Consider the following 57,447-nt stretch of genomic DNA (forward strand, 5'->3'; position numbering starts at 1 on the left):
GGCCATGCTCAGCTCGTATCCCTGCAGCGGATAGGGAATCCCCGGTTCGGTCACCTCATAGCCGAACCGGACGTTGGACCGTGCGGTAGTTGATGAAACCGTCAGCGTCAGGGCGGGCGAATGGACGTAGAGGTAGCGACCGATCGCCTCCAGCCCGCCGAACAAGGTGGCAGCGTTGCGTGCGATCACCGCTACCGGGCCGAGAATGCCCAGGCCCTGCCAGCGTGCAAGGCGTAGTCCGAAGTCCGGACAATCGAGCTCGGCGGCGCTGGCCTCCAGCATGCGCACGAACCCGGCCAGCGACATGAACGCGTCCTCTTGGTGTTCGATGCCCGGCGGGATATCGAAGCGCCGCAGAAACGGCAGCGGGTCCGCGCCGAGCTCGCGCATCAGGTCGGTGTACCCCCACAGGTTGGTGGCACGGATGAGGCTGCCCAGCTCCATCACCTCCTGTCGGAAAATGATAAAAGTCTGTCGCAAAGTGTCAATACTTGGCGGGGGTCCTCCACCATCCTGGAGCCATGAACCAGCATTTCGACGTCCTGATCATCGGCGCCGGCCTATCCGGCATCGGGACGGCCTGTCACGTGACGGCCGAGTTCCCCAACAAGACAATCGCCCTCCTGGAGCGACGGGAGCGCCTGGGCGGCACCTGGGACTTGTTCCGCTACCCGGGAGTTCGTTCGGACTCCGACATGTTCACCTTCGGCTACAAGTTCCGCCCGTGGCGCGACGTGAAGGTGCTCGCCGACGGCGCGTCGATCCGGCAGTACATCGCCGACACCGCCACGGAGTTCGGCGTCGACGAGAAGATTCACTACGGCCTGAAGGTCAACACCGCCGAGTGGTCGAGCCGGCAGTGCCGTTGGACCGTCGCGGGCGTGCACGAGGCGACCGGCGAAACCCGGACCTACACCTGCGACTACCTCATCAGCTGCACCGGCTACTACAACTACGACGCGGGTTATCTGCCGGACTTCCCCGGCGTGGACCGGTTCGGCGGCCGGTGCGTGCACCCGCAGCACTGGCCCGAAGACCTCGATTACGCCGGCAAGAAGGTCGTCGTCATCGGCAGCGGCGCAACGGCGGTCACTTTGGTTCCGGCGATGGCCGGCTCCAACCCCGGCAGTGCCGCGCACGTGACGATGCTGCAGCGATCCCCGTCGTACATCTTCTCGCTGCCGGCGGTCGACAAGATCTCCGAAGTCCTGGGCCGCTTCCTGCCGGATCGCTGGGTCTACGAGTTTGGCCGCAAGCGCAACATCGCCATCCAGCGAAAGCTCTACCAGGCCTGCCGGCGCTGGCCCAAGCTGATGCGGCGACTGCTGCTGTGGGAGGTACGACGCCGCCTCGGCCGCTCCGTGGACATGAGCAACTTCACCCCGAACTACCTGCCGTGGGACGAGCGGTTGTGCGCGGTGCCCAACGGCGATCTGTTCAAGACGCTGGCCTCGGGCGCGGCGTCGGTGGTGACCGATCAGATCGAGACCTTCACCGAGAAGGGCATCCTGTGCAAGTCCGGCCGGGAGATCGAGGCCGACATCATCGTCACCGCGACCGGTCTGAACATCCAGATGCTGGGCGGGATGCGACTCATCGTGGACGGCGCCGAATACCAGCTGCCGGAGAAGATGACCTACAAGGGTGTGCTGCTGGAAAACGCCCCCAACCTGGCCTGGATCATCGGCTACACCAACGCGTCATGGACCCTGAAGTCCGACATCGCCGGCGCCTACCTGTGCCGGCTGCTGCGGCACATGGCCGACAACGGCTACACGGTGGCAGTCCCGCGCGACGCGCAGGACTGCGCGCTGGACGTCGGCATGTTCGACCAGCTCAACTCCGGCTACGTCAAGCGCGGCCAGGACATCATGCCGCGCCAGGGATCCAAGCACCCGTGGAAGGTGCTCATGCACTACGAGAAGGACGCCAAGATCCTGCTCGAAGACCCCATCGACGACGGCGTGCTGCACTTCGCCGCAGCGGCCCAAGACCACGCGGCGGCCTGAGCATCATGAACCTGCGCAAGAACGTCATCCGGTCCGTATTACGTGGTGCCCGGCCACTGTTCGCCTCCCGCCGGCTGGGCATCGGCGGCCGTCGCGTCCTGCTGGCGACGCTGACGGCCGGCGCGCGCGCCCCCAAGGGCACCCGCTTTCAGCGCGTCAACATCGCCGGTGTCCCGGTCCAGCGGGTGCAACCCCCCCATGCGGCAACCAGCGGGACGCTGATCTACCTGCACGGCGGTGCCTACGCCCTGGGCAGCGCCCGGGGCTACCGCGGCCTGGCCGCCCAGCTCGCGGCGGCGGCCGGAATGACGGCGCTGGTCCCCGACTACACCCGCGCACCGCACGCCCACTATCCAGTGGCCCTCGAAGAGATGACTGCGGTGTACACCCGCCTGCTCGACGACGGGCTCGACCCGAAAACGACCGTCATCGCCGGTGATTCGGCTGGCGGAGGGTTGACCCTGGCGCTGGCCATGGCGCTGCGCGATCGCGGCATCCAGGCCCCGGCCGCACTCGGCCTGATCTGCCCGTGGGCCGATCTCGCCGTCGACATCGAAGCGACGCGACCGGCGCTGCGCGATCCGCTCATTCTTCCGTCGATGTGCACCGAATGGGCGCCGCGCTACGTAGGGTCCTTCGATCCGCGGCTGCCCGGTATCTCCCCGGTCTACGGCGACTTCAGCGGCCTGCCGCCCATCGTCATGCAGACCGCGGGCGACGATCCGATCTGCGTCGACGCGGACAAGATCGAAACCGCCTGCGCCGCTTCGAAAACAAGCATCGAGCATCGCCGGTTCGCGGGCATGTGGCACGACTTCCATCTGCAGGTCAGTCTGCTCCCCGAAGCCCGCGACGCGATCGCCGACCTCGGGGCAAGGCTGCGCGGCCACCTCCACCAATCGCAGGGACAACCACGGGGAGTAGTCAAATGAGCTCATTCGAAGGCAAGGTCGCCGTCATCACCGGAGCCGGCTCGGGCATCGGCAGAGCGTTGGCACTCAACCTCTCCGAGAAACGCGCAAAGCTTGCCCTTTCCGATGTCGACACCGACGGGCTGGCCAAAACCGCGCGCCTGGCTCAAGCGCTCGGCGCGCAGGTGAAGTCGGACCGGCTCGACGTCGCCGAACGCGAGGCGGTGCTGGCCCACGCCGACACCGTCGTCGCACATTTCGGCACCGTGCACCAGGTCTACAACAACGCCGGCATCGCGTATAACGGCAACGTCGACAAGTCGGAGTTCAAGGACATCGAGCGCATCATCGACGTCGACTTCTGGGGCGTCGTCAACGGCACCAAAGCCTTTCTGCCGCACGTGATTGCCTCCGGCGACGGACACATCGTCAACATCTCCAGCCTGTTCGGGCTGATCGCGGTGCCCGGTCAGTCCGCCTACAACGCGGCCAAGTTCGCGGTGCGCGGCTTCACCGAGGCGCTGCGCCAGGAGATGCTGGTCGCCAGGCACCCGGTCAAGGTGACGTGCGTGCATCCCGGCGGCATCAAAACCGCCGTCGCGCGCAACGCCACCGTGGCCGACGGCGAGGACCAGCAGACGTTCGCGGAGTTCTTCGACCGCCGGCTGGCGCTGCATTCGCCGGAGATGGCCGCCAAAACCATCGTCAACGGAGTCGCCAAGGGCCAGGCCCGCGTCGTGGTCGGCCTGGAGGCCAAAGCCGTCGATGTGCTCGCGCGCATCATGGGCTCGTCGTATCAGCGGCTGGTTGCCGCCGGCGTCGCCAAGTTCTTCCCCTGGGCCAAGTAGGCCCATAGAGTTCTAGAAAGGGACACCACGATGAAAACCACCGCGGCGGTACTGTTCGAGGCGGGCAAACCGTTCGAGCTGATGGAGCTCGATCTCGACGGGCCGGGTCCGGGCGAGGTGTTGGTCAAATACACCGCCGCCGGGCTGTGCCATTCCGACCTGCACCTCACCGATGGTGATCTGCCACCGCGGTTCCCGATCGTGGGCGGCCACGAAGGGTCCGGGGTCATCGAGGAGGTGGGTGCCGGCGTCACCAGGGTCAAGCCCGGAGACCACGTGGTGTGCAGCTTCATCCCGAACTGCGGGACTTGCCGCTACTGCTGCACCGGCCGGCAGAACCTGTGCGACATGGGGGCCACCATCCTGGAGGGCTGCATGCCGGACGGCAGTTTCCGATTCCATTCCCAGGGAACAGATTTCGGCGCCATGTGCATGCTGGGCACGTTCGCCGAGCGGGCCACCGTCTCGCAGCATTCGGTGGTGAAGGTGGACGACTGGCTGCCACTGGAAACCGCGGTGCTGGTGGGCTGCGGCGTGCCGTCCGGTTGGGGCACCGCGGTCAATGCCGGAAACCTGCGGGCCGGCGACACCGCCGTCATCTACGGCGTCGGCGGCCTGGGCATCAACGCGGTCCAGGGCGCGACCGCCGCCGGCTGTAAGTACGTCGTGGTGGTGGACCCGGTGGCTTTCAAGCGCGAGACCGCGCTCAAGTTCGGCGCCACCCATGCCTTCGCCGACGCCGCCAGCGCGGCGGCCAAGGTCGACGAACTCACCTGGGGGCAGGGCGCCGACGCGGCGCTGATCCTGGTGGGCACCGTCGACGACGAGGTGGTCTCGGCCGCGACCGCGGTGATCGGCAAGGGCGGCACCGTCGTCATCACCGGGCTGGCGGACCCGGCCAAACTCACCGTGCACGTCTCCGGAACCGATTTGACGCTGCACGAGAAAACGATCAAGGGCTCGCTGTTCGGTTCCTGCAATCCGCAATACGACATCGTGCGGCTGCTGCGCCTCTACGACGCCGGCCAGCTGATGCTGGACGAACTCGTGACCACCACCTACACCCTCGAACAGGTGAACCAGGGCTACCAGGATCTGCGGGACGGCAAGAACATTCGGGGCGTCATCGTGCACTGACCAGCTTCCACCAACCACGAATCGAGAGAGGACGATGATGCGCAGGCTCAACGGCGTTGACGCGCTGATGCTGTATCTCGACGGCGGCAGCGCCTACAACCACACCCTCAAGATCAGCGTGCTCGACCCGTCGACCGACCCGGACGGCTGGTCGTGGCCAAAGGCGCGGCAGATGTTCGAGGAGCGCGCCCACCTGCTTCCGGTCTTCCGGCTGCGGTACCTGCCCACACCGCTGGGCCTGCATCACCCGATCTGGGTCGAGGATCCCGAATTCGACCTCGACGCGCACGTGCGCCGGGTCGTCTGTCCCGCCCCGGGCGGGATGGCGGAGTTCTGCGCGCTCGTCGAGCAGATCTACGCCCACCCGCTGGATCGCGACCGCCCGCTGTGGCAGACCTGGGTGGTCGAGGGCCTCGACGGCGGCCGCGTCGCCCTGGTCACGCTGCTGCACCACGCCTACTCCGACGGCGTCGGGGTGCTGGACATGCTCGCCGCGTTCTACAACGACACGCCTGACGAGGCCCCCGTGGTTGCGCCCCCATGGCAGCCGCCGCCGCTGCCGTCCACCCGGCAACGCCTCGGTTGGGCCCTGCGGGACCTGCCCTCCAGGCTCGGCAAGATCGCGCCGACCGTGCGGGCCGTTCGTGATCGGGTGCGCATAGAACGGGAGTTCGCCAAAGACGGCGACCGGCGCGTCCCGCCCACGTTCGACCGCTCCGCACCGCCGGGCCCGTTTCAGCGCGGGCTGTCGCGCAGCCGGCGGTTCTCCTGCGAATCGTTCCCGCTCGCCGAGGTTCGCGAGGTGAGCAAGACGCTGGGCGTCACCATCAACGACGTCTTTTTGGCGTGTGTGGCCGGTGCCGTTCGCCGCTATCTGGAGCGTTGCGGCTCCCCTCCCACCGACGCGATGGTGGCCACGATGCCGCTCGCGGTCACCCCGGCGGCCGAGCGCGCCCACCCCGGCAACTACTCGTCGGTCGACTACGTCTGGCTACGCGCCGACATCGCCGACCCGCTCGAGCGGCTACACGCGACCCACCTCGCCGCCGAGGCCACCAAGCAGCACTTCGCCCAGACCAAGGACGCCGACGTCGGCGCGGTGGTCGAGCTGCTGCCGGAACGCCTCATCTCGGGCCTGGCGCGTGCCAACGCGCGCACCAAGGGCCGCTTCGACACCTTCAAGAACGTGGTCGTGTCCAACGTGCCGGGCCCGCGTGAGCCACGCTATCTCGGCCGCTGGCGCGTCGACCAGTGGTTTTCCACCGGGCAGATCTCCCACGGCGCCACGCTCAACATGACCGTCTGGAGCTATTACGACCAGTTCAACCTGTGCGTGCTGGCCGACGCCGTCGCGGTTCGGAACACCTGGGAATTGGTCGGCGGCTTCCGCGCCTCGCACGAGGAGCTGCTCGCGGCGGCCCGTGCCCAAGCCACGCCCAAGGAGATGGCCACATGACCCGCATCAGTCCGATCGATCTGTCCTTCCTGCTGCTGGAGCGGGCCAACCGGCCCAACCACATGGCCGCCTACACGATCTTCGAAAAGCCGAAAGGACAGAAATCGTCGTTCGGGCCGCGCCTGTTCGATGCCTACCGGCACAGCCAGGCGGCCAAGCCCTTCAATCACAAGCTGAAATGGCTGGGCACAGATGTCGCGGCGTGGGAAACCGTCGAGCCCGACATGGGCTATCACATTCGACACCTCGCCCTGCCCGCACCGGGTTCCATGCAGCAGTTCCACGAAACGGTCTCGTTCCTCAACACCGGCCTGCTCGATAGGGGCCACCCGCTGTGGGAGTGCTACATCATCGACGGCATCGAGAACGGCCGAATCGCGATCCTGCTCAAGGTGCACCACGCGCTCATCGACGGTGAAGGCGGCCTGCGCGCGATGCGCAACTTCCTCTCCGATTCACCGGACGACACGACGCTGGCCGGTCCCTGGATGTCGGCGCAGGGCGCCGACCGGCCACGCCGCACCCCCGCCACGGTGTCGCGCAGGGCGCAACTGCAAGGACAACTGCAAGGAATGGTCAAGGGGCTGACCAAGCTGCCGAGCGGCCTGTTCGGCGTCAGCGCGGACGCGGCAGACCTGGGTGCGCAAGCACTGAGCCTCAAGGCGCGCAAGACGTCCCTGCCCTTCACCGCGCGACGCACTCTGTTCAACAACACGGCGAAATCGGCGGCGCGCGCGTACGGGAACGTCGAGTTGCCGCTCGCCGACGTCAAGGCCCTCGCCAAGGCGACCGGCACCTCCGTCAACGACGTGGTGATGACGGTCATCGACGACGCGCTGCACCACTACCTCGCCGAACACCAGGCGCCCACCGACCGGCCGCTGGTGGCGTTCATGCCGATGTCGCTGCGTGAGAAGTCGGGCGAGGGCGGTGGCAACCGGGTGAGCGCCGAACTGATCCCGATGGGTGCACCCAAGGCGAGTCCCGTTGAGCGCCTTAAGGAAATCAACGCGGCGACCACGAGCGCGAAGGACAAAGGGCGCGGCATGCAAACAACGTCGCGCCAGGCCTACGCGCTGCTGCTGCTCGGCAGCCTGACGGTGGCGGACGCCCTGCCCCTGCTCGGCAAGTTGCCGAGCGCGAATGTGGTGATATCAAACATGAAGGGGCCCACCGAGCAGCTCTACCTTGCCGGTGCGCCGCTGGTGGCGTTCAGTGGCCTGCCCATCGTGCCGCCGGGCGCCGGGCTTAACGTCACCTTCGCCAGCATCAACACCGCGCTGTGCATCGCCATCGGCGCGGCACCGGAAGCCGTGCACGAACCCTCCCGGCTGGCCGAACTCATGCAACGGGCATTCACCGAGCTCCAAACCGAAGCCGGCACAACGAGTCCCACAACATCGAAGTCGAGAACCCCATGAAGAACATTGGCTGGATGCTCAGACAACGCGCGACCGTCTCGCCGCGGCTGCAAGCCTACGTCGAGCCGTCCACCGACGTCCGGATGACCTACGCGCAGATGAACGCGCTGGCGAACCGGTGCGCCGACGTGCTCACCGCGCTGGGGATCGCCAAGGGCGACCGCGTGGCATTGCTGATGCCCAACAGTGTCGAGTTCTGTTGCCTGTTCTATGGCGCGGCCAAGCTCGGCGCGGTGGCGGTACCGGTCAACACCCGCCTCGCGGCGCCCGAGGTGAGTTTCATCCTGTCCGACAGCGGCAGCAAGGTGGTGATCTACGGTGCGCCGTCGGCGCCGGTGATCGACGCCATCAGGACGCAGGCCGACCCTCCGGGCACGGTCACCGACTGGATAGGCGCCGACTCGTTGGCCGAACGCCTGAGGCCGGCGGCCGCAGACGAGCCGGCGGTCGAATGCGGCGGCGATGACAACTTGTTCATCATGTACACCTCGGGCACCACCGGACATCCCAAGGGAGTGGTGCATACCCACGACTCGGTGCATTCGGCCGCCAGTTCCTGGGCCTCGACGATCGACGTGCGCTACCGCGACCGCCTGCTGCTGCCGCTGCCGATGTTCCACGTGGCGGCGTTGACGACGGTCATCTTCAGCGCCATGCGCGGCGTCACCCTGATCTCGATGCCGCAGTTCGACGCGACGAAGGTGTGGTCACTGATCGTCGAGGAACGGGTCTGCATCGGTGGCGCCGTGCCGGCGATCCTCAACTTCATGCGCCAGGTGCCCGAGTTCGCCGAACTCGACGCGCCCGACTTCCGCTACTTCATCACCGGTGGCGCGCCCATGCCGGAGGCCCTGATCAAGATCTATGCCGCCAAGAACATCGAGGTCGTGCAGGGTTACGCGCTCACCGAATCCTGTGGCGGCGGCACCCTGCTGCTCAGCGAAGACGCGCTGCGCAAAGCCGGCTCGGCCGGACGCGCCACCATGTTCACCGACGTGGCTGTGCGCGGTGACGACGGCGTGATCCGCGAGCACGGCGAAGGCGAAGTCGTGATCAAGTCCGACATCCTGCTCAAGGAATACTGGAATCGTCCGGAGGCCACCCGCGACGCCTTCGACAACGGATGGTTCCGGACCGGCGACATCGGCGAAATCGACGACGAGGGCTATCTTTACATCAAGGACCGGCTGAAGGACATGATCATTTCCGGCGGCGAGAACGTCTACCCGGCCGAGATCGAAAGTGTGATCATCGGCGTTCCCGGGGTCAGCGAGGTGGCGGTCATCGGCTTGCCCGACGAGAAGTGGGGCGAGATCGCCGCCGCCATCGTCGTTGCCGACCAGAACGAGGTCAGCGAGCAGCAGATCGTCGAGTACTGCGGAACCAGGCTCGCACGCTACAAGCTGCCCAAGAAGGTGATCTTCGCCGAGGCCATCCCCCGCAACCCGACCGGCAAGATCCTCAAAACGGTGCTGCGCGAACAGTATTCGGCGACGGTGCCGAAGTGATGCACGGCCCGAGCCGCTAGGACGGCGCGAGCCGCACGATGCCGGGAACGAGGTAGCGCGCAACGTACGCACGCAGCCCCTCGTCGTCATCGAGCGGGATCGGGCCCTCCGGCGCAGCGACCGGTAATCCGTTGCCGTTGAGTGTGTTTGAGTTGCCCGTTCATGCGGCGGCGCTCGTCGATCTCCTCTTGCACCAGGGCCTCGACCGCCAGCCGCGAGCCGGTGATCCGGTCGTAGCTTCCGGTCCAGCGGCCGCCGCGGCTTGTCGCCCCATGCGGTTTGGATCACCCGCCGCGTGCTGCGGCTGGTGTCCAGCCAGGCGATTGCCCGCGCTCGCACCCGCTCGGCGCGCGGGTTGTCGGCGACCCCGAAGATGACCTCGGCGACGATGTCGAGCGCGATCGGGCCGGCGCGGTCTCGGAAACGGACCTCCTCGCCCATTGGCCAGGTGGCGAGCGCCTTTCGGTCACGCGTTCCATGGCCCGCTCGTAGGACCTCAGCGCCTTTCCGCGGAAGGGCTGGCTGGCGTAGCGCCGGTCGGCGCGGTGCCTTCCATGCTGACCAGCGTGTGCTCGCCGAAGATCGCGTGGTGAGCCGGTCCATCGCCGGGGTCAGCTGAAGGACCGAGTTGCTCGCCGTGAAGACCCTCTTCACGTCTTCGGGATTGGGTCACGCACAGCGCGTCGACGGCTCCAGGCACGTTGAACAGGAAGCGATCAACCGAGTTTTGTGGTGCGCGCGTAAAACCGCTGGGGGCCAGCCAGTATTCGGCTCCAAATGCGATCGAGGATAGGCGCACCCGGGGCCTCCATCGGGACTCTTCGAACTACCACCGCTCACCTTGCAGTGCGACTACCAAGCCCGCCGACGTGTCTGCGGCGCAGTATTCTTCACGCACCTGGCCCGCGTACTCCCCGACCCAGCAAAGGAGTCCAGGAATGACATGGCAGATCGTGTTCGTCGTGATATGCGTGATCGTCGCCGGCGTCGCGGCATTGTTCTGGCGACTCCCCTCCGATGACACGACGCGCAGCCGGGCCAAAACAGTGACAATAGCCGCCGTGGCAGCGGCGGCCGTGTTCTTCTTCTTGGGCTGTTTCACCATCGTTGGCACCCGCCAGTTCGCGATTATGACCACCTTCGGCCGTCCCACCGGCGTAAGCCTGAACAACGGCTTCCACGGCAAGTGGCCCTGGCAGATGACCCATCCCATGGATGGTGCGGTGCAGATCGACAAGTACGTCAAGGAAGGCAACACCGATCAGCGCATCACGGTGCGGCTGGGCAATCAATCCACCGCGCTGGCAGACGTCAGCATCCGCTGGCAACTCAAGCAGGCCGCTGCCCCGGAACTGTTCCAGCAGTACAAGACCTTCGACAACGTGCGCGTCAACCTGATCGAGCGCAACCTCTCGGTGGCGCTCAACGAGGTGTTCGCCGGCTTCAACCCGCTGGACCCGCGAAACCTCGACGTGTCCCCGCTGCCTTCGCTGGCCAAGCGCGCCGCCGACATCCTGCGCCAGGACGTGGGCGGGCAGGTCGACATTTTCGATGTCAATGTGCCCACCATCCAGTACGACCAGAGCACCGAGGACAAGATCAACCAGCTCAACCAGCAGCGCGCGCAGACCTCGATCGCCCTGGAAGCACAGCGAACTGCCGAGGCCCAGGCCAAGGCCAACGAGATCCTGTCCCGCTCGATCAGCGACGACCCCAACGTGGTGGTGCAGAACTGCATTACGGCCGCGATCAACAAGGGAATCAGCCCGCTGGGTTGCTGGCCGGGAAGCTCAGCGCTACCCACCATCGCAGTGCCGGGACGGTAACCGCGAAGATTGACCCCATGCCGATCCCCTTTGCCGATGGGATGCTCAGCCGGCTGGGTCGCCGCGGGGCAGCGCTCGACCTGATCGAGGAGTTCGAGGACGAGTCCGGGGAGCCCCCCGCATCCCTGAGCCCCGCCGACCTGCTGGCCGCCGAACCGGCCCTGCTGCTGCAGAAGATGGAGAACCGCCTCGTCCGGCACCACCTAGCCAATCCGGACGTGTTGAGCGGCGAACAGCTGCGCAAGCTGCGCTACATCCTCAATTTCGCCAGGCTGGCCGACTTCGAACCGGGGGCCGCGGGGCCGGGCGGAAGCCGCGGTCGCGGGGACATCTCGGTGGGCGGCCAAGTCGCGCCTTGGCGGTCCCGGGTCGTCGACGCGTTGTACGCACCGCTGCGCGAGGAGCCCGATCCGGTCACGGCGCTGGAGGGCGCGAAAGACGTGCTGGCGACGCTGGTCGACGACCAGGACGATCAGCGTCGAGTGCTCATCGAGCGCCACGGCAGCGACTTCTCCGCGACGGAACTCGACGCCGAGGTCGGCTACAAGAAGCTGGTGACCGTCCTCGGCGGCGGCGGGGGCGCGGGCTTCGTCTACATCGGCGGCATGCAACGGCTGCTGGCGGCCGGCCAGGTGCCCGACTACATGATCGGCTCGTCGTTCGGGTCGATCATCGGCAGCCTGGTGGCCCGTGAACTGCCGGTGCCGATCGACGAGTACGCCGAGTGGGCCAAAACGGTGTCCTACCGCGCCATCCTGGGCCCGGAGCGGCGGCGCAGCCGCCACGGGTTGGCCGGAATGTTCACCCTGCGCTTCGACCAGTTCGCCCATACCCTGCTCAGCCGTGCGGACGGCGAACGGATGCGCATGTCGGATCTGGCAATCCCGTTCGATGTCGTCGTCGCCGGTGTGCGCAGGCAGCCTTATGCGGCGCTGCCGTCCAGGTTCCGCCATCGCGAGCGGTCTACACTGACGTTGCGGTCGCTGCCGTTTCTGCCGATCGGTATCGGCCCGTGGGTGGCGGCGCGCATGTGGCAAGTCGCGGCCTTCATCGACTTGCGGGTGGTCAAGCCGATCGTCATCAGCGCCGACGGCGCGACACGCGACGTCAACGTCGTTGACGCGGCGTCTTTCTCGTCGGCCATCCCCGGTGTGCTGCACCACGAAACCAGCGACCCGCGGATGCTGCCAATCCTCGACGAGTTGTGCGCCGACCAGGACGTCGCGGCGATGGTCGACGGCGGCGCGGCCAGCAACGTCCCGGTCGAATTGGCGTGGGAGCGGGTCCGCGACGGGCGGCTCGGCACCCGCAACGCGTGTTATCTGGCGTTCGACTGCTTCCATCCGCACTGGGACCCCCGACATCTGTGGCTGGTGCCGATCACCCAGGCGGTCCAGCTGCAGATGGTGCGCAACCTGCCCTACGCCGACCACCTCGTCCGATTCGAGCCGACGCTGTCGCCGGTGAACCTGGCGCCGTCCGCGGCGGCCATCGACCGGGCTTGCCGGTGGGGGCGCGACAGCGTCGAACCGGCGATTGCGGTGACATCGGCGCTGCTGGAGCCGACGTGGTGGGAAGGCGACAGGCCCCCCGCCGCCGAACCCAAGGAACGCACAAAGTCGGCGGCCTCGTCGATGAGCGCCGTGATGGCCGCGATTCAGGCGCCGACGGGCCGGTTTCGGCGATGGCGAAGCCGCCACCTGACGTAGCGACGGCTACAGGGAACGCGACCTCGGCGGTCGAAAGCAAACCAGGTGCACAAGTGCAACAACAACGATTCCGATCACCAACCCAGTCGCCGCGCACGCCGCGGTGCTGACCAACCAGGTCAGCGCGCCACCAGCAGACCCCACCAGGTGGTCATCTAGGTGGTGAACCAGGCGGTACGGGGCGTGCCAGCCGAGGTGGTCGCTGCCCACAAGCACTATGTGGCCGCCCACCCAGAGCATGGCTCCCATCCCGACCGCTGACAGCGCCGATAGCAGTTTGGGCATCCCCGCGACCAGGCCCCCGCCGATCCGCTGCCCGAATCGGGACGCGGTCTGGGTGAGGCGCAGGCCGACGTCGTCCATTTGGACGATGACGGCGACGACACCGTACACCGCGGCGGTGATGACGAGGGCGACGATGACGAGGACGATGAGGCGCGGCACGAATGGCTGGTCGGCCACCTCGTTGAGGGCGATCACCATGATCTCGGCGGATAGGATGAAGTCGGTCCGGATCGCCCCGGCCACCAGCTCGCGTTCGGCGACCTGCGGCGCGGCGTCGTGGCCACGGCCGCCGATGACGCCGCACACCTTTTCGGCGCCCTCGTAGCACAGATACGTGGCGCCCAACATCAGCAGCGGGGTCAACAGCCACGGCACGAGCTGGCTGAGCAGCAATGCACCGGGAAGGATGAGCAGCAGCTTGTTGCGCACCGACCCGATCGCGATGCGTTTGATGATCGGCAGCTCACGCTCAGCGGTGATCCGGTGGACGTATTGCGGCGTCACCGCCGTGTCGTCAATGACCACTCCCGCAGCCTTTGCCGTCGCACGACCGGCGGCGGCGCCGATGTCGTCAATCGAGGCGGCGGCCAGCCGTGCAAGAACCGCGACATGGTCCAGCAGTCCGAACAGACCGCCGCTCATCGCGACTCCGCCATCACGATCGAGGTTACCGTCTGCCGTCGTTGTCGCCAGCGGTGCCGTAGAGCCCGCCGGGTCGCAGCGCTCGCAGAGCCACCCGGCCCCCCGGGTCTTCAGCGGTGGCGGGCACGACCGCGACGCAATCGGCACCGGCATCCGCGTAGGCGCGGAGCCGGGCCGCCACTCGATCGGGGCTACCCAACGCACACACCCGGTCGAGCAGTTCGCCGGGGACAGCGACCGCCAGTTCGCGGCGAGTAGCCCGGGACCGCGCGCTACGGACCAGGCCGTCGAAACCCAGCGCGCTGAACATTTCGCCATAGCCGGGCGGGGCGAGGTACACCGCCAGCTGAGCTGCCAGCTGGGAGTGCGCGGCCGCACCGGGGTTGACGGCGACCGGCACCCACACCGTGAGGCGCGGCGCGGCACGGCCGGCCGCGGCGGCTGCGCTGTCGATCGCCGCACGAACCCGCCCGACACGGAACGGCGATGCCAGGTTGAGCACGACCTCATCGGCGTGCTGCGCGGCCAGGCGAATCATGCCAGGTCCAAACGCCCCCAACGCAATTCGCGTATCGGGCGCCGCACCGCGCAGCCGGAATCCGCGGCTGTTGACGTGACGGCCGCTGTATTCGACCCGCGCACCGGTAAATATCGACCGCAGGCATTCGATGGTTTCGCGCATGACCGGCACGTGGTGCGCCCAAGGTCGGCCATGCCAGCCGGCCACGATCGCCGGACTGGAAGCTCCCAGCGCGAGGTCAACCCGACAGCCGGTGAGAGAAGCGACCGAACTGACCCCTAGCGCCAGCCCCACCGGACCGCGAACGCCGACGGCTAGCGGTCCGACCTTCAGCGTCATGTTTGGCGTGCGGAGCCCGATCGAGGTCGCGAGCGCGAACGCATCGTAGGTCGCCATTTCGCCGATCCACAGCGCAGCGAAACCCGTGTCAGCGGCCGCGAGCGCGACATCGGTTGCCTCGTGGTCGGGGCGGTCAAGCCAGAACGGTAGGGCGACTTCGATATCGGTCATAGCATCGACACGTCGGCCGGCTGGTCGAGCAGGACACGCCCGGGCAGTTCGCGTGATGCCTCGTTGACCTGGAAATGGGCGGTAGCGGTGAATGCGTCGCGGAACCGGCGCTGCAGCGGTGCGTTGTCGTAGATGGCGGTGCCGCCCGCCAGATCATACATGCTGCGCACCACGTCGGCCGAGGTCCGTACCGCGTGCGTGGCCGCCAACCGCAGCCGGTTGCGCATCGTCACCGGTACCGCCTCGGCATCGTGGCTGACCTGCCAGGCCGCCTCGATTACCTCGTAGAACAGGGCGCGGGCGGCGCCCAGCGCCGACTCGGCGGTTGCCGCCGCGGCTTGGGTCGCCGAACGTTCCGCCAAGGTCCGAGTGGACCCAAGCCCTTTCTTGCCGCCGGCCAGCTCGACCAGATCGTCAATCGCGGCGCGCGCATTGCCCAACGCAGCCGCGCCAATCGACAACGCGAAAAATCCAAACACCGGAAAGCGATACAGCGGCCGGTCCACGATTGGTCCGTCAAACACCGAGAACACGCGATCAGCGGGCACGAAGACGTCGTCGGCAACGCAGTCGTGGCTGCCGGTGCCACGCAAACCCAATGTGTGCCAAGTGTCGAGGACCTGCAGCTCGTCCTTGTTCAGCGCGACGACCGACGGCACTTGCCGGTCGTCGACGAAGCAGCCGGCGAACATGATGTCCGCGTGGTTGATCCCGCTGCAAAACGGCCAGCGTCCGGACACCACGACACCGCCGTCGACGGACCGGGCCGTGCCACGTGGCGCCCACACCCCCGCCGCGACACCCCGCCCCCCGCCGAACATTTCCTCGCGGCTGCGCGCCGGCAGGTAGGCGACCAGCAGGGCACTGGTAATCGCGATCGACACACACCATCCCGCTGACGCGTCACCACGCGCCACCGCCTCGGCGCACCGCAGCGCCCGCCCGGGTGCCAGCTCCGGCGCCGCAACCTCACGCGGCATGGTGGCGCGCAGCAAGCCGGCCTCGCGCAGCCGGGTCACCAGCTCGTCTGGCAGCCGACGATCGCGCTCGATTTCCGCGGATCGCGCTCGGGCCCACCGCGCGATCTTCTCGGCGAGGATCTCGATCTCGGTTTCGCTTTGGTTCACGGGCGGCTCCTGATGACGGTGGCGGTTCAATGAAGTTACCACCTTTGGTTCAGTCATTGAACCAGGTACAGTTGGTGGACCATGGCCGTTTCCGATCTATCCCACCGCTTCGAAGGGGAGTCGGTCGGCCGGGCGCTCGAGCTAGTCGGTGAACGCTGGACGCTGCTTATCCTGCGTGAGGCGTTCTTCGGGGTGCGGCGGTTCGGTCAGCTCGCGCGGAACCTTGGCATTCCGCGGCCCACGCTGTCCTCGCGGCTGCGGATGCTCGTCGAGGTGGGTCTTTTTGACCGGGTGCCATATTCCTCCGACCCCGAGCGACACGAGTACCGGCTCACCGAAGCGGGCCGCGATCTGTTCGCCGCGATCGTCGTCCTCATGCAGTGGGGGGATGAGTACTTGCCACGCCCAGAAGGACCACCGATCAAGCTGCGCCACCACACCTGCGGCGAGCACGCCGACCCACGCCTGATCTGTACCCACTGCGGCGAGGAGATCACCGCGCGCAATGTGACACCTGAACCGGGGCCGGGCTTTAAAGCCAAGCTGGCGTCCTCATAACGATTCCCAACCTCAAATTGTTGCGAATCGATAATGCAAGCCGAACCACGTCGCCGAACAAGGCCGTACACCTTGGCCGGGAAACTATCGTCATTTTGTGCACCGTCGAACGGCCCTGAAGCTCCCGCTGCTGCTGGCGGCAGGCACGGTGCTGGGCCAAGCGCCGCGGGCCGCCGCCGGAGAACCAGGCCGGTGGTCGGCCGACCGCGCACATCGCTGGTATCAAGCGCACGGCTGGCTCGTCGGTGCAAACTACATCACCTCGAACGCCATCAACCAGCTCGAGATGTTCCAGCCAGGCACATACGATCCCCGGCGCATCGACAACGAGCTGGGCCTTGCCCGGTTTCACGGGTTCAACACCGTGCGAGTCTTCCTCCACGACCTGCTGTGGGCCCAAGACGCGCCCGGTTTCCAAACCCGGCTCGCGCAGTTCGTCGCCATCGCGGCGCGATACCACATCAAACCGCTCTTTGTCCTGTTCGACTCCTGCTGGGACCCGCTCCCCAGACCGGGTCGGCAGCGGGCGCCAAGGGCTGGGGTGCACAACTCCGGGTGGGTGCAAAGTCCGGGTGCTGAACGCCTCGATGACCGCCGCTATGCCAGCACGCTGTACAACTACGTCACGGGTGTGTTGGGCCAATTCCGCAACGACGATCGCGTGTTGGGTTGGGACCTGTGGAATGAACCCGACAATCCCGCGCGCGTGTATCGCAAGGTGGAAAGGAAAGACAAGCTCGAGCGCGTCGCGGAGCTCCTCCCCCAAGTGTTCCGATGGGCCCGCACGGTCGATCCGGTTCAACCGCTGACCAGTGGTGTCTGGCAAGGGAATTGGGGAGATCCCGGACGCCGCAGCACCATCAGCGCCATTCAACTCGACAACGCCGACGTGATCACCTTCCACAGTTACGCCGCGCCGGCCGAATTCGAGGGCCGCATCGCTGAGCTCGCTCCGTTGCAGCGGCCAATCCTGTGCACCGAGTACCTGGCGCGGTCCCAAGGCAGCACTGTCGAGGGAATCCTGCCGATTGCTAAGCGGCACAACGTTGGTGCGTTCAATTGGGGTTTGGTGGCGGGAAAGACTCAGACCTATTTGCCGTGGGATTCGTGGGATCACCCCTACCGCGCGCCCCCGAAGGTGTGGTTTCACGACCTGCTACACCCCAACGGCCGGCCGTATCGGGACGGCGAAGTTCAAACGATTCGGAAGCTGAACGGGATGCCGAGCCAGGACTAGGCTTTCCCCAGCCCGCATTGGGCGCGGCTCGCCGAATGCGAGCCCGACACCTACTGAAAACCATGTGCGCGGTCGGCCTGGCGGAACCGGATCAGGCGGCGATACCGAGTTGCTGGTTAATCTGCGGCCAGGACAGCAAACCCCAGGGGGTGAGCAGTATCCAGTCGTGGATTTGCCAGGGGGCCAGTACGAAGCTGAACGGCGCTCCTTGGACTACGGCTGTGTGCTCGAGGACAACCGCTTGTTGTGCGAGCGGATCAAGCGAGCCCGAATAGACATACGTCGGCGGAAGACCGTTCAGCGACCCATACAGCGGACTGACCAGCGGGTCGTTGACCGCAAGATTGCCTGCCCACGCCTGGCTGATCTGCCAGGTCCCCACATCGAGCCACGGGGACAGCAACACCATGGACGACGGTACTGGGTTGCCCTGGCTCACCATGTATTGGGCGGCCGCCAGTGCGAGGTTGCCGCCCGCGGAGTCCCCGATCACGCTGACGTTGGAGACCCCGTGTTGCGCGATTTGCGTGGAGATGAGCCCGGCCATCGCCGGTACTACCGTCCCGGCAGTGCCTCCTTCCTGCACCAACGGGTAAATCGGCACTTGCACGGTCGCGCCGGTCTGGTAAGCCGTCACCGAGTAGTTGAGCCAGTGGAAGATTGACGGCGGCAGGATAAACGCGCCGCCGTGAATGGCAACCACGTATTCGCCGGTTGGATGAGCCGGCGTGATCTGCACGACGCTCATCCCGTCATAGGTGGTGTACTGGACCGTCTGTCCCAGCAGCGAGTTCAGCAACGGCGGTGGGGAGTTGCCAAGAAACCACGACAGCGGCGGTATGTCGCTGGCAATGAGCGCTAAAAGTGGATTGTTTGGGATTGCAAAGTGAGTTTCGAGCGCAGACAAACTCAGCAGGGGTTTCACCGGCCACAGCGAAGCGATGTCGAATCCGGCAGCCCCTGACGGCGTGCCGGTGAAGATCCCTGCCTGCGCCGCCGCGAAAGGCGGAACCTGCGTGAATCCGGCGGCCAGCGCCGTGGGGGCCCGCTGAATTTCCTGGTGAATCGTGGCAAAACCGTTCCCGATACCGCTGTCGAATTCACTCTGCAACAGCGAAGCGTTGGCCAGCTCGGCGGCGGCATACCCCTTGGCCGCGCCTGTCAATGCCTGCACAAACCGCTCATGAAACACCGCAAGCTGTGCGCTAAGAGCTTGATAGTCCTGACCATGGGCGGAAAACAAAGCCGCGATCGCGGCTGACACCTCGTCCTCGGCAGCGGCTAATACCGTCGTGGTGGCACCCGCGACACCCTGGCTCGCCGTCGCGACCACCGAACCAATCGAAGCCACGTCTGTGGCCGCGGCGGACATCACCTCCGGCAACGCAACAACATAAGACACCACGCCGCTCCCGCCACCTCACGGCAACTTCCCCAGTTGCCCAGCCACTACCGATCGCCGAGTAGCCGGAGCTTATGCCCACGCCGAGTAGTCACGTGCCAGTTTGCGCGAATTCCCAAAGTTAGACCGGCAAACGTGACGGCACCGATCCGTGTGGTGCAGCCGCCGGGAATCGAACACTCTCCGACGCAAAACGACCTGCGATTACGCGCGGGGCGTTGATGGCGTCAAGAAGGAATGAGGCGGCGAACGCGGGCGTTGGGGTGCCGCTATGCGTTGAACAATTGCTAGACGATTGTGCAACATCAGCTATCGTCGTACTCATGACCGCGACCATCGGCTTCCGACCTACTGAAAAAGACGAGCAGATCTGGGCTTCCCCTCTTATCGTGGAGACATCGCCATGAGGAGGTTAGGCGATGGAGGCACGGCGGAAGTTCGATGCCCAGTTCAAGGAAGGCGCCGTCCGGATCGTTCGGGAGACCGGCAAACCGATCGCGCAGGTTGCTCGTGAGCTCGGGATCAGTGACGGCACCCTGGGTAGCTGGGTCAGGCAGGATGAGCGCGCCCGAGACGGTGGTGACGGGCGGCTTTGCGAGAGCGAACGCGAGGAACTCAAGCGGTTGCGTGCGGAGAATGCGGAGCTGGCGATGGAGCGCGATGTTCTCAAACGCTCGGTCGCCCTCTGGGTCAAGGAAGCGATGCATCGGTAGGCCTGGCCGCTGTAATCGCCACTCAGAGGGTAGAACACGGTATCCCGCACGCGGTGTCGTGCCGCGCGCTGGGCGTGTCGCAGGCATGGTTTTACAAGTGGTGCCATAGCGATGGTTCACCACGGCGTGCACGGCGAAAAGCGTTGGCGGCCACCATCGGGTATCTGTTCGCCAAGCACAAGCGGACCTACGGATCACCGCGGATTACCGCTGACCTACGGGATATGGGGTGGCGGGTGTCGGTGAACACCGTCGCGGCGCTGATGCGCGAGCAGGGTCTGGTAGCGCGGCGCAAACGCCGCCGGCACGGCACCACGAAACCGGACAAATCCGCGCGTAAGGCCCCCGATCTGCTGGGCCGAGACTTTTCCCCGCGCGACCACCCCAACCTCGCCTGGGTGGGCGATCTGACCGAAATCCCCACCGATGAGGGCAAACTGCACCTCGCCTCAGTAATTGACCTGCATTCGCGGCGGGTGCCCGGGTTCGCCATGGGGGTGCACCATGACGCCGCGCTGGCGCGGGCGGCGCTGTGTATGGCCATTGCGGTGCGCGGCGGGTCGGTGGCCGGGGTCATTTTCCACACCGACCAGGGCGGTGAATACACCGGCGAACTGTTCGCCAGCGCTTGCCGATCCGCTCGCGTCACCCAATCGATGGGGCGTACCGGGTCGGCTCTCGACAACGCGGCCGCGGAATCGTTCAACTCGACTCTGGAATGGGAATTGTTGCGCAACAACCACTTCCACACACGTGAAGAGGCACGTCACGCGGTCGCCGCCTGGATCGACGAGTATAACGTTGAACGTCGGCATTCCACGAACGGCATGCTCAGCCCCGTCGACTACGAACGCGCCTGTGGTCAACAACGGAGTGAGCAACCAGCCGGTGAACAGCACGCCCAGAAACGGGCGGCATGAACCCAGAAGGAGACGGCTTCGCCGCCGCTGTCCTGCCCGCCGAGCGCCGCGGCAGGCTACGGGGCCGCCCCTCCGGCCTCAAGGGTCGCTACCGCGATCGCTACGCGACGGGCCTACGGCCCGCCCTTGACCCCGGAGCCTCTACGGCCCCTTCCCGCACAGCGGCACGGGCAGGAGCAGCAGCCCTGCCCACCAGACCCGCCACGGCGCCCGGCTCCTATCAAGATCAAATCCCTACAAACAAGTCTCTACGGTTACAGGGGATTGCCTATCATCAAGGCCGCAATGCGCAGCGGCGAGCGCAAGAGCGACGTCATCCGGCGGGCACTGCAGCTGCTCGAACGGGAAGTGTGGATCAAGCAAGCTCGCACCGACGCTGAGCGACTTCGAGACGAGGATGTCTCCACTGAACCGGACGCGTGGTGATTCGGGGAGCGGTCTACAGGGTCGACTTCGGCGATGCGAAGCGAGGCCACGAGCAACGCGGGCGGCGCTACGCCGTGGTCATCAGCCCCGGCTCGATGCCGTGGAGTGTAGTAACCGTGGTGCCGACGTCGACAAGCGCCCAACCTGCGGTTTTCCGACCAGAGCTGGAAGTCATGGGAACAAAGACACGGTTCCTGGTGGATCAGATCCGGACGATCGGCATCGTCTATGTGCACGGCGATCCGGTCGACTATCTGGACCGTGACCAAATGGCCAAGGTGGAACATGCCGTGGCACGATACCTTGGTCTGTGATGGCTGTCGCAGTCTGCAAATGGGCCACTGACCTGGCCCTTCGGTGGAGCTGCCGGGAATCGAACCCGGGTCCTACGGCATTCCCTCAAGGCTTCTCCGTGCGCAGTTCGCTATGCCTCTGCTCGGATCTCCCGGTCACGCGAACTAGCCGAGATGACGATCCCAGTCGCTGTGGTTGTCCCGAGGAGTCCCGCGACCGGACTCATCGGTGGATCCCTCTAGCTGATGCCAGGGTCCGGGCCGAGGGCGTTCCCGGTCTGACAGACTAGCCGTCGCTTAGGCAGCGAGAGCGTAGTCGCGCTGATGTGAATCGGCGCTTATTTGGTCGCAACGACGCTTACGGTGGTCTCTTGCCTGCACCGGCACGCTTCCCTTGATTCGATGCGCGAAGTCGAAACCGTTCAGCCCCTCGCATCCCTGCCGACCTTCGGCAGGACCATCAATCCTACGCCGCTCTCAACAACCGGCAACGCCATTAACTTCCCGGTCAGATCACGAAGTTCAGGCGCTCGAGGATGTGACCGGCCAGCTCCTTGTCGCCGCCGAGTTCCACATCCTGGCTGCGCGCCGGGCTCATCGGGCGCCCGCCGGCGAGCCTGGTGAACTGCAGTCCGTCCAGGCGGATCGTCGCCGTCGGCGCCGGCCCACCGAAGTCGTCGACCACCCGCGCTCGACCGTCCACGGAAACGCGGATGCTGCGAGACAGCGGGCCGGTCAGCTCCAACAGCACGCGGGAGCCGTCGGGCGCTTTGGCCAGCTTGCCGACGACGAACCCCATGGTGGCCGCTATCTCATCGAGGACCAGCGGTGACGCCGGCCCGCCGAGTTCGTCGTCGGACGACGGGCGCTGCACCGCCGCGCGGATGTCCTGTTCGTGCATCCAGCAGTCGAAGATGCGTATCCGCATGAACCGCCCGTAGCTGTCGGGGCCCGAGGGGGTGGTCGTCGGCGCATTCCATTCGTCATCGGAAAGGCTCGCTAAGACCTTGCGGCGCTGGCTAGTCACTGCGCGAAACCGCTCCAGCAAGCCCACACCCGATTCTGTGCCCAGATGACGCACCCAGCACTCGTTCATCACGCCGATGGGGTTGCGGACATGCGCAAGCGCAGAGACGTCTGTGTCTGGTTCTGGTGCGGCGATGCCGAGCAGAAATGACTCGGTGCCGATGATGTGCGACACCACGGCCTTGACGTCCCAACCGGGCAGCGGACTCGTTGCCTGCCAGTCCGTCTCGAGCAGTCCATCGAGCAGCGCATCCAGGGAGTGCCACACGGCGAACAGCCCGGCCAGCACGTCGGACTTGTCCAGTGTGGTAAGGGGACGGCCCGGTGTGGTCACAAAGTGATGCTAAACCTCACATTGCCCAGTTCTCGATCAGGTCATGCCCTTAGCGCGCCGACCCAACTCGCGGAGCACTTCACGCTGGGCATCACGACGGGCCATGTCCTGGCGTTTGTCGCGGGCTTGCTTGCCTCGGGCCAGCGCAAGCTCAACCTTGACCTTGCCTTCGGCGAAATACAGCGACAACGGCACCAGGGCGAAGTTGCCTTCGCGGATCTTGCCGACCAAGGTGTCGATCTGGCGGCGATGCAACAGCAGTTTGCGGTTGCGTCGCGGCTCGTGGTTGGTCCAGCTGCCGTGCCGGTATTCCGGGATGTGCGCGTTGCGCAGCCACACTTCGCCGTCGTCGATGGTGGCGAACGAATCGGCCAGCGACGCCTGCCCTTCCCGCAGGCTCTTCACCTCCGTGCCTTGCAGCGCAACCCCGGCCTCGAACACCTCGATGATCGAATAGTTGTGCCGGGCTTTGCGATTGCTGGCAACGATCTGCCGGCCGCCACGCGACGACTTGGACACAGCTATCGCCGCACGTAGAGGCGCAGCGTTACGTAAGCCGTCAACCCCGACATCGCCACGCCCAACAGCAGCAGCCACGGCGTGATGAAGAGGATGTCCGCATAGTCAACCTTGGCAATGAGATTGGCTTGATAAAACTGGTTGAGCGCATTCTCCAGGAACAAAGCCCGCACCACCATCAAGCCCGCTACGGCGATGCCGACACCCATCGTCGCGGCCAGCATCGCCTCCACTAGGAACGGCAGCTGGGTGTACCAGCGGCTGGCACCGACCAAGCGCATGATGCCGATTTCGGTGCGCCGCGTATAGGCAGCCACTTGGACCATGTTGGCGATCAACAGAATCGCCCCGATGGCCTGAACCAGCGCGACCGCGAACGCGGCATTGCTCAAACCATCAAGGACCGCGAACAGCCGGTCAATCAGCTCCTTTTGATTCAGCACGTCCAAGACGCCGGGCTGCCCCTTCATAGCGGTGTCAAAGTCCTTGTGCTGCTCGGGGTTCTCCAGCTTGACAATGAACGACGCCGGGAACGAATCCTTGCCCGCCACGTCCTTGAACTGGGGAAACTTGCGGATGGCATCGTCATAGGCCTGCTGGCGGTTAAGGAAACGCACCGCTTTGACGTCGGATCGCGTTTCGATCTTCTCCCGTAACGCTTTGCACGCAGTGGTATCGCAGGACGAGTCGTTGGCGGAAACGTCTTCGGTGAGAAAGACCTGAGATTCCACCCGGTCGAGATAGATGGCCCGGGAGCTGTCGGCCAACCGGACCACCAACATACCGCCGCCGAACAATCCGACCGAGATCGCGGTCGTCAGGATCATCGCGATCGTCATGGTGACATTGCGACGAAAGCCGGTCAGGACCTCATTTAGCAGGAAACCGAAACGCACTTAGCGATCCATCCCGTAGACGCCACGCTGTTCGTCGCGTACCAGCCTGCCCAGGGACAACTCAACCACCCGTTGGCGCATCGAGTCGACGATGTGGTGGTCGTGCGTGGCCATCAGCACCGTCGTGCCGGTGCGGTTGATCCGCTCCAATAAGTCCATGATGTCCCTACTGGTCTCCGGGTCGAGGTTTCCGGTGGGCTCGTCGGCCAGCAGTACCAGCGGCCGGTTGACAAAGGCGCGGGCGATCGCAACGCGCTGTTGCTCGCCGCCCGACAGCTCGTCTGGCAGCCGATTGGCCTTGCCGGACAGACCGACCGTCTCGAGCACTTCGGGGACCACCCGGTTGATCGCGTCGGTGCGTTTGCCGATGACCTCCAATGCGAAGGCGACGTTGTCGTACACCGTCTTCTGCTGCAGCAACCGAAAGTCCTGGAAGACGCAGCCGATCACCTGACGCAGCTTCGGTACGTGGCGACCGCGGAGTTTGTTGACATGAAACTTCGAGACCCGGACATCACCACTGGTCGGCGTCTCCGCTGCCAGCAGCAGCCGCATGAAGGTTGACTTGCCCGAACCCGACGGGCCGATCAGGAAGACGAACTCACCCTTGTCGATCTTGACGTTGATGTCATCCAACGCCGGACGCGCCGACGATTTGTACTGCTTGGTGACATGGTCCAGGGTGATCATCACGGCACGCCAGTGTAGCGGTGAGATTAGCGGGCAGGCGAAATCAACGGGTCGGTGGCTCGGATTTGGGGTAGGTGCCGGCCGTCGGACCCGGCCCGGGCTGCGGTAGCGGTGCCGGTGGTGTTGGGGTCGTGGTGCCCGGGCCGAACGGCGGCGGCAACTCAAACGGCGGCGGGACAGCCGAATCGGTCGTGGTTTCGGGCGGGCTGACCGGCGGTGTGCTCGACGTGGTGGTCGGCGTCGCCTTGACGGTGGGTGGTTGCACTCTGGTGCGCGGCACCCAGGTGTAGTCAGGATCGGGCACGAAGCCCGGCGGCACCACCTGGGTCGGCGGAGAGTCACCAGGACCTGGTGCCTGTGGCCTATAGGTCTCGTAAATCCACCACACCGCCAGGAACGCGGCGATCAACACCAGGGTCGACGTGCGGATCCGGCCGAACAGATAGCCCGGCCAGTGCCGTTTCTGGTTGCTGAGCTTCACGCTACTGCTCCGGACTTTCTGCCACCGCGGCCCGCGCATCGGCCGCGGTGACTATCCCGGCGCGGGTGAGCGCGCGGATCACCAGCACCCGCAACTGCCGGCCCGCCTCGAACTGCTTGCCGGGTAGGGTGCGGGCCACCAGTCGCAGGGTGACGGTGTCCACTTCGATGCGCTCCACGCCCATGACCGTGGGCTCATCCAACAACAGCTCTCCCAGCAGCGAATCGTGGCGCGCGTGCTCACACTCCTGATGCAAGACCTCGTTCACGCGGCCGAGATCGGCGCTGGTCGGGACGGGGATGTCCACGACCGCGCGGGCCCAGTCCTTGGACAGGTTGACCGACTTGACGATGTTCCCGTTGGGAACGGTGAACACCTCACCCTCGCTGGAACGCAGCTTGGTCACCCGCAGCGTGACGTCCTCCACCGTGCCGGCCGCGTTCTCCGGTGACCCCACCATGCTGAGTTCGACCAAATCGCCGAACCCGTACTGCTTCTCCACGATGATGAAGAACCCGGCGAGTAGGTCCTGCACCAGGCGTTGGGCACCGAAGCCCAGCGCGGCGCCGAGCACCGCCGCCGGCCCCACCAACGCACCGACCGGAACCGGCAACACATCGATGACCTCGTACACAACGACGACATAGATGAGGACGATCGACACCCACGAGATCACCGACGCTACGGCCTGGCGGTGCTTGGTTGCCTCCGAGCGCACCAACGCGTCGCTTTCGGTAAACCCGAGGTCGAGGCGCCGGGTCACCCGGTTGGCAAGCCAAGTCACGAAGCGGGCCGCCAGCACCGCTGCGATCAGCAGCATGACGATGCGCAGGCCCCGGTTGAGGATCCAGTCGCCGATTTCACCGCGCCAGAAGTTATGCCAGTGCTGTGCTATCGAGGTGGCCAGAACTGTGCCGCTAGTCGTCATTACGTCGATTGCGCCACCGGATCCCGGCTTCCAGGAATCCGTCGAGGTCTCCATCCAGAACGGCCGCCGGATTGCCGACCTCGTACTCGGTGCGCAGATCCTTGACCATCTGATATGGGTGCAGCACATAGGAACGCATCTGGTTACCCCAGGAGCTGCCGCCGTCGGCCTTCAACGCGTCGAGCTCGGCGCGTTCTTCTAAGCGCTTGCGTTCCAACAACTTTGCTTGCAGAACCCGCATCGCCGCGATCTTGTTCTGCAGTTGGGACTTCTCGTTCTGGCAGGTGACCACGATACCGCTGGGAATGTGGGTGAGCCGCACCGCTGAGTCTGTCGTGTTCACCGACTGCCCGCCGGGCCCGCTGGAGCGATAGACGTCGACGCGGACATCGCCCTCGGGGATGTCAATGTGGTCGGTGGTCTCCACCACCGGCAGCACTTCGACTTCGGCGAACGACGTCTGTCGCCGGCTCTGGTTGTCGAACGGGCTGATCCGCACCAGCCGGTGGGTGCCCTGTTCGACCGACAACGTGCCGTAGGCGAACGGTGCGTGCACGGCGAACGTGGCGCTTTTGATGCCGGCTTCTTCGGCATAGGAGGTGTCGAACACCTCGACGGGGTATTTGTGCTGCTCGGCCCAGCGGATATACATCCGCATCAGCATCTCGGCCCAGTCTGCGGCGTCCACCCCGCCCGCGCCGGACCGGATGGTGACCAGCGCCTCACGCTCGTCGTATTCCCCCGACAGCAGGGTGCGCACCTCGGTGGCCTCGATGTCGGCGCGCAACGACTTGAGCTCCGCGTCGGCCTCGGCGACGGCATCGGCGGCGGCCGCGCCCGCTTCCTCGGCGGCCAGCTCGTAGAGCACCGGCAGGTCGTCCAGGCGGCGCCTTAGCTCCTCGACGCGCCGCAGCTCTCCCTGGGTGTGCGACAACTCGCTGGTCACCCGCTGCGCCCGGGTCTGGTCGTCCCACAAGTGCGGATCAGATGCCTCATGCTCGAGCTTCTCGATGCGGCTGCGCAGACCCTCGACGTCGAGCACCCGCTCCACCGTGGTCAGGGTGCAGTCCAAGGCGGCGATGTCGGCTTGACGGTCGGGGTCCACAGCAGCCAAGGTTACCGGCATCAGCGTCTAGCATCAGATGACCGTCATGTGCACCGCACGACTGCGGCCCAGCCCATTCGCAGCCCCTTGCGCCGCAGCCGGGCACAACACAGAAGGCTCGAGTATGCGTCCCTATTACATCGCCATCGTGGGCTCCGGGCCGTCGGCGTTCTTCGCCGCGGCATCCTTGCTGAAGGCCGCCGACACGACCGAGGACCTCGACATGGCCGTCGACATGCTGGAGATGTTGCCGACTCCCTGGGGGCTGGTGCGCTCCGGGGTCGCGCCGGATCACCCCAAGATCAAGTCGATCAGCAAGCAATTCGAAAAGACGGCCGAGGACCCCCGCTTCCGCTTCTTCGGCAATGTGGTCGTCGGCGAACACGTCCAGCCCGGCGAGCTCTCCGAGCGCTACGACGCCGTGATCTACGCCGTCGGCGCGCAGTCCGATCGCATGTTGAACATCCCCGGTGAGGACCTGCCGGGCAGTATCGCCGCCGTCGATTTCGTCGGCTGGTACAACGCACATCCACACTTCGAGCAGGTATCACCCGATCTGTCGGGCGCCCGGGCCGTAGTTATCGGCAATGGAAACGTCGCGCTAGACGTGGCACGGATTCTGCTCACCGATCCCGACGTGTTGGCACGCACCGATATCGCCGATCACGCTTTGGAATCGCTACGCCCACGCGGTATCCAGGAGGTGGTGATCGTCGGGCGCCGAGGTCCGCTGCAGGCCGCGTTCACCACGTTGGAGTTGCGCGAGCTGGCCGACCTCGACGGGGTTGACGTGGTGATCGATCCGGCGGAGCTGGACGGCATTACCGACGAGGACGCGGCCGCGGTGGGCAAGGTCTGCAAGCAGAACATCAAGGTGCTGCGTGGCTATGCGGACCGCGAACCCCGCCCGGGACACCGCCGCATGGTGTTCCGGTTCTTGACCTCTCCGATCGAGATCAAGGGCAAGCGCAAAGTGGAGCGGATCGTGCTGGGCCGCAACGAGCTGGTCTCCGACGGCAGCGGGCGAGTGGCGGCCAAGGACACCGGCGAGCGCGAGGAGCTGCCAGCTCAGCTGGTCGTGCGGTCGGTCGGCTACCGCGGGGTGCCCACGCCCGGGCTGCCGTTCGACGACCAGAGCGGGACCATCCCCAACGTCGGCGGCCGAATCAACGGCAGTCCCAACGAATACGTCGTCGGGTGGATCAAGCGCGGGCCGACCGGGGTGATCGGGACCAACAAGAAGGACGCCCAAGACACCGTCGACACCTTGATCAAGGATCTTGGCAACGCCAAGGAGGGCGCCGAGTGCAAGAGCTTTCCGGAAGATCATGCCGACCAGGTGGCCGACTGGCTAGCAGCACGCCAGCCGAAGCTGGTCACGTCGGCCCACTGGCAGGTGATCGACGCTTTCGAGCGGGCCGCCGGCGAGCCGCACGGGCGTCCCCGGGTCAAGTTGGCCAGCCTGGCCGAGCTGTTGCGGATTGGGCTCGGCTGATCAGCGACCGAACAACACCCCTGGGTTGAGGATCCCGGCCGGGTCGAGTGCGGACTTCGCCGCCCGCAGGGCCGCCGCGAACGGGTCGGGACGCTGCCGGTCATACCAAGCGCGGTGGTCGCGACCGACCGCATGGTGGTGGGTGATGGTACCGCCACTGGCGCTGATCGCCTCGGACACGGCAGCCTTGATCTCGTCCCACTGCGCGTCGAGCGACCCCCAGCGCCCGCCGGCATAGATGCCGTAGTAAGGAGCCGGGCCGTCCGGGTAGACATGGGTGAATCGACAGGTCACTACTCCGGTCCCGCATACCTTCCAGATCGCGGTCCGAGCGGCATCGGTCACCGCGGCATGTAGAGTATCGAATCCGTCCCAGGTGCAAGCGGTTTCGAATGTTTCGGCGATAACTCCGCGGCGAACCAGCGCGTCTCGTTGATACGGCATGCGCAGAAACGCCGAGCGCCAGTTCGCGGCTGCGTTGTGTTCCGTTGCGTCGCTTGTAGTTCCGCGGCTACGTTGCGCGGTCACCGTGCCGCCGTGTTCGGCGGTGATCGCCACCGCCCGGTGCAGCCACGGGTCTATCGGGTGGTCGGCAGACTCGAACGCCAACACCAACAGCCCGCCACCAACGGACGTGCCGGCATTCAGCAACGCCTCGGCCGGATCCAACAGCCGGCAGTTGGCCGGGTACAGCCCCGCCTGAGCGATCGTCCGGGTCGCGGCGACCGCGGCGGCCCAGTCGTCAAACCCCACGGACACCGTGACCTGCCATCGCGGACGGTGTTGCAGCCGCATCCACGCCTCGGTGATGATGCCAAGCGTCCCCTCGGACCCGAGGAACAACCGGTCCGGGGATGGTCCGGCACCGCTTCCGGGCAGCCGCCGGGACTCGCTGATCCCCACCGGGGTGACAATCCGCAGCGATTCGGTCAAGTCGTCGATATGGGTATAGAGCGTGGCGAAGTGTCCGCCGGAGCGGGTGGCCAACCAGCCACCGAGAGTCGAGAAGCCGAAGGACTGCGGGAAATGGCGCAGTGTCAAATCGTGTGGGCGAAGCTGATGCTCGATCGAGGGGCCGAACGCACCCGCCTGGATGCGCGCGGCACGGCTGACGCGGTCAATCTCAAGCACCGCGCTCATGGCAGTGACGTCGACCGTGACCACCGGCTCATCGAAGCGCGGCTCGACACCGCCAACCACCGAGCTGCCACCACCGTATGGGATGACCGCAATCCCCTCGCGCGCACACCAATCCAGCACGTCGATCACGTCCTGCTCGCTGCGGGGTCGGGCGATGAGGTCGGGCAGGTGGTCGAGCTGGCCCTGCAGGTTGCGTGCGATGTCGCGATACGCTTTGCCGCGCGCGTGTCCGGCCCGATCGACGAGATCGCTTGAGCAGAGCGCGGCCAGCGATGCCGGCGGGCTGACCCGTGGGGCCGCCAAACCGAGCGCGGTCAGGTCCGGCGGCGGGTGGTCGCTCAGGTCATGGCCGGACACCAGTGCCGCGACTCGCGACTGTAGCGCTTGCGTCTCCTGATCGGAGAGCGCGTCCTCGACTGTGCCCCAACCCCACCACGAACGCATGCTGATGGTGTCAGCGTTTGAGGACGATCATGGCTCCGCCGACGACCACCAGCACCAGGGCCGCGACGATAGCCCATCCAGCACCGGCTAGCCACCACATGACACCTAATGCGGCGAGTACCGGCGACAGCGCGAAGAACACCATTACCGGGTGCTGCCTAATCACTGCGAGGGCACTGGTCGCCCGGACTCGATCGATTTCCTTGCCTGGCATGCCCTTCAGGATGCCAGCTGACTACCACAATGCAAGCAGCGATGAGCCGACGAACCGTCATCCTTGGCCTGCTCCCGCTCGCTGTTGTCGTCACGAATGGCGCACGATGCGGCGCACCAATGCCTGTGACCGAAGGCGGTTCGGGCTGTCATTGACAATTCATGAAGATGCCTGCCGCATCATATCCGTTGTGCCCGTTGTTCTAGAAGTCCGACGTGCTGAGCCTGCCCACCCGGCGACCCCATATCCGGAACCCCTCGCGCGCTGCAGCCGCTCACCTGGTCTGAACGAAAGCTCGCACATGAGTGGTCGGATTCCGCCCTAACAACGCGCCATAAACGCAGGCTCATGCGCTGCGCCACGATGCGCCGATGCATTTCGGTAACGATTGTTAGTTAACCCTTGTACGAAACTCTCTTGAGGCGCTCTAACCCGAAGTTCCCCCTGATCCGGCGCGGTTTGTGTCGTTGACCTGGGCATTTGTGGTTCGGTACTGACTACGCCAGGCCGTGGCGGTGGGAAACGGCCAGTAGGTCGAAGGCGCGCCGTTGTGTGGGGGTGGGGGTGGTGGTTTTGGTGAATGCTGGCAGGTCGTCTGTGGGTTGGATGTAGTTGGCGCAGATGGTGGCCAGGTCGGTGAGCAGGCTGGTGAAGCTGTGCACCGGTTGGTTGTCTTCGGTGCGTTTGCGTGCTGCCTTGTTCAGCGCTTCGTCGGAGCGTTGGGCTGGCGCGACGGGGTCGGCGCGTTTGGCGGCGGCGGCGGGTTTGTCGTTGTCGGTGAACAGGATTGGGGCCAGGGCTTGTTTCATGTGCCAGCTGATGTAGTAGGAGAGCATGTGCAAGAACATGTGGGCGCGGACCCGGTCGGCCAGCCGATGCCGGATGGGGCGTACGTCCAGTTCGCTGTTGAGGGTGCGGAAGAAGCGTTCGACGTCGGCGAGGTCTTTGTAGCGGCCCACCACGTCGTCGCGGCCCAGGGCGTTGTCGGGCAGGCTGGTGCGTAGCACGTAGATGCCGTCGAGGGCGGCCTCGGCGGCGATACTGTTCTGGTTGCGGGTGAAGCTGAAGGCCTCATCGGTGATGTGCAGGTCAAAGTGCTTGGCCATCTTGAACTTGTTGCGCACCTTGCCCACCCGCAGGCCGATCTTGTCTGTACCGCGTAACGGCCGGCGTTGGCGGCGGGTGGCTTCGGCGATGGCCTGCAGCTCCTTTTCGGTGGCCGCCAGCAGCTCGGCGCGTTTGCGGGCGCGCTCGTCGGCCAGGGCGGGGTTGTGGCAGCACACCAGCCGCTCACCGGGATAGTCGGGGTGAGTGATCTCGAACAGGTTCTGCTCATCGAACAGCGACAGCTGCAGCGCCCCGTCCTCGAGCAGGATCTTGATCTGCGGGGCGCGCAGCGCGCTGATCCAATCCAGGTGCGCCGGACGCAGCTCGTCACGGATGCGCGCGGAAGTGAGCATGCCCCGATCGCCCACCAGGGCGATGCGGGTCAACCCGAACCGGGTTTTGAGCTTGTCGATTTGAGCTTTCAGAGTTTTCGGGTCGGCGGTGTTGCCCTTGAACACCTCGATGGCCACCGGCGCTCCCTTGGGTGAGCACAGCAGCCCGTAGACGATCTGCAGCCGGCCTTTGACCCCGTCGCGGGCGTGCCCGATCGCTCCCAGCGGGCAGGTGTGGCCCTCGAACGCCGCCGAGGATACGTCATAGAGCACCAGGGTGCCGTTGGTCAGATGCCGTGCGGCCAAGGCGTTTTCGATGCCGTCTTTGCGCTCCAGCGCCCAGTCCATCGCGTCATACAGGTCGTCCTCATCGGCGCCCGAGACACCCAGCACCGCACCCAGCGTGCTGGTGGCGGTCTGGGCGCGCAGCCCGCGCGCGATCGCCAGTTTCGATCCGGGCTCGATGATCTGCCCGATCAGCATGGCCAGCACCAGGTTGCGCCGCCGCGACGGGGTGGGGTCGATCAGCTCGGGTATGCCCAGCTTCTCGGCGGTGCCGGCCACCGCGGCCACATGCCCGTGCGGCAGGCTGCGGGTGATATCGAAGGCCTCGGCTAGATCCCAGTCCGCGGGCGGCAAGCCCTTAAGCGCCCGGTCCAGTCTGTCCAGCTTGTGCTCGGGCCAGCGTGAGAGGTTGGCCAGGGTACGCGTCTTGACCTTGCCGTTTTCGCGGAAGCTTTCCCGCAACAGCACCGCCGGCGGGGATCCCCGGTTGGGTACCCGGGTAATGTACATGATTACTTTATAACACGCGGTCAGCGCGATAATAGCGTCATCAGAGGATGACACGCCGAGCTATTCTCAATAATACATGAGTACATGTTGAGGGAAGTTGAACACAGAAACACCTGCTCACGAAACAGATCGAAACTCAGCCCGCCCCTACAAGGGGGAACTTCGGTCTAACCGACTGCGTCCAAAGTGGAGGATCGAAAAGATGATAGGAAAATGAGTACGCCTACGCTGCCTGATATGGTAGCTCCATCCCCGAGAGTGCGAGTAAAAGACCGTTGTCGCCGGATGATGGGGGACCTACGCCTTTCCGTTATCGATCAGTGCAATTTGCGATGCCGTTATTGTATGCCCGAAGAGCACTACACATGGTTGCCGCGGCAAGATTTGCTATCCGTCAAAGAAATCAGCGCCATTGTAGATGTTTTCCTTTCCGTTGGGGTAAGTAAAGTTCGAATCACCGGTGGCGAACCGCTGATCCGCCCAGATTTGCCGGAAATAGTGAGGACATTGAGCGCAAAGGTCGGCGAAGATTCAGGTCTGAGAGACTTAGCGATCACGACGAACGGCGTCCTTCTCGCCGACCGCGTTGACGGCCTGAAGGCTGCGGGTATGAAACGCATCACTGTCAGTCTTGATACGTTGCAACCCGAGCGCTTCAAGGCGATAAGTCAGCGTAATAGCCACGATAAGGTCATCGCGGGTATCAAGGCTGTCGCAGCCGCGGGATTTACGGACACAAAAATAGACACAACGGTGATGCGTGGTGCCAATCACGATGAGCTGGCTGATCTGATCGAATTCGCTCGGACTGTTAACGCGGAAGTCAGGTTCATTGAGTACATGGACGTCGGCGGCGCAACTCACTGGGCATGGGAGAAGGTCTTTACCAAAGCGAACATGCTCGAGTCCCTTGAGAAACGGTATGGACGTATTGAGCCTTTGCCCAAACATGATACGGCGCCCGCCAATCGATATGCGCTTCCGGACGGAACTACCTTCGGAATTATCGCGTCGACAACGGAGCCATTCTGCGCAACCTGTGACCGTTCACGGTTGACCGCCGATGGCTTATGGCTGCATTGCTTGTACGCAATATCGGGTATCAACCTAAGGGAGCCGCTGCGTGCAGGCGCGACTCACGATGACTTGGTGGAAACCGTGACAACCGGATGGCGGCGACGAACGGATCGCGGAGCAGAGCAGCGTCTTGCCCAACGCGAGCGCGGAGTGTTCCTGCCATTAAGCACGTTAAAGGCCGACCCGCATCTGGAGATGCACACCAGGGGCGGGTAAGCCGAACGAACAGTCGATTGATCAACGACTCCACAGTTGAGGAAGGAACCATGACGGTCAGCACCCCTGAGCAACACGAGCAACGAGCATCCCACGATGCATCCGAGGGAAAGCACAACGTATGTCAGGGGAGGCTGGCCGCACTTGCCGACGCGGCCGTGTCAGAGAAACTCGGAGCACTACCTGGCTGGCAGCTTCTCGACATGCGACTCAGCCGCGCTTTTCAGTGCACAAATTTCGACCAATCCATTGACTTCATGAATAGGGTCGCATCAATAGCAAACGATATCAATCACCATCCCGATATCGCTGTACTGGACAAGCGTTCGGTGCGCGTGACGGCGTGGACGCGCAAGCTGGGCTATCTGACCGACATCGACTTCGATCTTGCGGCGTCCGTCGAGGCGATGTATGCGACAGAATTCGCTGACAGGCCAGCACGATGATCGACCATGCACTCGCGCTGACACATATCGATGAGCGTGGTGCGGCACGAATGGTCGATGTGTCCGAGAAACCCGTGACTTTGAGGGTTGCCAAAGCGTCAGGGCTCGTGATCATGAAGCCGTCTACCTTGAGGATGATTTCCGACGGTGCCGCTGCTAAGGGTGACGTCATGGCGGCGGCCCGGATAGCTGGCATCGCGGCGGCGAAACGTACGGGTGATCTTATTCCGCTATGCCACCCGTTAGGGCTCGACGCCCGTGCGCCATTCGTGGCGACAACTGCGAGCGGGAGCGGGACCAAGGATGATGGTCCCGGTCGCGACGGGCGCGATCCCGCTCCGGAGTGGTCAACGCATCAAACGACAAAGCGCTCAGCTCATCGACCGCAGCATCGAGCCGGTCCAGCGCCGCGACCAAACTAGAATTCTCGCGCAGACACCGCTGAAACGACAGTGACGCAAGGGATTTCATTGAGAGGACCAATGACCCTATTTGATCAAACCGGATGACCATACCGTCAACGTTGTGGACATACAGGTGCTCAAGAACGCAGTCTTGCTGGCATGCCGGGCGCCGTCGGTGCACAACAGCCAGCCCTGGCGTTGGGTGGCCGAAAGCGGCTCCGAGCACACTACTGTGCACCTGTTCGTCAACCGCCACCGAACGGTGCCGGCCACCGACCATTCCGGCCGGCAAGCGATCATCAGTTGCGGTGCCGTACTCGATCACCTTCGCATCGCCATGACGGCCGCGCACTGGCAGGCGAATATCACTCGCTTTCCCCAGCCGAACCAACCTGACCAGTTGGCCACCGTCGAATTCAGTCCCATCGATCACGTCACGGCGGGACAGCGAAACCGCGCCCAGGCGATTCTGCAGCGCCGAACCGATCGGCTTCCGTTTGACAGCCCGATGTACTGGCACCTGTTTGAGCCCGCGCTGCGCGACGCCGTCGACAAAGACGTTGCGATGCTTGATGTGGTATCCGACGACCAGCGAACACGACTGGTGGTAGCGTCACAACTCAGCGAAGTCCTGCGGCGGGACGATCCGTACTATCACGCCGAACTCGAATGGTGGACTTCACCGTTCGTGCTGGCCCATGGTGTGCCGCCGGATACGCTGGCATCAGACGCCGAACGCTTGCGAGTTGACCTGGGCCGTGACTTCCCGGTCCGGAGCTACCAGAATCGCCGTGCCGAGCTAGCTGATGACCGATCGAAAGTCCTTGTGCTGTCGACCCCTAGCGACACGCGAGCCGACGCACTGAGGTGTGGCGAAGTGCTGTCGACCATCCTACTCGAGTGCACCATGGCCGGCATGGCTACCTGCACGTTGACCCATCTGATCGAATCCAGTGACAGTCGTGACATCGTGCGGGGCCTGACGAGGCAGCGAGGCGAGCCGCAAGCCTTGATCCGGGTAGGGATAGCCCCGCCGTTGGCAGCAGTTCCCGCCCCCACACCACGGCGGCCGCTGGACAGCGTCTTGCAGATTCGCCAGACGCCCGAGAAAGGGCGTAATGCCTCAGATAGAAATGCCCGTGAAACGGGTTGGTTCAGCCCGCCTTGATCAGGATGCCTTTGTGGATGTCGGGTAGGGCGGTGGGGATGTTAGCGAGGTAGAGCTGCTCGGTTTTCTCCTTGGCCAAGATGAGGAGTCGGTTCTGCAGGTCGGCGATTTTGCGGCCGATCTGGGCGGGGTTGAGACTGTCTCGGTAGGTGATCAGGTCGGCCTGCTGGGCCGCGGAGAGCACCCTTGCGGCCAGTGGCCGGTCCAGCGGCGTCTGTGGGGCATCGTAGAGGCGTCGGCGGCGGCCGTCGGCGCTGCTGGCATACCCGATCGGTTTGATGGTCGGGGTGAGGTAGTTGAGGCGGTCGTTGACCAGCTTCCACATCCGGTTGAGCACGGCGCGTTCCTCGGCGGTGTCATAGCGGTAGTAGAACGCGTACTTGCGGACCAGGTGGTTGTTCTTGGACTCGATGGTGGCCTAGTGGTTTTTCTTGTACGGGCGAAAGCGGGTGAAGTAGATACCGTTGTCGCCGGCCCAGCTGATGACCGGCTTGTTGAGAAACACGGTGCCGTTGTCGAAATCTAAACCCGTTATCCCATGCGGGATCTCGGTGACAGAAGCTTTGAGCCCGGCGAGGATGTGGGTACGGGCGTTGTTGCGGACGGTGCGGGTGAACACCCATCCGATGTGCACGTCGGTCAAGTTCAGGGTGTGGGCGAACTCGCCTTTGAGCGTCGGACCGCAATGGGCGACGGTGTCGCCCTCGAAGAACCCCGGCTCCGCCTCGACCTCATCGCCGGCCCTGCGAACCTTGATCGAATTACGCAGCAGTGGTGAGGGTTTCGTCGTCGACACATCCGATATCTGGTCTTTGGCCTTCGCGGTCTTCAGATAACGATCGATGCTGGCCGCACTCATCGCCAACAGCTCCTCACGCACCTCGGGGCCATAGCGGTCACGCCCAAACTCCAACACACCGTGACGTTCCAACCCATCAAGCTGCAGCGCCATCGAGGCGGCAAGATACTTCCCGCACTGCCCACCCGAGGCGGACCACACCCTCTGCAACACCTTCAGCGCGTCATAGGAGTACTTCAGCGAACGCGGTTTGCGCGGCCGCTTGGCAACACTGCGGCCCAGCCCCGGCGATAGCTTGGCCGCTGCGACAAGCCGGCGCCGCGCGTTATCACGTGACTAGCCCGTCAGGTCAACCACCTGGTCGAAAATCCGGCCCCGGCTCTTCTTCAAAGCCTGCACATACGCCTTGGCGTACCTGGTGGTGACCTCCGCGCGAGATCTCATCGACAACCCACTTCCCATGCCTCACGACGGTCACCATGTCGCGGGCATATTTACGTGAGGCACCGAGGGTGTTTCGCGGGCATTCTTGGTGAGTCAAGTCGAACGGTTGAGCCATGATCGACGATTCCGTTACCGTGCTGTCAGAAGACGAAAGTTGGCACCGGCTGGGCAGCGTTGCACTCGGTCGGCTAGTTACCACCTTTGCTGATGAGCCTGGGATCTTCCAGTCAATTTCGTGATGCAAGGCCGCACCGTGCTGTTTCGTACCGCGGAGGGCGCCAAATTATTTTCAGCCGTCGCGAAGTGCGCGGTGGCTTTCGAGGCGGACGACCACAACGTTGCCGAGGGCTGGAGCGTGATCGTCAAGGTTCGCGCCCAGGTGCTGACGACCGACGCGGAGGTCCGCGAAGCCGAACGCGCCCAGTTACTACCGTGGACCGCGACGCTGAAACGTCACTGTGTGCGGGTGATCCCGTGGGAGATCACCGGCCGCCACTTCAGGTTCGGTCCGGAACCGGACCGCAGCCAGACCTTTGCCTGCGAGGCCTCGTCACACAACCAGCGATAGCGCTCCGCGCCTGCGAGTCACCTTGCGCCGCTTACTGATCGCCACCAGCCGTGCGACGGCGTCTTCAATTCCTCGCGCCAGCTGGCCGACATCTGCTACCACGTCGTAGTCGGCCAGGATCCCGAAGTACAGGTCGTCGGCGTAGCTGAGCATCGCGACACTGGTGCGCAGTTGCATCGCGATCGGCGAAACCGGGTATAGGTCAAGCACCCGTCTGCCCATAATCTGCAGCGGCCGTCGTGGACCCGGCACATTTGTCGCCACGGTGACAACACCACGCTGCGGCAGCCGCATCAACAGCCCGACCGCCCATGCGGTCATGGGGAACGGAAGGCGGTTGGCAATCGCCATCAAAGTATTTCCGAATTGTCTCTGTCCCCCCGCCTTGGCCCGAGTCAGCCGCGAGTGCACGATCCGCAGCCGCTGCAGCGGGTTCTCTTGATCCACCGGCAGGTTGGGCAGCATTAACGAAACACGGTTATCGGTCTTGCTCAAAGCGCTGTTGGAACGCGTCGAGACCGGCACTAGCGTACGCAGCGAATCAAACCTAGGCCGCTCACCCCGCTGGATGAGGACGTTGCGGTAGCTTTCCGTAATCGCGGCAAGCGCAACATCATTGATGGTGACGTCGAATTTCCGGCACACCTGTTCGACGTCGGCGAGAGGGACCTTTGCTGCGCTGTAGCGACGCAAATCACTGATCGGCCCGTTCAACGACGACGCGGCGGGACTTAGCACGCCGGCCGCGATCTCACCGGCACCCTTGGCCGCGCGAACGATGCCTGCCATCACGGCGGTCGACGCGGTCAACGCCTCGCTTGGATTGACACGGAATCCACCCCGCCGCACAGATGCGGATTGCGACTGCATGGTCGTGTGGATGTTGCTCGCGAAGCTGTCGCTCATACTTTCATCGGAGAGCCCAGCTAGCAGGTGAGTCGCCGCGATTCCGTCGGCCATGCAGTGGTGCAGTTTGGTCAGGATCGCCCACTTGCTGTCCGCCAGGCCTTCGATGACCCAGACCTCCCACAGCGGTCGATCCCGGTCCAAACGACGCGCCATCAGATCGGCGATCAGCTCGAATAACTGGTCTTCGTTGCCAGGCCGCGGCAAGGCGATGCGCCACACATGACGGCCAAGATCGAAGTCGGGATCGTCCACCCATTTGGGTGCACCGAGGTCGAACGGGCGCAGGCGTAACCGCTGCCCGAACCGGGTACAGGGACGTAGGCGTTGAGCGAGCGACGATAAGAAGGCTTCCTGATCGGGAGCCGGCCCCTCGATGACCGCCAGAGCGCCGATTGCCAGACTCACGTGCCGATCCACGTCTTCTGCCTTGAGAAACCCGGCGTCAAGTGTCGTTAGGTGATTCATGGTCAGCGCCTTCCCGGGTGATCCGGATTATCTGCAACCGTCAGTACCACTCTCCGCTGCGAGGAGCCGTTGAGGCAGGGCCAAAGGTCCTCCGCTGGCGAGCCTTCGTGCTCTGCCACCGCGGCTGTCGACGCGCGATCCTTAATAGATGACCGCAGCCGTTGATGGGAAAGGCCCGGCAGCCATGAACACCCATTTCCCGGACGCCGAAACCGTGCGAACGGTTCTCACCCTGGCCGTCCGGGCCCCCTCCATCCACAACACGCAGCCGTGGCGGTGGCGGGTATGCCCGACGAGTCTGGAGCTGTTCTCTAGACCCGATATGCAGCTGCGTAGCACCGATCCGGACGGGCGTGAGTTGATCCTCAGCTGTGGTGTGGCATTGCACCACTGCGTCGTCGCTTTGGCGTCGCTGGGCTGGCAGGCCAAGGTAAACCGTTTCCCCGATCCCAAGGACCGCTGCCATCTGGCCACCATCGGGGTACAACCGCTTGTTCCCGATCAGGCCGATGTCGCCTTGGCGGCGGCCATACCGCGGCGACGCACCGATCGGCGCGCCTACAGTTGCTGGCCGGTGCCAGGAGGTGACATCGCGTTGATGGCCGCAAGAGCAGCCCGTGGCGGGGTCATGCTGCGGCAGGTCAGTGCCCTAGACCGAATGAAAGCCATTGTGGCGCAGGCTGTCTTGGACCACGTGACCGACGAGGAATATCTGCGCGAGCTCACCATTTGGAGTGGGCGCTACGGTTCAGTGGCCGGGGTTCCCGCCCGCAACGAGCCGCCATCAGACCCCAGTGCCCCGATCCCCGGTCGCCTGTTCGCCGGGCCCGGTCTGTCTCAGCCGTCCGACGTCTTACCCGCTGACGACGGCGCCGCGATCCTGGCACTAGGCACCGAGACAGACGACCGGTTGGCCCGGCTGCGCGCCGGCGAGGCCGCCAGCATCGTCTTGTTGACCGCGACGGCAATGGGGCTGGCGTGCTGCCCGATCACCGAACCGCTGGAGATCGCCAAGACCCGCGACGCGGTCCGTGCCGAGGTGTTCGGCGCCGGCGGCTACCCCCAGATGCTGCTGCGAGTGGGTTGGGCACCGATCAATGCCGACCCGTTGCCACCGACGCCACGGCGCGAACTGTCCCAGGTCGTTGAGTGGCCGGAAGAGCTACTGCGACAACGGTGCTGACCATCGCAGCACTGTTCCGCTCGCGCCCGGTACGCTCGCGAGGGTGAATTCGCCGCCGGCCTGCTCTGCCCGCTGCCGCAGGTTCGTTAAGCCGCTTCCGGTGAACTCGTCGGGCAGCCCGCGGCCGTTGTCGGTCACCTCGATGCACAAGTCGTCGTCGACTTTGACCCGGACGGTCAACGTGCTGGCCTTCGCATGGCGAACCGCGTTGCTGACCGCTTCCCGAACCACCGCCTCGGCCTGATCGGCGAGCGCGCTGTCGACCACCGACAATGGACCCACGAATTGAACGCTGGTGCGCAACCCCGAGTCGGCAAATTGGGCTACGGCCGCATCGATTCGCTGCCGGAGCCGAGTGATACCCTGCGATGCTCCGTGCAGGTCATAAATGGTGGTCCGGATTTCCTGTATAACGTCTTGCAGATCGTCTACCACGTCCGAGAGTCGTTGCTGCACTTCAGGATTACGTTCGTGCGGGACAGCACCCTGCAAAGCCAGGCCAATCGCGAAGAGCCGCTGGATGACATGGTCATGGAGGTCACGGGCGATACGATCCCGGTCGGTCAGTACGTCGAGTTCGCGCATCCGACGTTGCGAAGTGGCCAATTGCCAAGCCAGCGCGGCCTGGTCGGCGAACGCGGCCATCATCTCGAGTTGTTCGTCGGTGAAAGCCCCTGGACCGCCTTGACTCAGCACAACAACGACACCCGCTACGGTACCTCTGGCCCGCAGCGGCAACAGCAGCGCCGGACCTGCGTCGGCCAGTTCGTCCAGGCCTTCCAAATCGACCCGGTCGACCCGTCGCGGAATGCCGTTGACGAAGACCTCCCGCAGCACCGCGCCCGCCACCGGAATCGTTCGCCCAACAGTGGAAGCCACAGCGCTGCCGACTGTTTCAATCACCAGCAGCTCCCCCACGTCAGCGGCAGGCATGTCCTCGTCGACGGGAACGGCTACCAGGGCAGCGTCAGCCGCCGTCAGCTTGAGCGCCTCCGCGGCGACAAGCCGGAACACCGTCGCGGGTTCGGTGCCGGACAACAACTCGGTGGCGATGTCACGGGTGGCCTCGATCCACGACTGACGCGCCTTAGCCTGCTGGTAGAGCCGGGCATTCGCGACTGCGATACCCGCGGCGGCCGCCAGCGCCTGGACCAGAACCTCGTCGTCGTCGCTGAACGGTTGCCCGTTGGTCTTGTCAGTCAGGTACAGAGTGCCGAACGATTCATCGCGCACCCGAACCGGTACCCCGAGGAAGGTACGCATCGGCGGATGATACGGCGGAAAACCAATCGAGGCCGGGTGCGCAGAAACATCGTCCAGCCGTAACGGTTTGGGATCTTCGATGAGCAGCCCGATGACGCCTAGGCCTTTCGGTAGGTGGCCGATCCGCCGAACGGTCTCCTCGTCGATGCCTTCATAGACAAAGTGCAATACCCGATGCTGCCGGTCGTGCACCTCCATAGCGCCATAGCGCGCATCGACAAGGCTGGCCGCTGAATGCACGATAGCGCGTAGGGTTGCCTCCAGGTCCAGGCCCGCTGTGACCACGAGCATGGCCTCCACCAGACCATCGAGGCGGTCCCGGCCCTCGACGATCTGCTCGACCCGGTCCTGCACCTCGACCAGCAGCTCGTGCAGGCGTAGTTGGGAGAGCGTGTGACGCAGTGGACGCATTGCGGCGCCGTCGTTTTCGTCGACGAGGCCCCCTGTTGTCATGGTCCATCACCGGGTGGCCGCGAGCGCTTCAACTCCGTCGCGAATACCGCGGCTTGCGTCCGACGTTCCATGCCCAGCTTGGCCAGCAACCGCGACACGTAGTTCTTCACCGTCTTTTCGGCTAGGAACATTCGGTCGGCGATCTGCTTGTTGGTCAGGCCCTCGCTAAGCAGGCCCAGTAGCGTCCGCTCCTGGTCGGTAAGGCCTGATAGCGGGTCCTGCTTCTCGGCGGCACCGCGCAGCTTGGCCATCAGCGCGGCCGCGGCCCGATTGTCCAGCAGCGACCGTCCAGCGCCCACATCTTTGACGGCGCGCGCCAACTCCATTCCCTTGATGTCTTTGACGACATATCCGCTGGCACCGGCGAGAATCGCATCTAGCATGGCCTCGTCAGAGGTGTAGGACGTGAGGATCAGACAGCGCAGATCGGGCATGCGGGACAACAGATCGCGGCACAGTTCAATGCCGTTGCCATCGGGCAACCGGACATCCAGCACCGCGACATCTGGGCGCGCGGCAGGAACCCTGGCCATCGCCTCGGCGACCGAACCCGCCTCACCTACGACGTCAAGCTCGGGATCGGCCCCAAGCAAGTCAACCAGACCACGACGCACCACCTCGTGGTCATCGACCAAGAAGACCTTTACCACCAGGGCACCACTCCCAAGATCCGCTCCCTACAAGTTGGCACTGCGTACCGTAAGTACGGCGCATCCGGGCTGGTATGCACCGCACAATTCGTGCGCGGAGTGTGAGTCCGCGACGAACAGCTGACCCGGCTTTGCGTTGGCGGCCAGATGACGGCACGCACTGCCGCCGGCGATGGCCCGATCCACCCGCACCTCGGGGTAGAGCCGGGTCCAGTGGGCGAGCCGACGGCTCAGGTGTACATGCGCCAACCGGCTGCCCTGTTCGACGTCATCGGGTGTTTCAGCAGCGTGGACAGCCACGGCCCGCAGCGGAACTCCGCGCAGCCTGGCCTCCTCGAATGCGTGCCGCAGCACCACACCATTGTCCACCTCCGCGACAACCGCGCTGACCTGGGAGGTTGTCGCTGGCTCGGCCGGCGACGGGTGAATCACCGCCACGGGGCATAAGGCCGACCCAGCCAGGGTCGCCGCGACCGAACCCCGGCGACCGCGGACATGATCAAGCCCCACCGAACCGACGCACAGCATCGCCGCGGACCTGGACTCCTGCATCAGCTTGGTGAGCGGCCTGCCGCACAGAACCTCCGTTTCGATCTTGACCGGTTGCCCGGTGGCCTCGACCTTCCGAGAGGCGTCGTGCAGCGCCGCTCGGGCCGCTGATTGCCCACCGCCCTCGCCGGCGGCGGACAGTTGGGACGGATCGATGACGTACACCAGTCGCAGCGGAATGTCTCGGTTCACCGCCTCATCGACCGCCCACAACGCCGCATGCGTTGCCGCCCTTGACCCGTCGATACCAACGACCACTGCCCGAGCTGGCCGAGGATCGCTCATCGCCGTCTCCTTCGCTGGGGCGGATACATCCCGTCGGTTCAGCGGTACGTTACTGGCGGGGACCGCTATCTCCCAGGGGCGTTGGTCCCCACCTGAGGGCCGTTAGTCCTTATCGACCGATGACAGACGCAACCCGTCAGGGCGAGAATGAATCTCACCTATCGCACGGGTGGCTCGTCCAGGTCCACAACCATCGCCCAGCTTTTCACAGCAAAGTCCCAGAAATGGCTTACAGTTGCCGACAGCTGCCGAACCAGCGGCCGTCCATCGGCTGCATATCGCTTGACCCACAGAATATTTGGGCATAGCCGCGCTGTGAGAGCGCATCTCGATGCGGCCGGCACGGCGTCGATCAATCTCCGATCCGCCGTCAGTCGACTGCCATACAACCTGCCCGCCCAGTTGTACACTGGCCGCGGCACGAGTTGCCGCACTGGTCAACAAGTATCAGCCGGCCTGCGCCCGAGCGGAGCCCACTCGGAGCCGCTCGTGACCATGGGGGGAGCCACTGCCGTCTCCCGCATGCCCACACCGAGGTCCGAATTGGGCTGGGTGCGCAATCGACGTTAGGGGCCTGCGGAGTAATGGACTACGCGTTCTTACCACCGGAGATCAACTCCGCGCGTATGTACAGCGGTCCCGGACCGAATTCAATGTTGGTTGCCGCGGCCAGCTGGGATGCGCTGGCCGCGGAGTTAGCATCCGCAGCAGAGAACTACGGCTCGGTGATTGCGCGTCTGACCGGTATGCACTGGTGGGGCCCGGCGTCCACGTCGATGCTGGCCATGTCGGCTCCATACGTGGAATGGCTGGAGCGGACCGCCGCGCAGACCAAGCAGACCGCTACCCAAGCCAGAGCGGCGGCGGCGGCATTCGAGCAGGCTCATGCGATGACGGTGCCCCCAGCGTTGGTCACCGCCAACCGAGCCGAGCTGAAAGCACTGATCGCGTCGAACCTCCTGGGCCAGAACACCGCAGCGATCGCAGCCATCGAGGCACAGTACGCCGAGATGTGGGCACAAGACGCGGCCGCGATGTACGGCTACGCCACCACCTCAGCGGCGGCGAGACAGTTGACGCCGTTCTCCTCGCCACAACAGACCACCAACCCGGCCGGGCTAGCCGCCCAGAACGCCGCGGTCACCCAGGCCGCCACCAACTCCGCCGGGAACACGCCGACCGCATTGTCGCAACTGTCCTCTTTCCTGTCGCAGGCAGTAGAGGCGCCGACGGGATGGCCCAACATTCTCCCGGATGACTTCACCATTCTTGACGGCATATTCGCTGCGTACGCAACGGTCGGCGTGACGCAGGACATCGAGTCGATATGTGCGGGCATCATCGGGGCCGAGAACAACTTGGGCCTTTTAGGCGCCGCCAGTGAGAATCCGGCGGAGTTGGCGCCGGGCGCGTTCGGGATCGATGCGGCACTCAGTTCGGCAGAAAAAGGCGCTGCTGCGAGCATGCACGATGCGGTACTCGCGAGTGCCGGCCGGGCGGGTTCGATCGGGCCGATGTCCGTACCACCGTCCTGGGCCACGCCCTCGAGCACCCCGGTCTCGGCGTTGTCGGGCGCCGGCTTAACCACGCTCGACGGGACCGACGTAGCCGAGCACGGTACGCCCGGCTTGCCAGGGGTGCCAGCAGGGACAGACAAGCGAGCCTCGGGTGTCATCCCCCGATACGGGGTCCGGCTCACGGTGATGTCGCGCCCGCCGGCGGCTGGGTGACGCGGCTGCCGCTGTCACTGTCATCCTGTAGGCGAGCCAACCCCGGTCACCACTAGCGTGCCGCAAAGATCTGCGCGCGGCCCGCGCACTGAGCCCCAGGAGGGGTCAGTGAATTCAGTTGTGTGACTGCGTCTTTCGTCGACACCGCGTCAGGTGCCGGCGTTTCTTTCTCGCGGCTACGATTCACCGCGCCCCAGGAATTCACTCGATAGCCGCCTGGAATTCACGCAGATCTGCCCACGCCGGCCGGAGACCTTTGCGAGTTTTAAGACACGCTGTCACCGAAGGTAGCCCGAGATGCCCTTTGCGGATGCCTGGATACCAAGTCCGATAGCGTCTGCAAAGCGTTCCTGCCATCACACGGCACGCCACGGTAGCGCGAACCCCCGCCATACGCCCCAGCTGCGCCCCGGCCACGACACCGGACCCCGACACGCGTCGGGTCGTACTACTCGCGTTCAACTGCCACGAGCGGCCATATGACTTGGATTACAACAGTTTTGACTCGTCAGCCGGATAGGTCAGGCATCCGGGGTGCCATCGTCGTCGAAACGGCCAGTGCCAGCAACACCGCTGGCACTCCACCTTGACCCATTCAGTTCTCGACCAGCACGACACCGTATCCGCACAAATGTAAGGAGCTGAGAAACAATGGATTTCGCACTGTTACCACCGGAAGTCAACTCCGCCCGGATGTACACCGGCCCTGGGGCAGGATCGCTGTGGGCTGCCGCGGGCGGCTGGGATTCGCTGGCCGCCGAGTTGGCCACCACAGCCGAGGCATATGGATCGGTGCTGTCCGGACTGGCCGCCTTGCATTGGCGTGGACCGGCAGCGGAATCGATGGCGGTGACGGCCGCTGCCTATATCGGTTGGCTGTACACGACCGCCGAAAAGACACAGCAAACAGCGATCCAAGCCAGGGCGGCAGCGCTGGCCTTCGAGCAAGCATACGCAATGACCCTGCCGCCACCGCTGGTAGCGGCCAACCGGATACAGCTGCTAGCACTGATCGCGACGAACTTCTTCGGCCAGAACACTGCGGCGATCGCGGCCACCGAGGCACAGTACGCCGAGATGTGGGCCCAGGACGCCGCCGCGATGTACGGTTACGCCACCGCCTCAGCGGCTGCGGCCCTGCTGACACCGTTCTCCCCGCCGCGGCAGACCACCAACCCGGCCGGCCTGACCGCTCAGGCCGCCGCGGTCAGCCAGGCCACCGACCCACTGTCGCTGCTGATTGAGACGGTGACCCAAGCGCTGCAAGCGCTGACGATTCCGAGCTTCATCCCTGAGGACTTCACCTTCCTTGACGCCATATTCGCTGGATATGCCACGGTAGGTGTGACGCAGGATGTCGAGTCCTTTGTTGCCGGGACCATCGGGGCCGAGAGCAACCTAGGCCTTTTGAACGTCGGCGACGAGAATCCCGCGGAGGTGACACCGGGCGACTTTGGGATCGGTGAGTTGGTTTCCGCGACCAGTCCCGGCGGTGGGGTGTCTGCGTCGGGTGCCGGCGGTGCGGCGAGCGTCGGCAACACGGTGCTCGCGAGTGTCGGCCGGGCAAACTCGATTGGGCAACTATCGGTCCCACCGAGCTGGGCCGCGCCCTCGACGCGCCCTGTCTCGGCATTGTCGCCCGCCGGCCTGACCACACTCCCGGGGACCGACGTGGCCGAGCACGGGATGCCAGGTGTACCGGGGGTGCCAGTGGCAGCAGGGCGAGCCTCCGGCGTCCTACCTCGATACGGGGTTCGGCTCACGGTGATGGCCCACCCACCCGCGGCAGGGTAACCCGGCGCCTAACCGACAGGCGGCCCGTTGGGCGTAAACGTCCAATTGTCAGGATTCTTCGGCGAGTACACCACCGGAAGTATTTGACCGACGGTCGGCCACTGGTCGACGTCGACGGCCATGCGCTGATACACGGCGTACTCATTGACCGTGGGCCCAGTGATGATCCCGGCGATGGTGACATACTGCTGGCCGCCTGCGTCCGGTCGCGGGCTGACTCCGGTCACCAGGAGCGTGCCGCTGGCCAGATCTCCCCGCGGGCCGCGCGGGATAAGCCGCGGAGCAAGAAATACCGCTAGGACCGCGATCAGTATGAGTAGCACGCCAAACTCCCATCCCACCCGGCCATGGTAGGACTGCTGGCATGAGCCGTTATTACGCCGAGCGTGAACTCAGTGCAAGAACGCACGCGAAAAATCGCACTGGGTACACGCTCGGCGAAAGGATGGTGCACCAGTGAGCCACGACGATCTAATGCTTGCGCTGGCTCTGGCCGACCGTGCGGACGAATTGACGCGGGTCCGGTTCGGGGCGCTCGATCTGCGCATCGACACCAAACCGGATTTGACGCCGGTGACCGACGCCGATCGGGCGGTCGAATCCGACGTGCGCCAGACGCTGGGCCGCGACCGGCCCGGCGACGGCGTCTTGGGCGAGGAGTTCGGCGGATCAACGACCTTCACCGGACGGCAGTGGATCGTAGACCCGATCGACGGCACCAAAAACTTTGTGCGCGGGGTGCCGGTGTGGGCCAGTTTGATCGCGCTGCTTGAAGATGGCGTCCCGTCGGTCGGTGTGGTGAGTGCGCCGGCGCTGCAACGGCGGTGGTGGGCGGCACGCGGCCGGGGCGCGTTCGCATCCGTCGATGGTGCGCGTCCACACCGGCTGTCGGTTTCCTCTGTGGCAGAGCTGCATTCGGCGAGCTTGTCGTTTTCCAGTCTGTCCGGGTGGGCGCGGCTGGGTCTACGTGAACGCTTCATCGGGTTGACCGATACCGTGTGGCGCGTGCGTGCTTACGGCGACTTTCTGTCTTACTGCCTGGTGGCCGAGGGCGCCGTCGATATTGCCGCCGAACCGCAAGTGTCGGTATGGGATCTGGCGGCACTGGACATCGTGGTGCGTGAGGCGGGCGGGCGGCTCACCAGCCTGGACGGCGTCGCCGGCCCACACGGGGGCAGCGCCGTTGCAACCAACGGTCTGTTGCACGACGAGGTGCTGACACGGCTCAACGCCGGGTAACCTGGCGCTCGAGAGCGCCATGAGCGACCCGTTCACCATCGCAACCAAACACTGGCACCGACTGCACGACAGCCGGATCCAGTGCGATGTATGTCCACGCGCATGCAAACTTCACGAGGGACAGCGTGGCCTGTGTTTCGTCCGCGGCCGATTTGACGATCAAGTGAAGCTCACCAGCTACGGACGCTCTAGCGGATTCTGTGTCGATCCGATCGAGAAAAAGCCGCTCAACCACTTCTTGCCAGGTTCGGCGACGCTGTCTTTCGGCACCGCCGGGTGCAACCTGGCGTGCAAGTTCTGCCAGAACTGGGATATCTCCAAGTCCCGCGAGATCGACGTCCTGGCCAGTCGGGCGGCCCCGGCCGACATCGCCCGCACCGCACACGAATTGGGTTGCCGCAGCGTGGCATTCACCTACAACGACCCAACGATCTTCTGGGAGTATGCCGCCGATGTAGCCGACGCCTGCCACGACCAGGGAATCAAAGCCGTCGCGGTGACGGCCGGGTACATGTGTCCTGAGCCCCGCGCGGAATTCTACCGGCGTGTCGACGCCGCCAACGTCGACCTAAAGGCATTCACCGAAGACTTTTATCGCAAGGTTTGCGTCAGTCACCTGCGCAACGTCCTGGACACCCTGGCCTACCTGCGGCACCAGACGAATGTGTGGTTGGAGATCACCACCCTGCTGATTCCCGGACGTAACGACAGCGACGCGGAAGTCGCTGCCGAATGCAGATGGATCCGCGAAAACCTGGGCGTCGACGTGCCGGTGCATTTCACCGCGTTCCATCCCGACTACAAGATGATGGACACCCCGGCTACACCACCCGCCACATTGACCCGAGCCCGCGAGATCGGCATTGGCGAAGGCCTGCGCTTCGTCTACACCGGAAACGTTCACGATGCCGTGGGTGGCAGCACCTCGTGCCCAGGCTGCCGGGCAACGGTGATCGTTCGCGACTGGTATTCGATACGACATTACGCCCTCACCGAGGACGGCCGCTGCCAAGCATGCGGCTATCAGATGCCTGGCGTGTACGACGGACCGGCCGGACACTGGGGCCAGCGCCGGCTGCCCTTGCTGACCAGCTTGTCCCGGATGTGAACAACTTAACAAGCACCCCTATCTTACTCCGGAGTAAGATAGGGTGGTCCGCTATCACCCCCGATGACCGAGGCTGCCGTATGACCAACACCACCTCTGCTGCAAATGCTGCAAAACCCTCCGGCGCACGCACCGATAGACGCGGCCGCACGACCGGTGTCGGCCTGGCACCCCACAAACGGACCGGCATCGACGTCGCACTGGCGCTGCTAACCCCGATTGTCGGCCAGGAGTTCCTGGACAAATACCGCCTGCGCGATCCGCTGAACCGATCACTGCGCTACGGCGTGAAGACGATGTTTGCCACTGCCGGCGCCGCCACCCGTCAGTTCCAGCGGGTGCAAGGCCTGCGGGGCGGACCGACCCGGCTGAAGTCCAGCGGCCGAGACTACTTCGATCTGACGCCCGATGACGACCAGAAGCTGATCATCGAGACCGTCGACGAATTCGCCGAAGAGGTACTGCGACCCGCCGCGCACGACGCCGACGACGCCGCGACCTACCCGTCCGACTTGACCGCCAAGGCCGCCGAGCTGGGCATTACCGCGATCAACATCCCCGAGGACTTCGACGGTATCGCCGAACACCGCTCCAGCGTCACCAACGTGCTGGTGGCTGAGGCACTGGCGTATGGCGACATGGGCCTGGCACTGCCGATCCTGGCGCCTGGCGGGGTGGCGTCCGCGCTCACCCATTGGGGCAGCGCCGATCAGCAGGCCACCTATCTCAAAGAGTTCGCCGGCGAGAACGTTCCGCAGGCCTGCGTGGCCATCACCGAACCGCAGCCACTATTCGATCCCACCCGGCTGAAGACCACCGCGGTGCGCACCCCGTCCGGTTACCGGCTCGACGGCGTGAAGTCGTTGATCCCGGCCGCCGCCGACGCCGAGCTGTTTATTGTCGGCGCGCAGCTGGGCGGCAAGCCCGCACTGTTCATTGTCGAGTCCGCGGCCAGCGGCCTGACCGTCAAGGCGGATCCGAGCATGGGGATTCGCGGCGCGGCGTTGGGCCAGGTCGAACTCTGCGGGGTGTCGGTCCCGCTTAACGCCCGGCTGGGCGAGGACGAAGCCAGCGACAACGACTATTCCGAGGCGCTTGCGCTGGCCCGGTTGGGTTGGGCGGCGCTGGCGGTCGGTACCTCTCACGCCGTGCTCGACTACGTCGTCCCGTATGTGAAACAACGCCAGGCTTTCGGCGAGCCGATCGCTCATCGCCAAGCGGTGGCGTTCATGTGCGCCAACATCGCGATCGAGCTCGACGGCCTGCGCCTGATCACCTGGCGCGGGGCGTCCCGTGCCGAGCAGGGTCTGCCGTTCGCAAGGGAAGCGGCGCTAGCCAAGCGGCTTGGCTCCGACAAGGGCATGCAGATCGGCCTGGACGGGGTGCAACTGCTGGGCGGCCACGGCTACACCAAGGAGCATCCGGTTGAGCGCTGGTACCGCGACCTGCGAGCCATCGGCGTCGCCGAGGGCGTTGTTGTCATCTAGAACGAGCTGAAAGATCAATCATGGCAATAAATCTGGAACTGCCGCGCAAGCTGCAGGCGATCATCGTCAAGACCCATCAGGGCGCTGCGGAGATGATGCGGCCGATAGCCCGCAAGTACGACCTGAAGGAACATGCCTACCCGGTCGAACTCGACACCCTGATCAATTTGTTCGAGGGCGCCGCCGAATCGTTCAACTTTGCCGGAGCCCATTCGCTTCGCGACGAGGACGAAGGCAAGGACGAAAACCACAACGCCAACATGGCCGCCGTGGTACAGACGATGGAGGCCAGCTGGGGCGACGTCGCGATGATGCTGTCGCTGCCCTATCAGGGGCTGGGTAACGCAGCCATCTCCGCGGTAGCCACCGACGAGCAGCTGGAGCGGCTGGGCAAAGTGTGGGCAGCGATGGCCATCACCGAACCGGAATTCGGATCGGACTCGGCGGCAGTGTCGACGACCGCCACCCTCGACGGCGACGAGTACGTGATCAACGGCGAGAAGATCTTTGTCACCGCCGGTTCCCGCGCCACCCACATCGTGGTCTGGGCCACGCTGGACAAATCCTTGGGCCGCCCGGCGATTAAGTCGTTCATCGTGCCCCGTGAGCATCCCGGCGTGACCGTCGAACGACTTGAACACAAACTCGGCATCAAGGGTTCTGATACTGCGGTGATCCGGTTCGACAACGCCCGTATCCCCAAGGGCAACCTACTTGGGAACCCGGAAATCGAGGTCGGCAAGGGCTTTGCCGGGGTGATGGAGACCTTCGACAACACCCGGCCGATTGTGGCCGCCATGGCCGTCGGGATCGGCCGTGCCGCACTGGAGGAAATCCGTAGTGTCCTCACCGGGGCCGGCGTGGAGATCTCCTACGACAAGCCCTCACACACGCAGAGCGCCGCGGCCGCCGAGTTCCTGCGGATGGAGGCCGACTGGGAGGCCAGCTACCTACTGTCCCTGCGCGCAGCCTGGCAGGCCGACAACAACATCCCCAACTCCAAAGAAGCCTCGATGAGCAAGGCCAAGGCGGGCCGGATGGCCAGCGACGTCACCTGCAAAACCGTCGAATTGGCAGGAACTACCGGCTATTCCGAGCAATCACTGCTGGAGAAGTGGGCCCGCGACTCCAAGATCCTGGACATCTTCGAGGGCACCCAGCAGATCCAGCAGCTGGTGGTCGCACGCCGCCTGTTGGGCCTGTCGTCGTCCGAGCTCAAATAGCCTCGGCGAGCAGACGTCAAAGCCCCCGAATTTCAGTGAAATCGGGGGCTTTTGCGTCTGCTGGCGCCCGTCTGCACCCCCGCCAGTAGGCTGGTCGGCATGCGCGCGGTACGGGTGACTCGGCTGGAGGGACCAGATGCGGTCGAGGTGGCCGAGGTCGAGGAACCCACGAGCGCCGGTGTGGTCATCGAGGTGCACGCTGCCGGCGTGGCCTTCCCGGACGCACTGCTAACCCGTGGCCGTTACCAGTACCGCCCGGAGCCGCCATTCGTGCTCGGCGCCGAGATCGCCGGAGTGGTTCGATCGGCGCCGGATAACAGCCAAGTGCGTTCCGGAGACAGGGTTGTCGGCCTTACGATGCTCACCGGCGGCATGGCCGAAGTCGCGGTATTGTCGCCCGAGCGCGTGTTCAAGCTGCCGGACAACATGACTTTCGAGGCGGGCGCGGGCGTGCTGTTCAACGACCTGACGGTGTACTTCGCGCTGGCGGTCCGGGGCCGGCTGCAGGCCGGTGAGACGGTGCTGGTGCACGGGGCGGCAGGCGGGATCGGCACATCGACGTTGCGACTAGCGCCGGCGCTCGGGGCGTCTCGCACCGTCGCGGTGGTCAGCACGCAGGAGAAGGCCGAGCTTGCGACAGTGGCCGGGGCGACAGATGTGGTGTTGGCCGAGGGGTTCAAGGACGCGGTACAGGAGCTGACGAACGGCCGTGGTGTCGACATCGTCGTAGACCCGGTCGGCGGCGACCGGTTCACCGATTCGCTGCGCTCGCTTGCTGCGGGAGGACGGCTGTTGGTCATCGGCTTCACTGGCGGCGAGATTCCCACCGTGAAGGTAAACCGCCTTCTGCTCAACAACATTGACGTTGTCGGGGTAGGCTGGGGCGCCTGGTCGCTGACCCACCCCGATGCGCTGGCCCAGCAGTGGTCACAACTCGAGCGGCTGCTACGCTCGGGCAAGCTGCCTCCTCCCGAACCAGTGGTCTACCCACTGGACCAAGCCGCTGCGGCGATTGCATCGCTGGAGAATCGCACCGCCAAGGGGAAGGTCGTACTACGCGTGCGCGACTAACGCCCCTCCCGGGACGCGTCGCCGCCGTGCTCTGGCCAATTTGCCGCTTCCTCACTGGTCGCCGTTGGCGTCGGCTACGTCATGCCGCACAACTCGCAGCTTGCCTGGCGCCAGGCACGCGGCGTATCCGTGGTATTTGCCATACAGTTCCCATGCGGTGACGCGATCATCGGGGTGCACGTCGATCTGATGACCGTCGGAGAACTCAAGATGGAGATCTCCGGTGTCATACCAGGCGAAAGCTGTGCAGGTTGCCCCGGCGAAATCGAAGAGCGGACGCTCGTGGTCGGCTGGGTCGTTTGGGTCGATGGCGACCACTTCTGCGGGCGAGGTTTCGATGGCCGGCAGAGTCAGCTGTAGTGGTACCGAGATGACCAGCTCGTTGTAATCGTCGAAGTTCAGCACCAGACCGTCGCGGAACATAATCCGCTGAACCGCACAGCCCTCTAACCACTGCTCGGTCATTTCCTGTTCGGTCATATATTCACTCTGGCCTTGTTGTGCCCATATGTCACGTACACAACCGCCGAAATCTCGTGCGGGATTACACCCTAGGCGTCCGATGGACACCAGTACCATCTGACACCGTGCCCGACTCCAGCACCGCATTGCGGATCCTCGTCTACAGCGACAACGTCCAGACCCGCGAACGGGTGATGCGGGCCCTGGGCAAACGGTTGCACCCGGATCTGCCCGATTTGACCTACGTCGAAGTGGCTACCGGTCCGATGGTGATACGCCAGATGGATCGGGGGGGCATCGACTTGGCCATCCTCGACGGTGAGGCGACACCGACCGGAGGCATGGGAATCGCCAAACAGCTCAAAGACGAACTTGCCAGTTGCCCGCCCATCCTGGTGCTCACCGGCCGTCCGGACGACACCTGGCTGGCCAGCTGGTCGCGGGCCGAGGCCGCAGTGCCGCATCCCGTCGACCCCATCGTGCTGGGCCGCACGGTGCTCTCACTGTTGCGCGCGCCCGCCCACTAACCGGACGCGGCCGGCATTCGCGGCGCGAACGTTCAGCCGCCCCGCATTTGAATCTTCGGGTCCTGTCTTACCCGAGGTCGTAATTGGCCCGCTGCCGCTTCCGGCCGCAACGACGGCGCTGTCTCCTCCGCCGCTGAAGTCTCTGAAGCCTGCTGACCTTGCGCGGTGCGTAGTGTCGATTCCGGAATTCCAGAACCCGCGGATTGGCCTACCCGCGTTGTCGACAGCGGAGCGGCCTTGGCCGCAACTTTCGGATCCACAGTTGGCAGCACCCCCATTGCTGGAACTTCAAGTTCTGGAACTTCCACAACGGCTTCCGGTGGCGCGGAAGCCGCCGGCTCTGGCGCTCGAGCTGACTCGGTGGCAGGTCCCGGGGCAGAGTTAGTGCCGCCACGTGCCATCTGACCCAGAGCGGCGAGCGCGAGCGGGGCACCGATGAAGCCGGGGCTCACAACGCCGGCATGGGCACTGGTAGCGCTCGACGCGACGACGTCTCCGGCGCCAACATCGCCACCGCCGAAATTCCCTTGGCCTACACTGCCATGGGCCGGATCACCGGCCGCTAACCCGGCGCTAGCCACGCCGCCTCCGACGTAGCCGACGCCCCCGCCGCTAGCGGTTGCACCTCCGGTGCCGACGCTCTCACCGCCGCCGGTGCCGACGCTCTCACCGCCAGTAGCGCCGGTGCCGACGCTCTCACCGCCAGTAGCGCCGGTGGCGCCGGCACCCAAACCCGGAAATCGCTGCAGCAAACTCGCCCACGGCACCACTTGCGCGGCAATCGCCGATGCCCCGGAGTAGTACCCCGACATGGCGGCCACATCCGCGGCCCACATCTCCTCGTACACACCCTCGGCGGCAGCAATCAACGGCGCGTTCTGCCCGAACAAATTCGTCATCACCAGCTGCACGAATGCGTCGCGGTTGGCGGCCACCGCCGCCGGAAGCACCGTCGCCGCCTGCGCCGCCTCGAAGATGCTGGCCACTGCGCGCGCCTGTCCCGCCGCCCCGGCCGACTGAGCCGCTGCCGCGGTCAACCACCCCGCGTAGGGAGCCGCCGCTGCCGCCATCGCCAAGGCTGCCGGACCCTGCCACGCCTGACCCGCCAGCCCGGCCGTGACCGACGCAAATGATTGCGCCGCGGTCCCCAACTCTTCGGCAAGCCCGTCCCAGGCCGCCGCCGCCGCCAGCATCGGCGCAGTGCCTGCACCGATGAACATTCGCAAGGAATTGATCTCCGGCGGCAGCACGACGAAACTCACAGCTCCCGTCCTTCCGCTTCGCTGCTCGATGCCACGCCGACCTCAATACGGCCAACGATTAACCGGCAAATGCCGAGATTAACAACAAATGCTGCGCTTATCAGGGGGTTAGACCAACATTCATACAATTCGCCGGGACGCGCAATCCCCAGTTTTGCTTCGCAGCGACCGACGCCGGACCCAGCCACGGGTTCTGCTTCGACTCGCACAGGTATGCACCAGCCTGACCCCGGGAATGTGGGGTGGCCGTTGCGCGACTATGTTGAAGGTCACTGTGACGGCCCGAAGCCCCGGTTCGTCACGGCAGCCCGGTCACCGCCCGGCCGCCGCGCTGGCGGCCCCGTACGACGGATCATGGAGCGAGTTGAACGTCTACATACCCATCCTGGTACTGGCGGCGCTGGCCGCCGCCTTCGCCGTGGTGTCGGTGGTGATCGCGAGCCTGGTCGGCCCGTCGCGGTTCAACCGGTCAAAGCAGGCCGCCTACGAATGCGGGATCGAGCCCGCTAGCACTGGAGCCAGAACCTCCATTGGCCCCGGCGCGGCGAGCGGGCAGCGGTTCCCCATCAAGTACTACCTGACCGCGATGTTGTTCATCGTCTTCGACATCGAAATTGTGTTCCTCTACCCGTGGGCGGTCAGCTACGACTCGCTGGGCACGTTCGCGCTGGTCGAGATGGCGATATTCATGCTCACGGTGTTCGTGGCCTACGCGTATGTGTGGCGCCGCGGGGGCCTGACGTGGGATTGAGGTAGGGCGTGGGACTGGAAGAACAGCTGCCCGGCGGGATCCTGCTGTCGACCGTCGAGAAGGTGGCGGGCTATGTCCGCAAAAACTCCCTGTGGCCGGCAACATTCGGATTGGCGTGCTGTGCGATCGAGATGATGGCGACCGCGGGACCAAGGTTTGACATTGCGCGGTTCGGGATGGAACGGTTCTCGGCCACGCCGCGGCAGGCAGATCTGATGATCGTGGCGGGCCGGGTCAGCCAGAAGATGGCGCCGGTACTGCGCCAGATCTATGACCAGATGGCGGAGCCGAAATGGGTTCTGGCCATGGGTGTGTGCGCCTCGTCAGGTGGGATGTTCAACAACTATGCGATCGTGCAGGGCGTGGATCATGTTGTTCCGGTCGACATCTACCTACCCGGCTGCCCGCCGCGCCCGGAGATGCTGCTGCACGCAATCCTGAAGCTGCACGAAAAGATTCAGCAGATGCCATTAGGTATCAACCGGGAACGCGCTATCGCCGAGGCCGAAGAGGCGGCGTTGTTGGCCCGGCCCACCATCGAGATGCGCGGACTGCTGCGATGAGCCCGCCGAACCAAGACGCCCAGGAAGGCCGCCCGGACTCCCCCACCGCGGAGGTGGTCGACGTTCGCCGCGGCATGTTCGGCGTCTCGGGCACCGGTGACACCTCCGGTTACGGACGGTTGGTGCGCCAAGTCGTCCTCCCTGGCAGCAGCCCCCGGCCCTACGGCGGCTACTTCGACGATATCGTCGACCGGCTGGCCGAGGCACTGCGGCACGAGCGCGTCGAATTCGAGGACGCCGTCGAGAAAGTCGTGGTCTACCGCGATGAACTGACCCTGCACGTCCGCCGGGATCTACTGCCGCGGGTCGCCCAGCGGCTGCGCGACGAACCCGAATTGCGATTCGAGCTGTGTCTTGGGGTGAGCGGGGTGCACTACCCGCACGAGA

At 64.9% G+C, this 57,447-nt stretch carries 55 protein-coding genes, 1 other RNA gene and 3 pseudogenes (2 of these 59 cut by a window edge); 32 read left to right on the top strand and 27 right to left on the bottom strand.

Translation table 11 applies throughout. The annotated features are described in order from the left end of the window. Positions 1-444: the 5' end (the start) of an AraC family transcriptional regulator gene (locus MCAN_RS16350; RefSeq protein ID WP_014001571.1), read on the bottom strand. The gene continues 579 nt to the left of window position 1, outside the view; only the first 444 of its 1,023 coding nucleotides appear in the window; it begins with the start codon at positions 442-444; the stop codon falls past the left edge of the window. 77 nt (positions 445-521) lie between these two features. On the opposite strand from MCAN_RS16350, the gene MCAN_RS16355 reads away from it, so the two are divergent. From MCAN_RS16355 to MCAN_RS16395, 9 genes are all read left to right on the top strand, one after another. Next, positions 522-2,009: a flavin-containing monooxygenase gene (locus MCAN_RS16355; protein ID WP_014001572.1), complete on the top strand. Its 1,488-nt coding sequence runs from the start codon at positions 522-524 to the stop codon at positions 2,007-2,009. A 5-nt stretch (positions 2,010-2,014) separates the two neighbouring features. Further along, a complete protein-coding gene (locus MCAN_RS16360) occupies positions 2,015-2,941 on the top strand; it encodes an alpha/beta hydrolase (RefSeq protein ID WP_014001573.1) in 927 nt (308 codons plus the stop codon). After that, positions 2,938-3,768, top strand: coding sequence for an SDR family NAD(P)-dependent oxidoreductase (locus MCAN_RS16365; RefSeq protein ID WP_014001574.1), 831 nt, complete (start codon positions 2,938-2,940; stop codon positions 3,766-3,768). Before MCAN_RS16360 ends, MCAN_RS16365 begins: the two co-directional genes overlap by 4 nt. A gap of 30 nt (positions 3,769-3,798) precedes the next feature. Further along, positions 3,799-4,905 carry an NDMA-dependent alcohol dehydrogenase gene (locus MCAN_RS16370; RefSeq protein WP_014001575.1) on the top strand — a complete coding sequence of 369 codons (1,107 nt, stop codon included), beginning with the start codon at positions 3,799-3,801 and terminating at the stop codon, positions 4,903-4,905. Positions 4,906-4,942: 37 nt separating this feature from the next. Beyond that, positions 4,943-6,361, top strand: a complete 1,419-nt coding sequence (locus tag MCAN_RS16375; RefSeq protein ID WP_014001576.1) for a WS/DGAT/MGAT family O-acyltransferase — start codon at positions 4,943-4,945, stop codon at positions 6,359-6,361. Beyond that, positions 6,358-7,782: a WS/DGAT/MGAT family O-acyltransferase gene (locus tag MCAN_RS16380; RefSeq protein WP_014001577.1), complete on the top strand. Its 1,425-nt coding sequence runs from the start codon at positions 6,358-6,360 to the stop codon at positions 7,780-7,782. The genes MCAN_RS16375 and MCAN_RS16380 overlap by 4 nt, the downstream gene beginning before the upstream one ends. Further along, the gene (gene fadD13, locus MCAN_RS16385) at positions 7,779-9,290 is read left to right on the top strand and encodes a long-chain-fatty-acid--CoA ligase FadD13 (protein WP_014001578.1); all 1,512 of its coding nucleotides are present in this window, start codon (positions 7,779-7,781) and stop codon (positions 9,288-9,290) included. Before MCAN_RS16380 ends, fadD13 begins: the two co-directional genes overlap by 4 nt. 938 nt (positions 9,291-10,228) lie before the next feature. Next, the gene (locus tag MCAN_RS16390; protein ID WP_003416086.1) at positions 10,229-11,116 is read left to right on the top strand and encodes an Rv3090 family protease; all 888 of its coding nucleotides are present in this window, start codon (positions 10,229-10,231) and stop codon (positions 11,114-11,116) included. 17 nt (positions 11,117-11,133) lie between these two features. Next, the gene (locus tag MCAN_RS16395; RefSeq protein ID WP_003900628.1) at positions 11,134-12,825 is read left to right on the top strand and encodes a patatin-like phospholipase family protein; all 1,692 of its coding nucleotides are present in this window, start codon (positions 11,134-11,136) and stop codon (positions 12,823-12,825) included. 6 nt (positions 12,826-12,831) lie between these two features. On the opposite strand, the gene MCAN_RS16400 is transcribed toward MCAN_RS16395, so the two are convergent. From MCAN_RS16400 to MCAN_RS16410, 3 genes are read right to left on the bottom strand one after another with little or no spacing between them, the layout of a single operon-like run. Next, complete coding sequence (locus MCAN_RS16400; RefSeq protein WP_003416091.1) at positions 12,832-13,752, bottom strand: DUF808 domain-containing protein; 921 nt, start codon at positions 13,750-13,752, stop codon at positions 12,832-12,834. Positions 13,753-13,777: 25 nt separating this feature from the next. Next, positions 13,778-14,782, bottom strand: coding sequence for an LLM class F420-dependent oxidoreductase (locus MCAN_RS16405; protein WP_014001579.1), 1,005 nt, complete (start codon positions 14,780-14,782; stop codon positions 13,778-13,780). Beyond that, positions 14,779-15,909, bottom strand: coding sequence for an acyl-CoA dehydrogenase family protein (locus MCAN_RS16410; protein WP_003416097.1), 1,131 nt, complete (start codon positions 15,907-15,909; stop codon positions 14,779-14,781). Before MCAN_RS16410 ends, MCAN_RS16405 begins: the two co-directional genes overlap by 4 nt. An 81-nt stretch (positions 15,910-15,990) precedes the next feature. On the opposite strand from MCAN_RS16410, the gene MCAN_RS16415 reads away from it, so the two are divergent. Together MCAN_RS16415 and MCAN_RS16420 are read left to right on the top strand one after the other, a co-directional pair. Further along, positions 15,991-16,467 carry a winged helix-turn-helix transcriptional regulator gene (locus MCAN_RS16415; protein WP_003416099.1) on the top strand — a complete coding sequence of 159 codons (477 nt, stop codon included), beginning with the start codon at positions 15,991-15,993 and terminating at the stop codon, positions 16,465-16,467. Between the two features lie 97 nt (positions 16,468-16,564). Further along, on the top strand, positions 16,565-17,704 hold the full coding sequence (locus tag MCAN_RS16420; protein ID WP_003904991.1) for a glycoside hydrolase 5 family protein: 1,140 nt from the start codon (positions 16,565-16,567) through the stop codon (positions 17,702-17,704). 91 nt (positions 17,705-17,795) lie between these two features. Here the strand turns inward: MCAN_RS16420 and lipY are convergent, their stop codons facing one another. Both lipY and MCAN_RS16430 read right to left on the bottom strand, forming a co-directional pair. Further along, positions 17,796-19,109: a triacylglycerol lipase LipY gene (gene lipY, locus MCAN_RS16425; RefSeq protein WP_014001580.1), complete on the bottom strand. Its 1,314-nt coding sequence runs from the start codon at positions 19,107-19,109 to the stop codon at positions 17,796-17,798. Positions 19,110-19,227: 118 nt separating this feature from the next. Further along, a pseudogene (locus tag MCAN_RS16430) lies at positions 19,228-19,476 on the bottom strand (hypothetical protein); the annotation flags it as partial. Between the two features lie 49 nt (positions 19,477-19,525). Here MCAN_RS16430 and MCAN_RS16435 point away from each other — a divergent pair. Both MCAN_RS16435 and MCAN_RS16440 read left to right on the top strand, forming a co-directional pair. Continuing rightward, entirely contained in the window at positions 19,526-19,819 is a 294-nt protein-coding gene (locus MCAN_RS16435; protein ID WP_015287736.1) for a transposase, read from the top strand. A gap of 14 nt (positions 19,820-19,833) precedes the next feature. Then, the gene (locus MCAN_RS16440; protein ID WP_309509548.1) at positions 19,834-20,739 is read left to right on the top strand and encodes an IS3 family transposase; all 906 of its coding nucleotides are present in this window, start codon (positions 19,834-19,836) and stop codon (positions 20,737-20,739) included. Between the two features lie 269 nt (positions 20,740-21,008). Here the strand turns inward: MCAN_RS16440 and MCAN_RS21855 are convergent. Then, positions 21,009-21,215, bottom strand: a pseudogene (locus MCAN_RS21855) (hypothetical protein); the annotation flags it as partial. On the opposite strand from MCAN_RS21855, the gene pemK reads away from it, so the two are divergent. After that, positions 21,159-21,479: a type II toxin-antitoxin system toxin endoribonuclease PemK gene (gene pemK / locus MCAN_RS16445; protein ID WP_003416110.1), complete on the top strand. Its 321-nt coding sequence runs from the start codon at positions 21,159-21,161 to the stop codon at positions 21,477-21,479. The pseudogene MCAN_RS21855 and the gene pemK sit on opposite strands and share 57 nt — an antisense overlap. 41 nt (positions 21,480-21,520) lie before the next feature. Here the strand turns inward: pemK and ssrA are convergent. The 8 genes from ssrA to prfB form a co-directional block, all read right to left on the bottom strand. Further along, positions 21,521-21,888, bottom strand: a transfer-messenger RNA (tmRNA) gene (ssrA, locus tag MCAN_RS21860). Positions 21,889-21,966: 78 nt separating this feature from the next. Then, a complete protein-coding gene (locus tag MCAN_RS16450) occupies positions 21,967-22,818 on the bottom strand; it encodes a maleylpyruvate isomerase family mycothiol-dependent enzyme (protein ID WP_003416111.1) in 852 nt (283 codons plus the stop codon). Positions 22,819-22,854: 36 nt separating this feature from the next. Next, on the bottom strand, positions 22,855-23,337 hold the full coding sequence (smpB, locus tag MCAN_RS16455) for an SsrA-binding protein SmpB (RefSeq protein ID WP_003416113.1): 483 nt from the start codon (positions 23,335-23,337) through the stop codon (positions 22,855-22,857). A gap of 2 nt (positions 23,338-23,339) precedes the next feature. Next, positions 23,340-24,233: a permease-like cell division protein FtsX gene (gene ftsX / locus MCAN_RS16460; RefSeq protein WP_014001582.1), complete on the bottom strand. Its 894-nt coding sequence runs from the start codon at positions 24,231-24,233 to the stop codon at positions 23,340-23,342. Then, entirely contained in the window at positions 24,234-24,923 is a 690-nt protein-coding gene (gene ftsE / locus MCAN_RS16465; protein WP_003416120.1) for a cell division ATP-binding protein FtsE, read from the bottom strand. A 43-nt stretch (positions 24,924-24,966) separates the two neighbouring features. Continuing rightward, positions 24,967-25,404, bottom strand: coding sequence for a hypothetical protein (locus MCAN_RS16470; RefSeq protein WP_003416124.1), 438 nt, complete (start codon positions 25,402-25,404; stop codon positions 24,967-24,969). Between the two features lies 1 nt (position 25,405). Next, positions 25,406-26,332: a mechanosensitive ion channel family protein gene (locus tag MCAN_RS16475; RefSeq protein ID WP_003416127.1), complete on the bottom strand. Its 927-nt coding sequence runs from the start codon at positions 26,330-26,332 to the stop codon at positions 25,406-25,408. Further along, positions 26,322-27,437 carry a peptide chain release factor 2 gene (prfB, locus tag MCAN_RS16480; protein WP_003416129.1) on the bottom strand — a complete coding sequence of 372 codons (1,116 nt, stop codon included), beginning with the start codon at positions 27,435-27,437 and terminating at the stop codon, positions 26,322-26,324. Before prfB ends, MCAN_RS16475 begins: the two co-directional genes overlap by 11 nt. A gap of 124 nt (positions 27,438-27,561) precedes the next feature. On the opposite strand from prfB, the gene fprA reads away from it, so the two are divergent. Further along, positions 27,562-28,932: a ferredoxin--NADP(+) reductase FprA gene (fprA, locus tag MCAN_RS16485; RefSeq protein ID WP_003416140.1), complete on the top strand. Its 1,371-nt coding sequence runs from the start codon at positions 27,562-27,564 to the stop codon at positions 28,930-28,932. Here the strand turns inward: fprA and MCAN_RS16490 are convergent, their stop codons facing one another. The 3 genes from MCAN_RS16490 to MCAN_RS16505 form a co-directional block, all read right to left on the bottom strand. After that, positions 28,933-30,516, bottom strand: coding sequence for an FAD-binding oxidoreductase (locus tag MCAN_RS16490; RefSeq protein WP_014001583.1), 1,584 nt, complete (start codon positions 30,514-30,516; stop codon positions 28,933-28,935). Positions 30,517-30,526: 10 nt separating this feature from the next. After that, positions 30,527-30,730: a hypothetical protein gene (locus tag MCAN_RS23230; protein ID WP_003913800.1), complete on the bottom strand. Its 204-nt coding sequence runs from the start codon at positions 30,728-30,730 to the stop codon at positions 30,527-30,529. 497 nt (positions 30,731-31,227) lie between these two features. Continuing rightward, positions 31,228-32,964, bottom strand: a complete 1,737-nt coding sequence (locus tag MCAN_RS16505) for an IS1634-like element ISMyca1 family transposase (protein WP_014001584.1) — start codon at positions 32,962-32,964, stop codon at positions 31,228-31,230. 213 nt (positions 32,965-33,177) lie between these two features. Between MCAN_RS16505 and moaA the strand changes: the two genes are divergently transcribed. The 4 genes and pseudogenes from moaA (at position 33,178) to MCAN_RS16530 (ending at position 36,275) form a co-directional block, all read left to right on the top strand. Continuing rightward, on the top strand, positions 33,178-34,257 hold the full coding sequence (moaA, locus tag MCAN_RS16510) for a GTP 3',8-cyclase MoaA (protein ID WP_003900633.1): 1,080 nt from the start codon (positions 33,178-33,180) through the stop codon (positions 34,255-34,257). 50 nt (positions 34,258-34,307) lie between these two features. Beyond that, a complete protein-coding gene (locus MCAN_RS16515; RefSeq protein ID WP_003416149.1) occupies positions 34,308-34,703 on the top strand; it encodes a 4a-hydroxytetrahydrobiopterin dehydratase in 396 nt (131 codons plus the stop codon). Continuing rightward, positions 34,700-34,960 (top strand): annotated as a pseudogene (locus tag MCAN_RS16520) (cyclic pyranopterin monophosphate synthase MoaC); the annotation flags it as partial. The gene MCAN_RS16515 and the pseudogene MCAN_RS16520, both read left to right, overlap by 4 nt. A gap of 280 nt (positions 34,961-35,240) precedes the next feature. After that, positions 35,241-36,275: an Acg family FMN-binding oxidoreductase gene (locus tag MCAN_RS16530; RefSeq protein WP_003416354.1), complete on the top strand. Its 1,035-nt coding sequence runs from the start codon at positions 35,241-35,243 to the stop codon at positions 36,273-36,275. Here MCAN_RS16530 and MCAN_RS16535 read toward each other — a convergent pair. Beyond that, the gene (locus MCAN_RS16535; protein ID WP_003416355.1) at positions 36,262-36,612 is read right to left on the bottom strand and encodes a hypothetical protein; all 351 of its coding nucleotides are present in this window, start codon (positions 36,610-36,612) and stop codon (positions 36,262-36,264) included. The genes MCAN_RS16530 and MCAN_RS16535 overlap by 14 nt on opposite strands. Positions 36,613-36,693: 81 nt before the next feature. Beyond that, complete coding sequence (locus MCAN_RS16540) at positions 36,694-37,275, bottom strand: integrase catalytic domain-containing protein (RefSeq protein WP_041180140.1); 582 nt, start codon at positions 37,273-37,275, stop codon at positions 36,694-36,696. A 478-nt stretch (positions 37,276-37,753) separates the two neighbouring features. Here MCAN_RS16540 and MCAN_RS16545 point away from each other — a divergent pair, with 478 nt between their 5' ends. Continuing rightward, positions 37,754-38,086, top strand: a complete 333-nt coding sequence (locus tag MCAN_RS16545; RefSeq protein ID WP_014001586.1) for a pyridoxamine 5'-phosphate oxidase family protein — start codon at positions 37,754-37,756, stop codon at positions 38,084-38,086. Here MCAN_RS16545 and tgs1 read toward each other — a convergent pair. Continuing rightward, positions 38,069-39,460 carry a diacyglycerol O-acyltransferase gene (gene tgs1 / locus MCAN_RS16550; RefSeq protein WP_014001587.1) on the bottom strand — a complete coding sequence of 464 codons (1,392 nt, stop codon included), beginning with the start codon at positions 39,458-39,460 and terminating at the stop codon, positions 38,069-38,071. The two genes, MCAN_RS16545 and tgs1, sit on opposite strands and share 18 nt — an antisense overlap. A gap of 184 nt (positions 39,461-39,644) precedes the next feature. On the opposite strand from tgs1, the gene MCAN_RS16555 reads away from it, so the two are divergent. Continuing rightward, positions 39,645-40,643, top strand: a complete 999-nt coding sequence (locus tag MCAN_RS16555) for an Acg family FMN-binding oxidoreductase (RefSeq protein WP_003416362.1) — start codon at positions 39,645-39,647, stop codon at positions 40,641-40,643. Here the strand turns inward: MCAN_RS16555 and dosS are convergent. From dosS to MCAN_RS16570, 3 genes are read right to left on the bottom strand one after another with little or no spacing between them, the layout of a single operon-like run. Further along, entirely contained in the window at positions 40,623-42,359 is a 1,737-nt protein-coding gene (gene dosS / locus MCAN_RS16560; protein WP_014001588.1) for a hypoxia sensor histidine kinase DosS/DevS, read from the bottom strand. The two genes, MCAN_RS16555 and dosS, sit on opposite strands and share 21 nt — an antisense overlap. Continuing rightward, positions 42,356-43,009 (bottom strand): hypoxia response regulator transcription factor DosR/DevR, encoded by a 654-nt coding sequence (gene dosR, locus MCAN_RS16565; protein ID WP_003416369.1) that lies wholly within the window; start codon positions 43,007-43,009, stop codon positions 42,356-42,358. Before dosR ends, dosS begins: the two co-directional genes overlap by 4 nt. A gap of 27 nt (positions 43,010-43,036) precedes the next feature. Continuing rightward, the gene (locus MCAN_RS16570) at positions 43,037-43,843 is read right to left on the bottom strand and encodes a universal stress protein (RefSeq protein ID WP_003416373.1); all 807 of its coding nucleotides are present in this window, start codon (positions 43,841-43,843) and stop codon (positions 43,037-43,039) included. A 584-nt stretch (positions 43,844-44,427) separates the two neighbouring features. Here MCAN_RS16570 and MCAN_RS16575 point away from each other — a divergent pair. Further along, a complete protein-coding gene (locus MCAN_RS16575; RefSeq protein WP_014001589.1) occupies positions 44,428-45,573 on the top strand; it encodes a PPE family protein in 1,146 nt (381 codons plus the stop codon). Positions 45,574-46,224: 651 nt separating this feature from the next. Continuing rightward, positions 46,225-47,367: a PPE family protein gene (locus MCAN_RS16580; RefSeq protein ID WP_014001590.1), complete on the top strand. Its 1,143-nt coding sequence runs from the start codon at positions 46,225-46,227 to the stop codon at positions 47,365-47,367. A gap of 8 nt (positions 47,368-47,375) precedes the next feature. On the opposite strand, the gene MCAN_RS16585 is transcribed toward MCAN_RS16580, so the two are convergent. Further along, entirely contained in the window at positions 47,376-47,708 is a 333-nt protein-coding gene (locus MCAN_RS16585; protein ID WP_003416383.1) for a hypothetical protein, read from the bottom strand. Positions 47,709-47,823: 115 nt separating this feature from the next. Here MCAN_RS16585 and hisN point away from each other — a divergent pair, with 115 nt between their 5' ends. The 5 genes from hisN to MCAN_RS16610 all read left to right on the top strand — a co-directional run bounded on the left by hisN (position 47,824) and on the right by MCAN_RS16610 (position 53,495). Beyond that, positions 47,824-48,606, top strand: a complete 783-nt coding sequence (hisN, locus tag MCAN_RS16590; RefSeq protein WP_003416388.1) for a histidinol-phosphatase — start codon at positions 47,824-47,826, stop codon at positions 48,604-48,606. A 19-nt stretch (positions 48,607-48,625) separates the two neighbouring features. Next, the gene (gene amrS / locus MCAN_RS16595) at positions 48,626-49,714 is read left to right on the top strand and encodes an AmmeMemoRadiSam system radical SAM enzyme (protein WP_003416391.1); all 1,089 of its coding nucleotides are present in this window, start codon (positions 48,626-48,628) and stop codon (positions 49,712-49,714) included. Positions 49,715-49,794: 80 nt separating this feature from the next. Then, positions 49,795-51,201, top strand: a complete 1,407-nt coding sequence (locus MCAN_RS16600; protein ID WP_003900638.1) for an acyl-CoA dehydrogenase family protein — start codon at positions 49,795-49,797, stop codon at positions 51,199-51,201. Positions 51,202-51,221: 20 nt separating this feature from the next. Next, positions 51,222-52,424 carry an acyl-CoA dehydrogenase family protein gene (locus MCAN_RS16605; RefSeq protein ID WP_014001591.1) on the top strand — a complete coding sequence of 401 codons (1,203 nt, stop codon included), beginning with the start codon at positions 51,222-51,224 and terminating at the stop codon, positions 52,422-52,424. Positions 52,425-52,523: 99 nt separating this feature from the next. Next, entirely contained in the window at positions 52,524-53,495 is a 972-nt protein-coding gene (locus MCAN_RS16610) for an NADPH:quinone oxidoreductase family protein (RefSeq protein ID WP_003416403.1), read from the top strand. A 51-nt stretch (positions 53,496-53,546) separates the two neighbouring features. On the opposite strand, the gene MCAN_RS16615 is transcribed toward MCAN_RS16610, so the two are convergent. Next, positions 53,547-53,975 (bottom strand): DUF6188 family protein, encoded by a 429-nt coding sequence (locus tag MCAN_RS16615; RefSeq protein ID WP_014001592.1) that lies wholly within the window; start codon positions 53,973-53,975, stop codon positions 53,547-53,549. A 107-nt stretch (positions 53,976-54,082) separates the two neighbouring features. On the opposite strand from MCAN_RS16615, the gene MCAN_RS16620 reads away from it, so the two are divergent. Further along, positions 54,083-54,484, top strand: a complete 402-nt coding sequence (locus tag MCAN_RS16620; protein ID WP_003416410.1) for an Rv3143 family two-component system response regulator — start codon at positions 54,083-54,085, stop codon at positions 54,482-54,484. A gap of 32 nt (positions 54,485-54,516) precedes the next feature. On the opposite strand, the gene MCAN_RS16625 is transcribed toward MCAN_RS16620, so the two are convergent. Next, positions 54,517-55,746: a PPE family protein gene (locus MCAN_RS16625; protein ID WP_014001593.1), complete on the bottom strand. Its 1,230-nt coding sequence runs from the start codon at positions 55,744-55,746 to the stop codon at positions 54,517-54,519. Between the two features lie 364 nt (positions 55,747-56,110). On the opposite strand from MCAN_RS16625, the gene MCAN_RS16630 reads away from it, so the two are divergent. The 3 genes in view from MCAN_RS16630 to MCAN_RS16640 are tightly spaced (at most 8 nt apart) and all read left to right on the top strand, a layout consistent with a single transcriptional unit that may run on beyond the window. Next, positions 56,111-56,497 carry an NADH-quinone oxidoreductase subunit A gene (locus tag MCAN_RS16630; RefSeq protein WP_003416417.1) on the top strand — a complete coding sequence of 129 codons (387 nt, stop codon included), beginning with the start codon at positions 56,111-56,113 and terminating at the stop codon, positions 56,495-56,497. A gap of 8 nt (positions 56,498-56,505) precedes the next feature. Next, positions 56,506-57,060, top strand: coding sequence for a NuoB/complex I 20 kDa subunit family protein (locus tag MCAN_RS16635; protein ID WP_003416420.1), 555 nt, complete (start codon positions 56,506-56,508; stop codon positions 57,058-57,060). After that, positions 57,057-57,447, top strand: partial view of an NADH-quinone oxidoreductase subunit C gene (locus MCAN_RS16640; RefSeq protein ID WP_003416425.1) — the 5' portion only. It continues 320 nt past the right edge of the window; the window shows 391 of its 711 coding nt (coding positions 1-391); its start codon is at positions 57,057-57,059; its stop codon lies beyond the right edge, outside the window. Before MCAN_RS16635 ends, MCAN_RS16640 begins: the two co-directional genes overlap by 4 nt.

Source organism: Mycobacterium canetti CIPT 140010059 (assembly GCF_000253375.1).
GTDB lineage: Bacteria > Actinomycetota > Actinomycetes > Mycobacteriales > Mycobacteriaceae > Mycobacterium > Mycobacterium tuberculosis.

Bases quoted from the DNA above. Each gene is read 5' to 3' on its own strand.
- MCAN_RS16355 (WP_014001572.1), top strand. From the start codon at position 522: ATGAACCAGCATTTCGACGTCCTGATCATCGGCGCCGGCCTATCCGGC.
- MCAN_RS16360 (WP_014001573.1), top strand. From the start codon at position 2,015: ATGAACCTGCGCAAGAACGTCATCCGGTCCGTATTACGTGGTGCCCGG.
- MCAN_RS16365 (WP_014001574.1), top strand. From the start codon at position 2,938: ATGAGCTCATTCGAAGGCAAGGTCGCCGTCATCACCGGAGCCGGCTCG.
- MCAN_RS16370 (WP_014001575.1), top strand. From the start codon at position 3,799: ATGAAAACCACCGCGGCGGTACTGTTCGAGGCGGGCAAACCGTTCGAG.
- MCAN_RS16375 (WP_014001576.1), top strand. From the start codon at position 4,943: ATGCGCAGGCTCAACGGCGTTGACGCGCTGATGCTGTATCTCGACGGC.
- MCAN_RS16380 (WP_014001577.1), top strand. From the start codon at position 6,358: ATGACCCGCATCAGTCCGATCGATCTGTCCTTCCTGCTGCTGGAGCGG.
- fadD13 (WP_014001578.1), top strand. From the start codon at position 7,779: ATGAAGAACATTGGCTGGATGCTCAGACAACGCGCGACCGTCTCGCCG.
- MCAN_RS16390 (WP_003416086.1), top strand. From the start codon at position 10,229: ATGACATGGCAGATCGTGTTCGTCGTGATATGCGTGATCGTCGCCGGC.
- MCAN_RS16395 (WP_003900628.1), top strand. From the start codon at position 11,134: ATGCCGATCCCCTTTGCCGATGGGATGCTCAGCCGGCTGGGTCGCCGC.
- MCAN_RS16400 (WP_003416091.1), bottom strand. From the start codon at position 13,752: ATGAGCGGCGGTCTGTTCGGACTGCTGGACCATGTCGCGGTTCTTGCA.
- MCAN_RS16405 (WP_014001579.1), bottom strand. From the start codon at position 14,782: ATGACCGATATCGAAGTCGCCCTACCGTTCTGGCTTGACCGCCCCGAC.
- MCAN_RS16415 (WP_003416099.1), top strand. From the start codon at position 15,991: ATGGCCGTTTCCGATCTATCCCACCGCTTCGAAGGGGAGTCGGTCGGC.
- MCAN_RS16435 (WP_015287736.1), top strand. From the start codon at position 19,526: ATGGAGGCACGGCGGAAGTTCGATGCCCAGTTCAAGGAAGGCGCCGTC.
- ftsE (WP_003416120.1), bottom strand. From the start codon at position 24,923: ATGATCACCCTGGACCATGTCACCAAGCAGTACAAATCGTCGGCGCGT.
- MCAN_RS16475 (WP_003416127.1), bottom strand. From the start codon at position 26,332: ATGACGACTAGCGGCACAGTTCTGGCCACCTCGATAGCACAGCACTGG.
- fprA (WP_003416140.1), top strand. From the start codon at position 27,562: ATGCGTCCCTATTACATCGCCATCGTGGGCTCCGGGCCGTCGGCGTTC.
- MCAN_RS16490 (WP_014001583.1), bottom strand. From the start codon at position 30,516: ATGCGTTCGTGGTGGGGTTGGGGCACAGTCGAGGACGCGCTCTCCGAT.
- MCAN_RS23230 (WP_003913800.1), bottom strand. From the start codon at position 30,730: ATGCCAGGCAAGGAAATCGATCGAGTCCGGGCGACCAGTGCCCTCGCA.
- MCAN_RS16505 (WP_014001584.1), bottom strand. From the start codon at position 32,964: ATGTACATTACCCGGGTACCCAACCGGGGATCCCCGCCGGCGGTGCTG.
- moaA (WP_003900633.1), top strand. From the start codon at position 33,178: ATGAGTACGCCTACGCTGCCTGATATGGTAGCTCCATCCCCGAGAGTG.
- MCAN_RS16515 (WP_003416149.1), top strand. From the start codon at position 34,308: ATGACGGTCAGCACCCCTGAGCAACACGAGCAACGAGCATCCCACGAT.
- tgs1 (WP_014001587.1), bottom strand. From the start codon at position 39,460: ATGAATCACCTAACGACACTTGACGCCGGGTTTCTCAAGGCAGAAGAC.
- MCAN_RS16555 (WP_003416362.1), top strand. From the start codon at position 39,645: ATGAACACCCATTTCCCGGACGCCGAAACCGTGCGAACGGTTCTCACC.
- dosS (WP_014001588.1), bottom strand. From the start codon at position 42,359: ATGACAACAGGGGGCCTCGTCGACGAAAACGACGGCGCCGCAATGCGT.
- MCAN_RS16570 (WP_003416373.1), bottom strand. From the start codon at position 43,843: ATGAGCGATCCTCGGCCAGCTCGGGCAGTGGTCGTTGGTATCGACGGG.
- MCAN_RS16575 (WP_014001589.1), top strand. From the start codon at position 44,428: ATGGACTACGCGTTCTTACCACCGGAGATCAACTCCGCGCGTATGTAC.
- MCAN_RS16580 (WP_014001590.1), top strand. From the start codon at position 46,225: ATGGATTTCGCACTGTTACCACCGGAAGTCAACTCCGCCCGGATGTAC.
- amrS (WP_003416391.1), top strand. From the start codon at position 48,626: ATGAGCGACCCGTTCACCATCGCAACCAAACACTGGCACCGACTGCAC.
- MCAN_RS16600 (WP_003900638.1), top strand. From the start codon at position 49,795: ATGACCAACACCACCTCTGCTGCAAATGCTGCAAAACCCTCCGGCGCA.
- MCAN_RS16605 (WP_014001591.1), top strand. From the start codon at position 51,222: ATGGCAATAAATCTGGAACTGCCGCGCAAGCTGCAGGCGATCATCGTC.
- MCAN_RS16610 (WP_003416403.1), top strand. From the start codon at position 52,524: ATGCGCGCGGTACGGGTGACTCGGCTGGAGGGACCAGATGCGGTCGAG.
- MCAN_RS16615 (WP_014001592.1), bottom strand. From the start codon at position 53,975: ATGACCGAACAGGAAATGACCGAGCAGTGGTTAGAGGGCTGTGCGGTT.